The following is a 48,473-nucleotide window of genomic DNA, read 5'->3' on the forward strand; positions in this document are numbered from 1 at the left end:
CTGTAACCAAAGGCTCTCGTGTCGCCCACCTCAGAATAAATAGTTGGATATTTTTTTATTTGGAAGTCCCTAACACTTGCCGAACTGCTGAGGGCATCGCTCATCATTCCTAACTCTTAACTTTTATAAGCTAGGGCAAAGCGTTCAATTCCAGCTAAATCAGCGTGAATTTGAATATTGCAATAATTACCTTGATTTTGCAAAAGTTCTCGCACTGTATCCACCTGTCCAGCCATCATCTCAATTAACCACACGCCACCCGATCGCAAATAATTAGGGGATATTTCTATCAAATGGCGAATACAATCTAAGCCATCAGCGCCACCATCCAAAGCTAGATGTGGTTCATGGTTAACTACTTCTGGTTGCAAAGTAGGTAAGTTACTGGTGGGGATGTAAGGAGGGTTAGACACCATACCACTGAACTGACCTTTTAACAATGCCAGTGGCTCCCACCAGGAACCTTGATAAAATTTAATCCGGTCAGCAAAACCCAAATTATCAGCATTGGCTTGGGCGATCGCCAGAGCTTCTAAACTATAATCCACTGCATGAATTGTTGCTTTTGGCAAGACATCTGCTAATCCCAGTGCGATCGCTCCACTTCCAGTACCCAAATCCGCCCAGTGTCCTGAAGTATTGCTAGCAGATGCTTTAGCTAAATCAATTAAGCTCTCTGTCTCTGGTCTGGGAATCAAAACCGCACTCGACACCGCGATTTTAAACTGACGCCAAGGTGTAACTCCGGCAATATACTGCACTGGCAAGCGTTCATTTAATCGCCTCTGCCATAGTTGATCTAACTCTTGTAGCGGCAATTGCAGCTGAATTTGCGGCCAGTTTTTAAAAGACTCCAAAGCCAGTGTCAAGCGGTCTAACCCAGCTACCTCTAGAAGCAGCCAGTCTACCTCAATCGTTGGGACATCAGTGGCGATCGCGGCTTTAAAAGCTGCATTCCGCCACTGCCAAAGTTGTAAACCAGAAACTATCAGATGTTTCTCCCCCATGCCTCAACCTTGGAGTGCATATCCCTTATTTTTTAGCGGGCGCAGCAGCTGGTGATTGATTCGGCGCAAGTGATCGAATAAAATCGATGGACTCCCGCGATGGATACAGAACAATTTTATTTATACCAGGATCGTTGCTGCTATTAAGAGCCTCCAGAACACCGTACAAATCTACCACCTGAATTTCAGTATTGGCTCCTTCTTTGGGCACGGCTTTTTTAAATTCGTCTAATAGAGCCACTGCTTGCTCTTTTTCAAAAAAGAAAGGGATATAGCGCTCCTTGCCTTTGGGCACGGGAATGGTCAAATAGCTATTATCTTTCTTAAATTTGGGTACAAATAAGGGAATACCATTGAATTGCTGTCCTTTTTGACCATTCTGATTCAGCATACTTGTTGCCGAAGCTACCTGTTGTTGCGTCGGCACTAGAGTATAAATTACAGATTCTGATTTCTTTTTGCTTTCTTGAACTATTTTATAGTAGTCTGCCAAGGACAAAGGTCTTACTTGTAGCGTGCTTGCCAACTGGGGATTTTCTTTTTTGAGTCGATTGTCAAGAAATTTTTGAGCATCTTGCTTGCTAATAAAAAATCCTACTTGCGAGATCGTCTTGGATTCGTTTTTCCTCGAAAGAACCACAAATTCGCCTTTAGCATTGGTCAGCGTGAATACGGGTACTTCTTGGAGCTTTTTTACTACCTGATCTTGTGTCAAGGCGATCGCCTCTAGATTGCCTATTCCCGGTAGATTGCCTATTCCTGATAGTCCCGCTAAAAATATAGTGCCAGCTATACCCAATGTTGCGCCCAAGCGGATAAATGATTTCATGACTGCTCCTCGCATCAATAGTCCAATTAAATTAAACAAATGGTTGGATTTCCACAGCACCAACTAGCTACAGTTATATAGCAATCTATTTCAATTGTGAAAAATTCGTTTGCGTGTTGAGGTTGAGTTTTAACCGTCAAGGGTCAAAATCTAAGATTCCCTAACTATTTCGGGGTTGCTATAGTATTTTTCACAAATGGACTATGCTAACGTTGTGTTTTTGTCGGTTTCGCTTCGCTATTCACTGTAAAATGCCGTAGATGCCTATTATATGTGTTATCAAACAGTGAAAATTCTCTCCATCTCTGGGGCTTTGGAGACTTTACTTAATCCGCCGTAACTGTTAACTATATTAATTAAATCGGGATGACAGGATTTGAACCTGCGGCATCCTGCTCCCAAAGCAGGCGCGCTACCAAGCTGCGCTACATCCCGTTACACTTAACTACTTTTTGCGGTTTGGTATTAACTTACGATCAAGGCGATCGCCATTTCGCAAAATGCATTAATTTAATCATATCAGATAACACGGCTTATGCCTAATCTTTTTTATCTTTTGCAAACACAATTATAGATTACATCGTTACACTGATAAAGGTTTTTTGCCGACTTAGTTTTACAAGATAGATATATACTTGCGCGTTCGTCGGCTGAACCTTACAAAAACACATCAAAATAATAGAGTTTTGCTATTATACCTGATTTTCTTGTGAGAATCGGGTTTTATTTTGATTGAGCGTTAGTGAGGATACCAGAACATACCTTTGATGCCTTCTGGATCAGCCATAAACCCCATCGTTCGGTAAAAATCTACAACCTGGGGGTCGGCGAAGAGAGTCACATTACTAATTTCTTCACTCCTAAGTTTTTTGAGAACGTATTTCATCAGTGCTTTGCCCAGTCCTTGACTTTGAAAGTCTGGGTGAACCACCACATCCCAAATAGTGGCATTAAACGCGTGATCTGAGGTAGCGCGGGCAAAACCAATGAGCCGCTTTTGGTTTCCTCTCACCTGCCACATTGAGGCGACAAGAAAACTATGCTCAATAGCTTTTTTCACTTTTCTTAGAGGACGACGTGACCAACCAACTGCATCACAGAGTTCTTCTAGCTCATACAGGTCAATGTCTCGCTCCGTACTGAAGACGATCCGAGCCTCCTTTGAAGAAGCTTCGTTAATGCTGTTGGGGTTGGAGTTGCCCGCAGTTTGCGCTGTATGCTCTTCAAAGGAGTTTGTCCTATTTGTCGCTACAGATTCAGGAGTACTAAACCAAGTTTTCCAAAAACCCATGCCAACGTGGTTCGGGTAGTATAACTGAATTGGTTTCCACTCTCAGGAGTGTTGATTCACGTTTAACATAGCTACCTCCATTTACTACCCCTTACACTCAAATTTTTTCGGTTGCTTTCGGGATTTGCAATGGTAACAGCCAGTTAAAGCGTGTTTCACACCAATCATTTTCAACTTTAGCATTTTGTTGTAAAGGCTAGGAGAAATTCACCAAAAGGATAAAGATATAAGTAATTCAAAATTCCAAATGGAAAAACCTAATCCTGGCAATTGCTCGTATAGAGCTTAAATGCACGTTAGCTTAGGAGTGAATTATATACAAGGGATTGGACATTGGGTATTGAGAACACTATTCTCTTGTCCCCCTTGTTGCCAGTCCTCAGTCCCCACTCTCCAACACCCAGCCCCTAAGTCCCTAGGTGACAAAAGCAAGCGAGTCTTACCCTTAACAATGGCTTCTGGTTTAAAATCTTCAACACTGGAACTCCTAAAGCGCTTTAACCGAGCGTTTCCCCAGTTTTATGAGCAATTCGTCAGCAGTGAGATTCAACTGCAAAATTTACGGCTAGCCTACCGTCTCTATAAAACTAGACGCGCTGTCATTGAACTGAAACCGGAAGGTAGCAAAAGTGCCTTGCATTTTGCTTACCGCAACCAGTCTTTTCTCCTCAGTGATATTTTTGGTGTACTAGCAGCTTATGGCTTGACTATCCACGGTCTGAGTCTATACGGTCAGATCCGTCCGCCGATGTTAGTTTTTATTAAGCTGTTGGTGTCTCGTGGTAGTAAAGCCTTGACCGACAAAACCGCAGAAAATGTCTGTCGCGCGATTCGGGAGGCTTTAGGAGGTCGGTTTGAGGTAGAAGAGATGCTGGCAGTAGAATTCAATCTTGACACTGGCTTAGAGCAGGTACAAACTGAGTTTTATGTCGATCCGGTCTTTCATCTCCCTGCCCTAGTGATTGAAGCCGATAATCAACCAGGATTATTTTACAAAGTGATGTACGCCATCTGGCAGGAAGACCTGCTGGTAGTCAATGCCAATTTACTGGTTTGGCGCGGACGTACACGGCTAATTCTTTACTTGTTGGGGCCAAATGAAAGCCTCATTCCCGAATATCTCGGTCACAAAATTGCTGAAGGGGTGCGACAGAGGTTGTTGGGTAAATAATAAAAGTGAGGAGTTATGAGTTAAAAATTCCTCACTCCTAACTTCTAACTCCTAATTTCACTTCTAACTCTTCGCACTCCGTATTTAGTCGCACCCGCCCTTCGGGGTACGATATAAGGATGGCAACTATCGAAATCTTGGGCGTTCCACACGCATACGAGCTAACGGCTCCCACTTCCTGCCCCCATGCTTTAGTATTTATCCACGGTTGGCTCAATAGCCGTGGATATTGGCAACCTGTGATTTCCCGCCTCTCAGATGATTTGCAGTGCCTTTCCTATGATTTGCGGGGTTTTGGTGAATCCCAGTCCCAGGTAAAAACCGATTTTAGTCAGGCACAAACGTCTCTGAGTCTTATACCCATCTCCAGTAGTGCGGTTGGCTCACCTTTCGATTCTCTTTATACCCCTGCTGCCTATGCTCAGGATTTAGCAATTCTCTTGAAACAGCTTAATATTACCAGTGCTTGGCTAATTGGTCACTCCTTGGGAGGCACGATCGCTCTTTGGGGAGCAGATCAAATACCTGAGTGTGTTAAGGGAGTTATCTGTATCAACGCTGGCGGTGGTATTTACCTCAAAGAAGCCTTTGAGCAGTTTCGATCGGCGGGTCAGAAATTTTTACAAGTCCGCCCGCGCTGGCTGTCCCAATTGCCTTTGATTGATTTGCTGTTTACCAGAGCCAGTGTGGCACATCCTTTGGAGCGCTATTGGGCACGTCAGAGACTGATTGATTTCGTTGTGGCTGACCCGGAAGCAGCTCTAGGAACTCTGTTAGACTCAACAACTGAGGAAGAAATCAATCGTTTACCTGAGTTAGTATCCCAATTAAAGCAGCCAGTTTATTTTTTGGCTGGTGCCGAAGATAAGGTTATGGAACCCAAGTATGTACGCCATTTAGCTAGCTTTCACAGACTGTTCCAATATTCTGGTGACAATGTTTTGGAAATTTCTGATTGCGGACACCTGGCGATGTTGGAACAGCCCGATGCAGTGGCGAATCATATCCGGTCAATAGTCAAAAGTCTATAGTGTATTGGGCATTGGGCATTGGGCATTGGTGCTTACAACTCAATACAGTTCAGTTAAGCGTTTTTCCTTCTCTTCCTTTGCGACGGCAGTCGCTACAACGGGGGGGAACCCCCGCAACGCGCTGCCTCTCCTTTGCGTCCTTGGCGGTTCGTAAAAAAAATTAACTTTGACAAAGAGTTAAGCCCAAGCGTATTGGGTTACAAATGACTAATGACTACTCAACAGGTTCATACAACTTCATCACCTGGGTAAGCGCTAACCTCGACTCAACGCCGAGTGTCATGGGGGATGTATGACCAGAAGATAGATGTTCAGAGGCGGCACAGCCGATCATGGCGGCGTTATCAGTACAGTATTTCAGAGGAGGGAATAGGACGCGTAGGTTATGTTCAATGGCGGCGGCTTGGAGGTTTTTTCTCAACCCGCTATTAGCTGCTACACCGCCACCAATAGCAATTGTGTCTAGACCATAGTCTAAGGCACAGGCGATCGCTCTTTTGGTCAGCGATCGCGCTACGGTTTCCTGAAAGCTAGCTGCTACATCTGCCACTGGTACTTGTCCACCATCTTTCTCTAACTGCTGCACTAAACGTAATACAGCCGTTTTTAACCCACTAAAACTCGTATCATAACGATGAAACCCCCCACCCGGTAGAGAAACTTTTCCTTCTGGTAGAGCAAAGGCTTGAGGATTGCCCACTTGTGCCAACTTGTCAATCATTGGGCCACCCGGATAACCCAGCTTTAATAATCGCGCCACTTTATCAAAGGCTTCACCCGCAGCATCATCACGAGTTTGTCCCAGAGTTTCGTAATTACCACAATCTTTGACATAAATCAAGCTTGTATGTCCGCCTGAAACCAGTAAGCTAAGGAAAGGGGGATTTAAAGTTGATTCGCTCAGGTAAGTTGCGTAAATGTGACCTTCGAGGTGATGAACTCCCAAAAATGGCTTGTTATGTACCATTGCCAGGGTTTTGGCAGCAGTTAACCCCACCAACAGCGCTCCTACGAGTCCAGGGGCGCAAGTGGCGGCAATTGCGTCAATTTTTCCCCAGTCTAGTTGGGCTTGCTCTAAGGCTTGAGCGATCGCATCATTGATCGTTTCCAAGTGCTGGCGAGACGCTACTTCTGGTACTACCCCGCCATACTGCTGATGGACTGGAATTTGCGAGGCGACGATACTGCTGTAAACTTTACGATTGTTAACAATTGCGACGGCAGTTTCATCACAGCTTGTTTCTATTGCTAAAACGGTTGCCATTGGGAATAATTAGTGCTGAGTCGGGAGTCCTGAATAGTAAAGAGAAAATCTTGCTTCTTTACTACCCTACAACAACAATTCTCATACTCGGCACGGGCTAAACGCCCCGCTAACAGGACTTAGCGCTTTATTTTGGTTGAGAAACTTTAACTTTTATTTACTTAAACTTTACTCTGTTCCCAGCCAAGAGTATGATGATTTCCTAGTTATGCAAATAAACGAACTGTACAAGCCGCTTCGTTTTGTACAAAGAACTTTTTGTTTTGTAATAAAAGGAAACAACTCTATGCGACGATTGTTTGCTTTGATTTTAGCGATTTGTCTTTGGTTCAATTTTGCCTCCCCAGCAAAAGCTTTAGGGGCTAATTTGACACCGTGTAAGGACAATCCCGCTTTTCAAGAGCTAGCAGCTAATGCCCGTAATACCACTGGTGACCCCGAATCAGGGAAAAAGCGGTTTGAGCGTTATTCTCAGGCGCTGTGTGGTCCTGAGGGTTATCCCCACTTGATTGTTGATAGTCGTCTAGATCATGCTGGTGACTTTCTGATCCCTAGCATTCTGTTTTTATATATTGCTGGTTGGATTGGTTGGGTAGGTCGTGCCTATCTGCAAGCGATCAAAAAGGAATCTGACACTGAACTAAAAGAAATCCAAATCGATCTTGGTTTGGCACTACCAATCATGCTGTCAGGCTTTACTTGGCCAGTAGCAGCAGTCCAAGAACTTCTCTCTGGAAAATTAACAGCCAAGGATTCAGAAATTCCCATTTCCCCCCGCTAAATCATCTTAAGTAATTCATTTGTTTTGGAGACTAAATTCATGGCAGACAAAGGCGATCAATCAGCCTACTTGATTAAATTCCTTTCCACAGCGCCTGTGGCAGCTACCATCTGGCTGTCCATCACAGCATTTATATTGATTGAATTCAACCTCTTTTTCCCCGACCTACTTTTCCACCCACTGCCATAAGTGCCAACCAATTTTGGATTTTAGATTTCCAATTTTGGATTTACATTGCCCACTAGGGATCGGACATGAACCGAAAAATTATTTTAATCCAAGTTGCGCTGAAAGCGCACCAAAGGTGCGACCCAAAATCTAAAATTGCTGTTGAATGTCTTGTTTTTTGCCTAATATTGTGTAATTGATCTATTCAGCTTAATTAGGCAGAATTATCACCAAAATAGGCGGCAAAAATAGTTTTTTGAAACTCGTGATTCTGTTTACAGATCGCGAGTTTCAGAGTTTGCAAACTAGCTAAATTAATTTTTCTAAACTTCCTAGACAAAAGACATCTTTATCCTCAATTATTATTAATATAAAAATGCCACCATTTTAAATTTAGAGGCAAACATAAAATATGGCACAAGCAGTAGATGCATCAAAGAATCTTCCTAGCGATCCTAGAAATCGGGAAGTTGTTTTTCCCGCATTCCGCGATCCACAAATAGGGAACCTAGAAACCCCGATTAATGCTTCTCCCTTGAGCAAGTGGTACATTAATAACTTACCTGCCTATCGCCCAGGTCTGTCTCCTGGTAGACGTGCGCTAGAAATAGGCATGGCTCACGGTTATTGGATATTTGGCCCCTTTGCCAAATTAGGCCCACTGCGGGACACAGCTAATGCTAACTTAGCTGGATTACTGGCAGCTATAGGCTTGGTTGTGTTTCTCACTGCTGGTTTATCTCTGTATGCGAATAGCAATCCTCCCAAAGCACTTCCTAGTGTTACCGTACCCAACCCACCGACAGATGCTTTCAACTCTAAAGAAAGCTGGAACAATTTCGCCAGTTCTTTTTTGATTGGTGGTATTGGTGGTGCAGTAGTCGCTTACTTTTTGACTAGCAATTTGGGATCAATTCAAGGTCTATTTGGTTAATTACTAGGAGTTAGAAGTTAAGAGTTGAAATTCATATAGCGCTTTTCGTTTGTATGCAACATACTCTGACCTCACTTCCATTCCTCTCTCCTAAAAGGAGAGAGGCTTTGAATCTTACTGCCCAACGCTAGTACGGAAGGGGCTGTTATTGTTAGGTCTGGTCTGTACTACACTCAATTTAAAAGCGCTATAACTTCTAACTCTTAACTCCTAACTTATTTAAACAAAAGCGCTTCAATATCATTTAAAGCAGTTTCAAAATCGTCATTAACGATTTGAATATCAAATTCATCGGCGGCTTGAATTTCTTCTTGGGCGCGGAGTAGACGACGGGCGATCGCTTCTTCAGAGTCTTGGCCGCGATCGCGTATCCGTTTTTCCAATTCATCAAAGGAAGGCGGTAAAATAAAAATGCTGAGGACACTGGGGAAGGAAGCACGAATTTGTCTTGCCCCTTGTAGTTCAATTTCCAGCACTACCAACTTACCGGAATTAATTTGGTTAAGCACAGCTTCACGGGGAGTGCCGTAATAGTTACCAGCAAATTCTGCCCATTCTAAAAATTCCCCTTCCGCAAGTAATTGTTCAAACTTGCTGCGGCTAATAAAGTAATAATTTTTGCCATCGATTTCCCGTGGACGAGGAGAACGAGTTGTCACGGATACAGAATAATATAGTTCTGGATGACGTTGTAGGAGCGATCGCATTAGAGTGCCTTTACCAACCCCACTGGGGCCAGTTAAAACAATTAACCTGCCTAAATGTAAGCATTCTTCGGTAGTAGCACTACTCTGGATAGGTAAAACTGGCATTATCCCTTCAACCTGTGAATCAATCAATCAATAAATATTATTCATTAGTTTTGTCTTCCTGGCCTAGTCCACTGATGACTAAAGAATTTGTAGCAAGGGTTACAGAAAAATCGTCTAATTCACATAGTACTGCCGATAGGGTGCAAATAGAAGTGGAATTGTTAATCGACTGCTAGTCAATTTTCTACAGTTTGATGATCGCGGGAAATCACAAAGCGATTCGCTACTGTTTCGGGCTGAATCGCCGACAGAATTACGTGGCTGGAATCGGTGATAATTACAGCTCTAGTCCGACGACCGTAAGTTGCATCAATCAGTTGACCTCTGTCCCGTGCATCGGTAATAATCCGCTTAATCGGGGCAGACTCTGGACTGACAATGGCAACTACTCGGTTGGCAGACACGATGTTACCAAAGCCGATGTTGATTAACTGAATGTCCATAAAAAAACTGACGCTAAACGCGGTTTGAGAAGCTTAAAATAAACTTATTCCCATGTTATCGCCAAAAAATGGGAGTTACAACGCTTAAATTAAAGCCAGCCTTCGTTTTTAAATAATCTCTACTTTTTTTAGCTGTTTATCAGCTATATTTCCTGAAAATCTTCCCAAAGACATAGGTTAAATCATACCCATCCAGCAATACGCTTGGGTTAAGAAAAATAGCATTGTTGGGTTGAGCAATAGCGAAACCCAACAAATGGTTGATAATGTTGGTTTACCTTGCGGGATCTTGCTACGTTTCTGAATCCAACCTACACCAGTTTTACTTTTTAGCCTTAACTGATTTTAATTATGAAATATGAATTAATAATTATGAATTAGGTTGAGCTTGTTCATCAAAACTTTTCTTAGTTATAGATTTTATCAATAAATAAATGGTGGTAAATAATCCACATCTAAAATTTGCTCAATGCTATAAGGACAAGTTTGCGGAAAACAATTCAATCCACTTTTCTTTTTTGCTTGTCGTAGCGCATCAATGTAGACTTCTTCAACCACTGTGAGCAGATAGTTGTAGAGATTTTTAGATTTGGTTAATTTCCTGAGTTCCACCCGAAAATTATCAATTTCCACTTCCCAATGATTTTTACATTCAGGAAGACTCCAATGTTGATACAAAAGCAGATGTTTGAGAAGTTGCAGTAGATAACTTTCGAGCTTGTGTTTCTGTTCATTACCCAATCTTTCAATCTCTTCAATCAAATGATCCCAATCAACATACTCTAAATCTCGTTTTTGCAATTGTTTCAATGTAGTTTCTAACCACAAGTGATAATCCTGTTCATAGATAATTTGAGTGAGTATTTTAGACATTATTTAATATTCTCCTAATTTACGAAGATTGGGAATTAGGTTTTTTTGATGTACACTTCCCGCTTGACAATCCCGTAACCAAGTTTTAACCCCTTGGGCAACAGTACCGTTACTACTATCGCGTGGCGGGGATAGTGGCTGCTGTGTTGAATGGGAACCAACTTGAGAAAACATCATCACTAGTTGCCAACCACTTTTAGTTTTAGTCAACAACAGCCAGTGGAACTCCTGCAATTCTACCGCTTTCTTTCCGATGTACTGCCGTTCCAAGGTAGTAAAGAAAAGTTGCTTAACTCCTGATGCAGCACTTTTAGACGCATCTGCACTATATTCTTCAAGGTTAAGGGGCAGAGGAGTAAACTCAGGTTTTCCTGCCACTAGTATATAACTGTAAACATCACTGCTTCTACTGAGGCGGCGGGCGCGTTGACTGACGCGATTGGTATAACTAGGTAAATCTTGCAATAGCTGTGTAGTTAATATTTCTAAATTTTGCTCAGAACATAAAGACCTCACCCCACCATTGACATTTTCCTTTTCTGCGATCGCAGAGGATTTAGGCGTGAGGTTTGTCGAGAACGCTGGGTAAGTAAGGCTATTTAAAACTAAAACCCAGAAGCCACAAGCTAAAAGGCAACTATAATTTTTCTTCCTGAGCGAAGAGGTAAAATTATTTTCCCCTACACCCTGCACCCTGTCCCCCTGCTTATCACTGACTCCTGCTTTCATGCGATCGCAGTTAACTCCTCAGAAATCCTCTTCCAGGCTAACTCCGGCTCAGTAGCAGTAGTAATGGGACGCCCAATAACGAGATAATCTGCACCAGCTTTAATGGCTTGGGCTGGGGTCAGCGATCGCTTTTGATCACCTTTATCTGACCAGGTTGGTCTAACGCCCGGACAAACAAGCAAAAAGTCATTTCCACAAGTTTGCCGCAACTGTGCCACTTCTTGAGGCGAACAAACTGCCCCATCTAATCCCGCTTCTTGAGCCAGCAGTGCCATTTCTAGGGCGTATTCTGGTAACTCTAGGGGAATCTTTAAATCAAACGCCAACTGCCTAGCAGAAATGCTCGTTAACAAAGTAATCGCAATTAATTTAGGCGGTTTTACACCCGCTTGGGCAGCCCCTTGCTGTGCCGCCTCTGTTGCAGCTTTCAGAGCCTCATTACCAGATGCAGCGTGAATTGTCAACAAATCTACCCCGTAACTAGCTGCACTACGACAAGCACCAGCGACTGTGTTCGGGATGTCGTGAAACTTTAAATCTAGAAAAATGCGCTTTTGCCGAGACTTTAACACTTCTAGAATTTTTGGGCCAGTGCTGGTAAACAACTCTAAGCCGACTTTCCAGAAACCGATTTGCGGAAGTTGATCTACAAGTGCGATCGCGCTTTGTTCATCCGGCACATCCAAAGGTACAATAATTCGTTGTTCTGCGTTCATTTCCAGTTCCCCACTCCCCATTTAAACTAAACGCACAAACTTATTTTTCCCAACTTGTAAAACCTTACCTTGTAACTCGGCGGGATCAGCAAAAGTCGTATCAACATCGGTAATGCGATCGCCATCTAAACGCACTCCACCCTCTTGAATTTTCCGCTTTCCTTCCCCCGTACTTTTGCACAAGCCAGTGACATTGAGAATATAGGCTAACTTAGTCGGAAACTGCGGCACGCCAGAAGAAAGAGAAAATTCTAGAACTGCACCTTCCTTTCCGCCGCTTTGGGCTGCTTCTTTGGCCTCTTGGGCTGCGGTTTCGCCGTGGTACTGTTTGACAATTTCCCATGCTAGGAGTGTTTGGCAATCGCGGGGATTTTCTGGTAGTTTATCCAAAGGTAAATCCGTCAACAGTTCAAAATACTGTGACAGCAGATGATCGGGAACTCCTTGTAACTTTTGGTACTTTTGTCCTGGGTGTTCCGACAAACCAATATAATTATCTAAAGACTTGGACATTTTTTGCACCCCATCCGTGCCAATCAAAATCGGCAGTAGCATCCCAAATTGCGGCTTTTGACCAAAATGGCGCTGCAAATCTCTGCCCACAGCAATGTTAAATTTCTGATCAGTCCCTCCCAATTCCACATCTGCCTCAACGGCAACCGAATCAAAACCTTGCATTAACGGGTAGAGGAACTCATGGATAAAAATCGGATTCTCTTTTTTATAGCGATCGGCAAATCCTTCCTTCGCCAACATCTGCCCCACCGTCATCGTCGAGAGTAACTCCAAAATTTTCTCTAAGTTTAGCCCAGATAGCCATTCGGAGTTATAGCGCACCTCTAACCTTCCTGGTGTGTCAAAATCCAAGATAGGACGTACTTGATCAAGATAAGTCTGAGCATTTTGAGCGACATCTGCTTCTGTAAGCTGACGACGCACTTCAGATTTACCAGTCGGATCGCCAATGCGTGCGGTAAAATCTCCAATAATTAGAACTGCTATATGACCTGCATCTTGAAACGATCGCAGTTTCCGTACTGGTATGCTATGACCGAGATGAATATCAGTACCCGTTGGGTCAATCCCTAATTTGATCCTCAAAGGTTGGTTTGTAGTTAGCAAACGCTTTTCTAGACTTTCACTGTTAGCATCAAGTGGTTGTGGGAAAACTTCTACTACACCACGACGCAGCCAAGCAAAATCTGGCGTCATACTAGAAAATCCACTGTTAGCGATGTTTTGCACACTAGAAGTTAAGTTGGTTATAAACACTTGCAATTTATCCACTTTCTCATCTGCCAAACTACTATAATTGCAAAAAATTAACCGCCTTGCTTCGCCCAATCAATTACAGTTAAATTTACAAGTGAGGAAGTGTAATAGCCGTGTCGTCGTCTAGGACTTTTGAAGATAAGCAGCCACAACGTCGGGCTTCATCAGGTTTTGAGTTTATAAAAGGAGTCGGTCAGGTAACTGGCGGTACTCTCCTCTCAATCACCATGCTGGCAAGTTCCATTGTAGCCGGAGGACTGGTTGGTTTAGCAATTAGTTTCCGTAATTTGCCAGATGTGAGACAGCTACGTAACTTCTTTCCGTCGGAAACAACTTACATCTATGACGTTAAGGGTAAACTTTTAACGAGTATCCACGGAGAAGCCAACCGAGAAGTCGTACCCCTAGATAGAATTTCCCCGAATCTGAAACGGGCGGTATTAGCAAGTGAAGATAACCACTTTTACGATCACCACGGTATTAACCCCGTCGGCGTTGGGCGGGCTATAGTAGTTAACGCGACAGCACATGGAGTGCGAGAGGGTGGCTCTACTGTCACCATGCAATTGGTAAAAAACCTGTTTTTATCTCGCAAGCGTGTCTTTACCCGCAAGCTAGCAGAGGCAGTGCTAGCAATCCGGTTAGAACAAATTCTCAATAAAGACCAAATTTTAGAAATGTACCTCAATCAAGTTTATTGGGGTCATAACAATTATGGTGTACAAACGGCGGCACGCAGTTACTTTAATAAGTCAGCAGAATATTTAACCTTGGGTGAGTCAGCAATGATGGCGGGTTTGATTCAAGCACCAGAAGAATTCAGCCCGTTTGTAAGCATGAAGCTAGCAAAACAGAAAGAAAAAGAAGTGCTGGGACGGATGCTGGAATTAAACTGGATCAGCCAGTTAGAGTATGACAATGCCCTCAAGCAAGAAATCAAACTTGGTAAAATCAAATCCTTTCAAGGTAGTGCCCTACCCTATGTAACCAATACCGTAGCGCAGGAGTTAGCTAAGAAATTTGGGCGTGAAACACTACTCAAAGGTGGGATGCGAGTTCAAACTACAGTTGATGCCGACTTCCAAATGATGGCAGAAGAAACTGTCAGTAAGTGGCATAAATCACTACTAGAACAGGGATTATCTAGGAATCAAATGGCGCTGGTGGCAATTGATCCGCGCACACATTTTATCAAAGCACTGGTGGGTGGTATTGATCCTAAGACCAGTGAATTCAATCGTGCAACTCAATCTCAACGCCAGCCCGGATCTTCTTTTAAACCGTTTGTCTATTATACTGCTTTTGCTACTGGTAAATATACGGCAGACTCAACGGTATTAGATGCCCCAGTTAGCTATCGAGATGGTAATGGTTGGTACTCTCCCAGAAATTATGATGCGACTTTTAAGGGAGAAATGTCAATCCGCACAGCTATATCCCAATCGCGCAACATTCCTGTGATCAAGGTTGGTAAGGCTGTGGGGATGAATAGAGTCATAGAAACCTGCCGTACCTTGGGAATTATGAGTCCGATGGAGCCTGTGTCTTCTTTGCCACTTGGGGCAATTGGTGTTACCCCTCTGGAAATGGCTAGTGCCTATGCTACCTTTGCTAATTATGGCTGGCAATCTCCACCAACTGTAATTGCCCGTGTCACCGATAGTAGTGGTAACGTCTTGCTAGATAACACCCCTAAACCCCAGCTAGTTCTCGATCCTTGGGCTTCAGCAGCCATTATCGATGTGATGCGATCGGTAATCTCTGATGGTACAGGTAAAGGTGCTGCGATCGGTCGCCCAGCCGCAGGGAAGACGGGAACAACATCATCAGAAAAAGATATTTGGTTTGTTGGTACTGTGCCACAGTTAACAACTGCTATCTGGGTAGGGAGAGACGACAACAGACAATTAGCTGATCATGCCACAGGTGGCGTTTTGGTTGCTCCCATTTGGAAAGATTTTATGCAGAAGGCACTTAAGAACGTACCAGTAGAAAACTTCAAGCCCCCTTCGCAGTTTTCTCGCCCCAAGTCACAATAATTTTAGATTTTAGATTTTGGATTAATTGCCAATCCAAAATCCCAAATTCAAAATGGTTTGACTGAACATCTCGACTTACTTCGACTGCGCTCAGCACAAGTCGCTCGATAGAACCGTAGCCGAAGTCTAAAATTGACTAGGGCTGTTTTTCTAGCTCGCCTTTCATTCGTTCTAAAGTGAGGTGCATTTGATCAAACATTTGTTGCGGGGTGACACCAAACTGACCTAATTGTGTTTTAAGTTGTTCTACTGTCATTTGTGCCATGAAATCTTCTGATAGCTCGAAGCGCTTCATAAAGATGCGATACCGATCCATCATGGCTTCCATTTGCTCGATAAACAGCTTTTTGCCATCGCGGTCAAATTTGCCGTAGCCGTTGCCAAGCTTAATCAGCGCTTGATAATCCTCAAACAGCTGTTTTGCTTCTTGCTGAATTATATCAGAATCGAAGAATCCCATATTGCTTATATTAAACTGAGCGCCCAGACTCAGTAGCTTAATAGTTTTACTTCTATTTTTATTTTAGTCTAGGGGAGTAATCTAGTCACGAAGCTTCGGTTTTGGTACGGTTTGTTACCGAAATTTCAACACTTGACTGGAGAACGCTTCCCCTGGCTAAACCGATTTAATAAAAGTCTGTGAAACTTACTCAAATTTCTTCAAATACTAAATCGTGGGACTTCCTAAGCTGTTACGTATACAGTTTACATTGTCAGGGCGGGCTTTCCGTCTGACGCCAGAATCATATTGACAAAATATTAGTACAAATTTAAGGCGCAACAGCTTACTCCAAAAGTCCGAAGGCCAAGACAAGTTAGTTGACTTTATATGTCCAGTAGTAATTAAAAATTCGGCAATATAGCCAGGATGTTTACTACAATTACTTTTCTTCTCTAGGAGACGCTACGCGAACATTTGAAATTTTGAATAAGTGAGTTTTGAATTGTTCCTGTGCCTTTTGGCTGTCTTATTGTAGAAACTGTGGTATTGGTATATTTGTTAGAAATATGTTGACTAAGCGTAAAAGCCGAAGTGTTGCCGCTGTTTTAGCTTTTTCTGGCACACTGACAATTTCTGGATTACATAAATTCTATCTGGGACAGCCGTTGTGGGGTGTTTTGTATCTGTTGCTTTTCTGGACGCCTATCCCGAAGATAGCTAGTGCCATTGAGGGAGTTTGGTATTTAGCGCAAGACGAAGAAGCTTTCGATCGCAATTTTAATCTAGGCAAGTCAGGGGCAAGAAACTCACCCAGGGTGAGTAATCAGGTAGGAGCGATCGCTGAGGCAATGCGAGAATTAGATGCTTTGCGCCAGGATGGACTGATTTCAGAGTATGAATTTGAGCAAAAGCGCCGCCAATTGCTAGACCAGATTTCTTGAGGTAAGCGACAATCATGAATAACTGGCTACCTTTGAACCCCAAGCTGCAAAAACTCCGCGCCAAGCTCCTTAATGATCCCTACTATCGCCTCCAATCTGGGGAAGAAATTCAGATAGCCGCCAAATTAGGTATTCGGATTGATGCTAATCAAGCGACTGTAGATGATTGGTTACGCCTACCAGGATTGTCAATTCACCAAGCGCGATCGCTTGTGGAACTTTCGCGATCGGGTGTTAAATTTTACTGTATTGAAGATATGGCTGCGGCTTTGGGTATGCCAGCACCGCGACTAGAGCCATTAAAGCCTCTACTGAATTTTATTTACTATGACCACCAATCTCTAGAAAATCCTACCAATTTAGTCAACCCGAACACAGCAACAGTTGAAAAGTTAGCACAAATTCCATTTATGGATTTGTCTTTAGCGCAAGCAGTGGTTCAAAATCGGCAATCAGCTGGGCTTTATCGTAACTTGGCTGATTTCCAACGGCGGTTAGAGTTAAGTGGTGATGCGATCGCTCAGATGATGTATTATTTAAGGTTTTAAATTAGTATGTATGGCTTCTCGTTTGTGTGCAATACACTTTGACCTCTCTCCTAAAAGGAAAGAGGCTTTGAATCTTACTCCCCAACGCTAGTAGGGAAGGGGTTGGGGGTTAGGTCTCTATAACTCCTGTACAGACGCGATTAATCGCGTCTCTCCTGTACAGACGCGATTAATCGCGTCTCTGCTCCTAACTAATTAAATAAACCCAATGCGGTCGAGAGGCCAAAAGCGAAACGTTGCCCGACCGATAATATTTTTTCGGGGTAAAAAGCCCCAATAGCGAGAGTCATTACTATCGTTGCGGTTATCGCCCATGACAAAAAATTCGTCTTCTGGAACTTTCACTGGTCGATATGGCTGATTTGGGGGTTCAGCGATGTAATCTTCTGTCAACGGCTGACCGTTGAGGTAGACTTTGCCATGAGCAACACTAATTACCTCACCAGACTTGCCAATAACTCGCTTGATGAAGGCTTGGTCTTTGGGATATCCTCGACGTTGTAGTTCTGCGGATGGCTGAAACACAATAATATCTCCAGTTATGGGAGGGTGAAAATGGTAAGAGATTTTTTCAATTACCAAGCGATCGCCTGTATGTAAGGTGGGTAACATTGAGTCAGAAGGTATATAGCGGGGTTCGGCGATAAAAGTCCGAATCAGGAATGCTAAACATAAGGCGATCGCAATTAAAATCAGATTTTCTTGCCAACTACGCCATACTTTTAACGACGCACGGTCTTCTTTTGCATCACTTTCGTGAGGAATCATAAAAGTTTCTAGCCAGTTTCAGAAGTGGGACAAATACCTTGATTATTTTGACTCAAAAGGTATACTGATAAGCAAGCTGGTTTCTGTACGAACTCATACAGGTATTAAATAATACAGCTATTCAATTTACTAAAGATAAGCAAAAGTACTGTAAATAAACAATCACTTGTCTAAAGCAATATCAGCTAATGATGAGGATTCTTAGATAGATAATTAAAAATCTTAATTCTAATTGCTGCAATTATAAGGCCAGTTATGAGATAATCTTCAATTTTGCTTTTTTAGCAGAAAATTGGTCGTTGAGTGGCAAAACAGTTTACCCAATGTCTCACAATATCTGCTTCACTTTACCCAAATAAGGCAGAGGACAGCTTTGCTTGAAGCTCAGTTGGAATAAAATATATTTTTATATATATTATTAAGTGATATTACAGAAAAATCATCTCCCTTTAAAGGTACTTTTAAATACATAACTCTCGCTTCATTTAGTGTAATTAGTAAAACATATTACATTTAAATATAGAATTTAATGCTTTATATAGATACCATACTATTGCTGCAATTTTCACCAATTGCCTATATATATATGCGATTATCTCCCGTAATTACACGGTGACAACGTATATTAAAATGTACTATTAATATAATATAAATCTCCTTAATTATTGAGAAAAACATTAACAGATAGAAAGCTACTAGCAATTTAGGCTAAAGTATCAGCATCAAAAATAGAACTAAACTGCCGAGAGAATTATTTTACTAAATGGCTCAAAAGTATCTGGATTAACGAATAAGTGTCCCTTGGCAATGAGAAACTATATTAGACTTATCCGGAAATGAGAACTTTATTTGCCTGAAACCTAGCCCTGGACAGGGTTTTAGAGATTATTGTGTTTTTTAGCTAAAAAGCTTGCTAAGTAAGGGTTTCAGCTACTTTGAGCTTTATTTGTGGATAGGTCTATTGAATGAATTTTCGTCTTTCTATTTCAGAGAAAGTATAAGGCAACATCTCTTAGTTGGCAATTTAACTTTTTCTTAAAAAGGAAGTAATGCCAGCACGTAGTAAAATATATCTTATCAAGAATAAAACTAATAGTTTATTAAACTATTTCTTGAAAGATACTCGGCCCCTTGTAACTAGTTTTGGATGTTAATCAAATAATTCACTAAGCTGTAAATTATACAACTTTCCTGTCAGAAAGTTTTGCTATAAAAACTCCAGTCCACGAAAAATGTAAATTGTAGGCTCGACAGTTTAGCTTATCTTATTTGCAAAGCTATAAAACTTGAAAGGATAATGCTGTTTTAGCGGTGAAGTGAAAGACAGTAACTAATTTAAAACTGCTATTAAGAGGATTTTGGGGTGTGGTTAATTATCTGATTGTGTTCCTTCTTAGAGCTAGCGGTAAGAATCTGGAAGCGTAGACCTTGCCTTTTATGAGTGAGTTGACATTAAACAGTACCAAGTATTGTCTAAGCATTCGTCGAAATCTAGAGCATCTAGATTTCAGTTAAAGCCGTATAGTCTGTCTTGCCGATTGTGAGTTTCTATTCCAATTTTCGGGATTACCAGAAAGCAACTGGATCTAAATATCTAAAAAAATGTGCTATAACGTACCGTCATAACCGTGATTGATGGTTCGATCTTTGAAGGAGCTATCAGGTGGAAAACAATAAGTCGTTTCTGTGGCCAGAAGGAATATTAATTGCGCTACTTGCCTTAGGTGGTGTTTTTAGCCTTGCTTTTATGATGCTTCTAAGGCCAAATGCTTCGGAGCCTCAGAATAGACAAAGTATAAATATCAGGGATGTCGCTGCAAACGTAGGAACTCAGCAACGCATTCAGAAATTAAAAGCGGCAATGCTTACAATTTGGCAGCAAGAAGCACAAGTAAAGGGACTATCCTACCCTATACCATCAAGCTCTCAAGGGGTAATAATTAATGCTGCAAAACTCACTCAAGGTAAGAAAGTGATTGCTCTCACCTTTGATGATGGTCCTTGGCCTCAGACTACAGAGCAAGTACTAGATATTCTCAAAGCAAATAATATCAAAGGGACGTTTTTTGTGGTCGGGCAGAACCTGAAAAATTATCCAGAGTTAGGAAGGCAGATTGTCGCTCAAGGTCACGTCATTGCTAACCATACTTGGCATCACTGGTATCACTTCTTGAATGCACAAGCAGCTGCTTTTGAAATTGATCGTACAGAAGACCTAATTTATCAAGTTACAGGTGTTAAAACAAATCTCTTTCGACCGCCTGGTGGCTTCCTGCACAATGGATTAGTTGCTTATGCTAAAGGCCAAAAATATGCTGTGGTAATGTGGTCAGCTGACTCTACAGACTACAAGCTGCCAACTGTACCAAACTTGATTAATAACGTGATTAAAGATTCCAAACCTGGTGGGATTGTGCTAATGCATGATGGTGGGGGGAACCGTTCTAGAACTATACAAGCTTTACCAGAAATTATTAGCAACTTTAAAAAGCAAGGCTATCGCTTTGTGACTATTCCAGAACTTTTAGAAATGCAAGATGCAGACCAAAAGTTGATCGGTCACAAAAATTAATAATTATTAATTATGGGTAATTGGTCAATAGTATCGGGTGAAAACTAAAATTATATTTTTATGGTTAAAATGCATTATTTCTAAATGAGCTAGTTAAGATCCCTCCCTTTTAAAGATTTCTAACAAATAAATGATCCAATCTTGTGGGGTGGGCAGCTTTCGACTGACTTGTACTGAGCTTGCCCTTCGACAAGTGTTACCCTGAGCTTGTCAAAGGGTCGAAGTAGCGCTCACGCCGGAGTCTTGTCCACCTTTGGCTACGGTCAGGCGAGACGCCCACCTCACAAGAAGTAGTTGAGTATTTTTTATTTGGAAGTTCCTAATGACTAGTCACTAAACTAAACTCAGTTGTTTTTTTTTCAGGATCAGCTTCTGGACTATCAGCTTCAGAAGGCGGAACTAACTGCCAGAATTTCGGCAAAAATTCTTGCCAGTTTTGCAGAATTTTCTTCGCTTTTGGTGAACCAGTGCGTTCCGCATGAGTTTGGATTAACTCTTGCAACTGCTTTGCACCTACTTCTGTAATCACTCGCTGCATTTTGACAATTTCCGGGTTGACTAACTCACCAAATAAGTCATCTTCATCCAAGAAGTATGCCAATCCACCAGTCATTCCAGCTGCTACGTTACGGCCTACTTTGCCGAGGACGACAATTACACCACCAGTCATATATTCGCAGCAGTGATCCCCAGCACCTTCAATCACTGCTATGCCTTTGGAGTTTCTCACAGCAAAGCGTTCTCCTGCTAGTCCGTTGGCAAATAACACGCCACCAGTCGCACCATAGAGGCAGGTATTGCCAACTATCACATTTTGTGATGCATTATAAGTAGCATCAGTTGGAGGTTTGATAATGATTTCACCACCATGCATCCCTTTACCTACGTAGTCGTTTGCCTCTCCTTCCAGGGTCAAAATTATACCAGGAAGGTTGAACGCACCAAAGCTTTGCCCAACACTGCCTGTAAAGTTGAGATTAATTTGTCCTTCAAAGCCGCTATCACCATATTGAGAAGCGATCGCACCTGCTAATCTTGTACCTACTGTTCTGTCAGTATTGACAATAGGATAAGTCTTGGTGACAGTAGACTGGTTACGAATGGCAGCTTGAATATCGGGATCGGCAATAAATTTGTCATCCAAAACCACACCATTGCTGTGGACTTCTTCATGCAGCAACCAGCTACGATTTTCTCTGGTATCTGGTAGCTGAAGTAAACAGTCCAGGTTTAATGATTGCGTTTTGGTAAGTTTTACCTCTGGGCGCAGTTTCAACAAATCTGCACGTCCAATGATTTCTGACAAAGAACGGTAGCCAAGTCGGGCTAACAAACTACGCACTTCTTCGGCGATGAAGTAGAAGAAGTTGACAACCTGTTCCGGTATTCCTGTAAACCGCTTGCGGAGTTCTTCTTTCTGAGTAGCAACACCTACAGGGCAGGTATTCATGTGGCAAACTCGCGCCATGATACAGCCTTCAGCAATCATGGCGATGGAACCGAAACCGAATTCTTCACCGCCCATCAATGCACCTATTACCACATCCCAGCCACTCTTCAGACCGCCATCTACGCGTAAAATCACGCGATCGCGCAGGCTATTTTCCATTAAGACGCGATGCACTTCACTTAAACCCAATTCCCACGGGGAACCAGCGTGTTTAATCGAACTTAGTGGCGATGCACCTGTACCACCATCATGACCAGAAATCTGGATGATATCAGCGTTTGCCTTAGCTACACCAGCCGCGATCGTGCCAATGCCAACTTCGGCAACGAGTTTCACCGATACCTTTGCTTTGGGGTTAATTTGGTGGAGATCAAAAATCAGTTGTGCTAGGTCTTCAATAGAATAGATATCGTGGTGCGGTGGCGGCGAAATCAGGGTGACACCTGGCTTTGAGCGCCTTAACATCGCAATGTATTCGCTCACCTTCGGACCTGGTAGTTGTCCACCTTCTCCAGGTTTGGCACCTTGGGCAATTTTGATTTCAATTTGTTTGGCGTTGACTAGATACTCTGGCGTGACCCCAAAGCGTCCCGATGCAACTTGCTTGATGGCACTATAAGCTTGATCACCATTTCGCAATCCTTTTAAATGAGGTAGGGTTGGCGAGTGACCAGACTCGTCTACATCATTTAGAAGTACATAGCGCACTGGGTCTTCGCCACCTTCTCCAGAATTTGATTTACCGCCAATCCGGTTCATGGCGATCGCTAAAGTTTCATGGGCTTCTCTTGACAAAGCGCCTAAAGACATCCCACCGGTGCAAAAACGTTTGACAATTTCAGATACCGATTCCACTTCTTCTAGCGGAATTGGGACAGAATTGCCTTGGAAGTCGAGCAAATCCCGTAAAGCTGTTACTGGTCTACCTTGGAGGTGCTTTTTGTAAACTTCATAGTGGTCGTAGTTTTTGCCATCTAGAGCCTTATGCAGCGCCTTGACCATTTCGGGGCTATTCATGTGGTACTCGCCGCCAGGACGGTACTGCACAAAGCCCAGGTTTTCTAACTTATTGGTCGTCAGTTCTGGGAAAGCCTTACTGTGGAAAGAAAGTACTTCATCAGCGAGTTCGGTAACACTCAAACCACCGATGCGGGAAGTCGTACCACGGAATCCTAGTTCTATTAAATCCCCACCGATGCCAATAGCTTCAAAGATTTGGGCTGCTTGATAGCTAGAGAGCAGAGAAATTCCCATCTTGGAGAGAATTTTTAGTAAACCTGATTCTACTGCTTTGCGATAGTTTCCTAAAGCTTCTTCTAGGGTGAGGGCTGGAATTTTTTTCACACCCATTAACTTTTGAGTTTTGGGATCAGACCACCAATCGCGCACCGTATCTAAAGCCATATACGGGCAAACTGCACCAGCACCGTAGCCAATCAGACAAGCAAAGTGATGAGTACTCCAGCATTGGGCAGTATTGACGATCAGGGATGTTTTCATTCGCAACCCTTCACGAATCAGATGGTGATGCACGGCACCAACTGCTAACAGAGGAGGAATGTAGGTGTATTCTGTACTGATACTGTCATTGACCCGATGATCGCTTAATATTAAAATCTTTGCACCTGCGCGGACAGATTCAGCTGCTTGTGCTTGCAAAGACTCGACTGCGGCTTTTAATCCTTCAGGGCCAGTGGCGATCGCAAATAGGGTTGACAACTCGGCTGTGGCAAATCCTGATAGCTTAATTGCCTCCAACTCTACCTCTGTCAACAGTGGCGACTCAAGTTTTAATCTCCGCGCATATTCTGGTTTAGGTTCTAATAAGTTACCCCGTTCACCCAGTTCGACTTTCAAAGACATCACAAGCTTTTCCCGGAGGGGATCGATCGCTGGGTTTGTCACTTGAGCAAAGCGCTGTTTGAAATAGTCATAAAGCAGGTGGGGCTTTTGTGACAGCACTGCTAAAGGAATATCATCCCCCATGCAGAAAGTCGCCTCTGAACCTGCGATCGCCATTGGATGAATCACCATTTCTACATCTTCTGTGGTGTAGCCAAAGGCAGTTTGCAGCTCAAGCAAGGTTTGTTTATCAATTTTCTCAGTACTATGCCCGTTACGATTTTCAGCAGGCAGATGTCCATTTCCATTAACATCTGAGGGCTGACTACTGATAATTTGTTTGAGTTCTTGACGGTACTGTTGCAGCCATTCACCATAAGGGTGCTGCTTGGCAATGCGTTGCTTAATTTCCCAATTCTTCAGCACTTCATGATTTTCTAAATCCACGGCAATCATTTGCCCTGGTCCGAGTCTACCTTTCTCGACAATATTGGCTTCTGGAAAGTCTACTACACCAGCTTCCGAAGCTACGACAATGTAATCATCCTTGGTGATCAGGTAACGAGCTGGTCTTAAACCATTACGATCTAGTGTTGCACCAACTTTTTTGCCATCGCTGAATACTAAAAGTGCAGGACCGTCCCACGCTTCTTGCAAACCACTGTAATATTCGTAGAAATCAACAATTTCTGGGAAATCACGTAAAGAAGGCTGATTTTGATAAGCCTCTGGAACCATAATCATTAAAGCTTCCAAGGGGCTGCGTCCAGAACACACCAGCAATTCCAGTACGTTGTCTAGAGTAGCTGAGTCGCTGTTATCAATATGAACTAATGGCTTAAGTTCGTTGACGCGATCGCCCCATACAGGATGATTCAGGCTAGCTTCTCGTGCCATCATCCAGTTGATGTTACCTAATAAAGTATTGATTTCGCCGTTGTGGCCTAAAAACCGCATTGGTTGAGCTAGAGGCCACTTGGGCATCGTGTTGGTACTAAAGCGGCGGTGATAGACAGCAAAAGCGCTTTTGTAAGCTGGATTTTTTAAATCGTGATAAAAGTTCCCCAAGACGGCAGAACGCACCATGCCTTTATAGACGATTGTGCGATTTGACAAGGAGCAGATATAAAATTCTTCTGAGATTTTGGTTGCAACTTTACTAATTCGGCGGCGGGTAATGTACAACTGTCGTTCCAATTCATCACCGCTTTTGTCAACAGAAGTTAACAAAACTTGTTCAATCTGCGGTTGATTTTCTTTTGCTTGTACCCCCAGTAAATCAGGTTGCACTGGCACTACTCGCCAACCCAGTACAATCAATTTTTCTTTGGCAGCTATTTGCTCAACTATTGTCCTAGCTTTTTGTGCTGCTTCCTGGTCTTGTGGTAGAAAGATCATCCCCACAGCTATCTTATTAGTGGATGGAAATTCCTTCCCCCTTTCGGCAAAGTCTTGTTGGAACAGCTCCCAAGGGATAGCTGTCAATACTCCAGCACCATCACCAGAGTCTTGATCAGCGCTACAACCTCCTCGGTGTTCTAAGCAGGTTAAACCACCTAAGGCTTTTTCGACAATTTCGTGGCTGGTATGATTCTGGCGATGAGCAATAAAACCGACACCACAGGCATCTCGTTCCTCTACTAACCACTTTTGCCCCTGATAGGTATCTCTTGAGTTGATCTTGGCTGTGATCTTCTGGTCTTGATTCATCGGTTTATTATTCATACCCTGTTCCTGAAGTCTTGAGTTACCAATTTTGCCACTAATTATCGGAAAAAATTTCTACATTTAGCGATGGATAAATGTATAAGCACCGAAATTTAGGGAAAAAAATTTTAACTTCGGTTTTACTTTATTAGTTTACCGATGTTAAAATACTTACTTATTTCTTCTGTATTTATGCGGTGTTAGAAAAATTAAATTAGCCAAGACATTATTTTTGCCCTGACACTATCCTTTTTTTATTGTGAAGCTAAGTATTTTCTCAATCCCCTTTTTCCAGATGCACGCTAGCTACTCATAAAGCCTATTTCGGCTCACCTGAAACAAAATTAAAACTGAACGCTCCACTATGTTTCAAAGTCAAGCTCATCCTGATCCGGCAATAAAATCAGCGTATTACAATATATACCCATTTGACAATTCCCAAATATTTTTGTTGTTGTCTAAAGTTTTGCTGTTTACCAGTTGCCACCTGTCTTAACTATTAACCAGACCTGACTGAAGTAGCAATAATCGCAACCGATTGAGCCAGGATTGAATATCTTAATCCAGTTTTGATAATCAAGACTACCGTATATAGTGTGCTGAGAATGAGTGCCAGTTCAAACACTTGGTTGCAGTGGAGTTAGCACCTAAATGGTTATTTATGTTTAAAAGAGACAAGAAGCCAATATATATATTACCATGTTTTTTCAAAAAGAAAGTCATCTTTTTTTGATATTTCCAAATAATTAGTTAGTTTATATTTTGGGCGATAGTTTTCAAAAGTACCTAATAAATTATGGTAAAAATGCCGAATTGTTGCCAATCCCTTATTGGCGATAGCTCCGCCAACGCTAAGGGCGAACGCAGATTTTTCCGGGCTAGTGTGTCACCAATACTTTTGACAGCACTGTGCTTAACTACTACTTGTGCTACCAACGCCCAGGAGTCCCCGAAAACTACCAAATCAACCCCAAGGTTAACCTCACAGTTACTTGCACCTGCTTTAACAAGTGTGCCCTCCTCTGGTAATCAAATTTCCTTCAATGGACGTACCTTACCAGGAACTTGGTTGCAGCGACCCAGAAAAGCTGGTCAGATTACAACTCATCTCAGTGACGGGGCATTCAGGCAATTAATTGGAGTAAATTTCTTAAACAGTAGTGATTGGGCGAGGCAACCAATACAGTGGTTTTCATCGCTGACAAAGCCAGTAGTTTTAACCACCAAGCTACTAGGAGCATATCGCTATCTAGATATTACTAATTTTGCTCAAACATCTGGATGGCAAATTCAAGCCAATGGCAACACCTTGGTAATTGCTACCCCAAAAGCACAAGTCACAAATATTATTCAGAGCCAGCAACCTTCAGATGCGAGTGTTACTCCTTTGCAACAGGCTGGGATTCTTGTCGATTTAGATCGTCCAACTCCCTGGCAACTTACACAAGGGTCAACTGTTAAAAAAATTCCAACTCCATCTTCTGATCCAGACACACTAACCCCAAAATCCACTGTACCGCCAAATCGAGAGTGGACAATTACCTTGGATGCAATAGCCGATCCTGTTTTGATCGAACGCTATACCCCGCAGCCACCAGCAGCACCACCAACATTGCTGCCAAACCTACTCAAACAATTATTACCAGCTACACCAACACAACCAATACCACCAGCACCGGCCCCAGAACCACTGATTCAACAAGTGGAGGTGGTGAAAAACCAAACGATTATTAGTCTGAGCGTTCCCTTTGGTCTATCGCCTCAAGTTAGTACAGTTGCTAACCCCAATCGCCTGATTATCGATATTCGACCAGATACTTTAGAAGAGCGGGATATTACTTGGTCTCCAGGATTGCGCTGGCGACAGCATTATGTCAACTTAGGCACAGATCGCTTTCCGGTGGTCTGGTTAGAAGTTAATCCCCGTAAATTTGGGCTAACGTTGAAACCTATATGGGCTAGTCCTGATGGGGTTGCGGGTACTGCTCCTTTAATTCAAACAGCACAACGTTACTTAGCAGTAGCTGGGATTAACGGTGGTTATTTTAACCGCAATAACAGATTGCCATTGGGTGCGATTCGTCGGGATAGTCAGTGGTTATCAGGCCCGATTCTCAACCGGGGTGCGATCGCTTGGAATGATTCTGGCCAATTTTACTTCGGTCGTCTCACTTTGGAAGAAACTTTAATTACGGCAAATGACCAGCGCCTACCAATTTTATTTCTCAATAGTGGTTACGTTCAGAGCGGCATTGCTCGTTACACTCCAGCTTGGGGAGCAACTTACACACCCCTGACAGATAACGAAATTATCCTAGTGGTACAGAAAGACCAAATTACTGAACAATTACCAGGTGGCAAAATTGGTGGTATGGCGGTTCCCATTCCCCAGGACGGCTACCTACTAACCTTACGCGCCAACGCTGCTAGTGCTGCATCACAGTTATCTATTGGAAGTACAGTACGCATTTCCAGCACCACTGCTCCCACTGATTTTAGTCGTTATCCCTACATAATCGGAGCAGGTCCGCTACTAGTCCAAAATCGTCAAATTGTCCTTGATGCCAAAAGCGAAAAATTCAGCAATGCCTTTATTGCCGAAAAGGCTATTCGTAGCGGTATTTGCACAACAGTAACAGGCACACTAATGATTACTGCCATACATAATCGTGTCGGTGGTTATGGTCCTACTTTGGCAGAACATGCTCAATTGATGCAACTGATGGGCTGTGTGGATGCCCTAAATTTAGACGGTGGTAGTTCGACCAGCCTTTACTTAGGAGGGCAATTACTCAACCGATCGCCTACTACAGCTGCTCGTGTTCATAACGGAATTGGTATTTTCCTAAAACCACAATAATCAGGAAATAGGCAAGTCTCGTGAACTACTCCGCCGTAAGACGGACGTAGCTCTCCCAATTCATCGGGAATAGCCCTATCAGAAAACCCTGGGGATTCGTCAATAAGCGTATTTGTTTTTGCTGACGCAAAAAAGAATACGCCTATGCAATCCTCAGAGAGGCTCCGCCAACGCGAACACCCTGCGTGGTCACTGAGCGCGGTCGTTGTGCTGCCTATACCTACCATTAGAGTACATTGTTCGCGTAGCGGACGCACCAGAAGGTGGGAACTTCCGCGACACGTTAATGACCAATGCCCAATGCCCAATCTATCCTTTTTTAAAGTTTAGAACAAGCTGCTCTTCTGCTTGATGAAGAGTTAGTGTAGACCTCAGAGTTTTAGTAGTGATGGTTTACACCATAAGGTCTAATTTTGCTATGTTTATCAAGGTGCGAGAAAATGGCTAATTTTTAATGTTGCAAGATAGCACCAAAATTTTTATCAATAGTTAAGAGTACCAACGGTTTGTTATGTCTCAAAATGAGGTAACTATGGCTCGATATCAAGATACTACACAGACTGAAACTCTACACCTTGCTCCAGCCATCACTTCCAGAGGCGTTGCTGCAACAGAGTTACGTCCTTGGGGTGCTTTTACAGTTTTGGAAGAAGGGCGCGGATACAAAATCAAGCGCATCGAAGTTAAACCCGGACACCGCCTCAGTCTACAAATGCACCACCACCGGAGCGAACACTGGATTGTCGTCTCTGGTACAGCTAGGGTAACTTGTGGTGAGCTAGAAGTACTACTGAGCAATAATGAGTCAACTTATGTACCCCAATGTACATCTCATCGTTTAGAGAATCCTGGTGTGATCCCCTTGGTCTTGATTGAAGTTCAAAATGGCGAATACTTGGGAGAAGATGATATTATTCGCTACCAAGATGACTATGCCCGTACCAAGGATTAAAACTAAAATAACGCTATTAAAGCCTTTAGAGCTTTAATCTAAAAACTGAATATATTTTTGTGCAAATCCTCATTGGGAACCACTGCACACCAGAAGTCCCTACCTAGTTAAGGTGGGGACCCAAGCATCTTAGTGCTATAAATATAGTAATAGCGATCGCGCTCATGGGTTCGGTGATTTGGCACAGGGAGATCGCGATGGTCAACCCATCTGTAAAATGAAGATGGGGTACTCAATTGCAAAAAACGATTTCCATGATTCATCTGAGTCAAGCAGCCGTGAGTGAGATTGGACGAATAAAGTCCAAGCAGCAAGCAAATGTCTTGTTTAGATTGGCAGTAAAACCAGGTGGTTGTTCTGGGTTATTTTATGATATGTCCTTCGATAAAGTAATAAAAGTTGGCGACCAGGTTTTCGACTTGGACGAGATTCAAGTCGTCATAGATGCTGCCAGCTTAAATTACCTCAACGGTACGAGGGTGGATTATTCAGAAGACTTAATGGGTGGTGGTTTTCGCTTCCACAACCCCCAGGCGATCGCTACCTGTGGCTGTGGCAATTCCTTCTCCTTGAGTGATTAGTTATTTGCCAAAAAAACAAATGGCCAATCACCAAGGGAAAATAACAATTGACATAAAACCGTAAAAAACGATATAATCAGGATTTGTTAAAACTTAGACCATAAGCAGCTTTATGCGCTGTAACTCATGCCAACAATACAGCAGCTAATACGTAATGAACGCGAACTATCGCGTCAGAAAACCAAGTCCCCGGCTCTGAAGGAATGTCCCCAACGTCGGGGCGTTTGTACCAGAGTCTACACGACCACACCAAAAAAGCCTAACTCAGCTCTACGCAAAGTAGCAAGAGTAAGACTTACCTCTGGATTTGAAGTCACCGCTTACATTCCAGGCATTGGTCACAACTTACAAGAACACTCAGTTGTGATGATTCGTGGTGGTCGGGTTAAGGATCTACCAGGCGTGAGATACCACATTATCCGTGGCACCCTAGATACAGCCGGAGTCAAAGACCGCAAGCAAGGCCGTTCCAAGTATGGAACCAAGCGTCCCAAAGAAGCGAAAAAATAGGATTAGGCGATTAATCGTATCCAACACGATTAATCGTCTACCTTAGAAGCGCCCAAGGACAAAAAAACTAATTATCGCCTGTGTTCTAACGGTAGTCATCAAGGCTGCTAAAGTCTATTTCAAAAAACCGAACCAGCTACACCTTACACTAAGCGAGCAAGTGTATAGGATCTGAAGATAACGCTGTAACCAACAGCATAATTCTCATCTGGACATTCAGGTTTACAATCTTGTCGCCTTGAGTATTTAGTTGCAGGTAGCAAGTGAAGCAATTCTTAGATTTACGATAGCGTAGCGTTAGCGAGTTATCAAGCGTCTTTTGGATTGGTCGAACCCACAAGGGGATAAGGCTTACAGATTTTTGATTTTTGTCGCGCCCTCAGGGCGTGAACATATACCGAAAACTTTAAATCCCAAATCCCAAATCCAAAATTGACAGTCAATAAGTCAGCCTCGCTGCAACCGTCGAAAAAATTTCAGGAAGTCTGAGAGTTGGGTTCCACCGCTTTTAGTTTCCGGTGTCTGATAGCATATAATTTCGTTGCCAATTCCGAATTAAAGGTGAAGTATGTCTCGTCGTGGTGTTATTCAAAGGCGCCCAGTTCCGTCTGATTCCGTATATAACAGTCGCCTTGTGAGCATGATTATCAGGCGGATCATGCGTCACGGCAAGAAATCACTTGCCGCACGGATTGTTTATGAAGCATTGAAAACTATTGAGGAACGCACTGGTAGCGCTGCCTTAGAAACCTTTGAAAGAGCAGTGCGAAATGCCACGCCTTTAGTAGAAGTAAAAGCTCGGCGAGTTGGCGGAGCAACCTATCAAGTACCAATGGAAGTGCGTACAGAACGCGGCACTACCCTAGCACTGCGTTGGTTAGTGCAATATTCCCGGTCTAGACCAGGCCGGACAATGGCAAGCAAACTGGCAAATGAATTAATGGATGCTGCCAACGAAACTGGAAATGCTATTCGCAAACGGGAAGAAACGCACCGGATGGCAGAAGCTAACAAAGCATTTGCACATTATCGTTACTAAGTAAAAAAGCGATATATCGCCCTGCCGAAGCGCTATATCGGAGATTTACAAAAAAGGCGGTTTTCCCTAAAAGTATAGAATCTTAACAAAGAGTAATATACAAGATATCATGAGGCAAAAACTATAGGAGGTAGCTGTGGCACGTAAGATCCCGCTAGAGAAAGTACGCAACATTGGTATTGCGGCGCATATAGATGCGGGCAAAACAACAACAACAGAGAGAATATTGTTTTACTCTGGGATAATTCATAAAATTGGCGAAGTTCATGAAGGAACTGCCGTCACAGACTGGATGGAGCAGGAGCGTGAGCGGGGAATTACGATTACTGCTGCTGCTATCACTACCAGTTGGAAAGATCATCAAATTAACATTATCGATACTCCGGGTCACGTAGACTTCACAATTGAAGTTGAGCGTTCCATGCGCGTTTTGGATGGTGTAATCGCAGTATTTTGTTCTGTGGGCGGCGTCCAACCGCAGTCTGAGACAGTGTGGCGACAAGCAGACCGCTACAAAGTTCCTCGTATAGCCTTCATCAACAAGATGGATCGGACTGGAGCGAACTTCTATAAAGTTCACGAGCAGATGCGCGATCGCCTGCGGGCAAATGCGATCGCCATTCAATTACCTATTGGTAGTGAAACCGAATTCCAAGGCATTGTTGACTTGGTACGGCAGCGTGCGTATATTTACGCAAATGACCAAGGAACCGATATCCAGGAAACTGATATACCCGCCGAATTGCAAGCGCAGGTAGACGAATACCGCGTCAAGCTAGTGGAAGCAGTGGCAGAAACTGATGACACTTTGATGGCTAAGTACTTCGAGGGCGAAGAACTGACAAATGACGAAATCGCTCTGGGACTGCGTAAAGGCACAGTTGCTGGCACAATCGTACCAGTACTTTGTGGCTCGGCATTCAAAAACAAAGGCGTGCAATTAATGCTGGATGCCGTTGTCGATTACCTGCCAGCGCCAAGTGAAGTACCGCCAATTCAAGGCTTACTGCCGAATGGCGACACTGTTGAGCGGCGGGCTGATGACAACGAACCCCTAGCGGCTCTGGCATTTAAGATTATGGCTGACCCTTACGGTCGCCTGACATTTGTCCGTGTTTATTCTGGTGTGTTGAAAAAGGGTAGCTATGTCCTCAACGCTAGTAAGAATAAAAAAGAACGGATTTCCCGCTTAGTTCTGATGAAGGCAGATGACCGACAAGATGTCGATGAACTGCGAGCGGGTGATTTGGGAGCAGCTCTGGGATTAAAAGACACCTTGACAGGTGACACGATCTGTGATGAAGGATCGCCAGTAATTCTGGAATCTCTATTCATTCCTGAGCCTGTAATCTCGGTGGCGGTTGAACCCAAAACCAAGAACGACATGGATAAACTATCCAAGGCTCTGCAATCTCTTTCGGAAGAAGACCCTACCTTCCGTGTCCGCGTCGATCCCGAAACAAACCAAACCGTAATCGCGGGGATGGGAGAGCTACACCTAGAAATTCTAGTAGACCGGATGTTACGAGAATTTAAGGTGGAAGCAAATGTTGGTGCGCCGCAAGTAGCTTACCGGGAAACGATTCGGAAAGCTGTGAACAAAGTTGAGGGCAAATTCATCCGCCAAAGTGGTGGTAAAGGTCAATATGGTCACGTTGTGATCAATTTGGAGCCTGGAGAACCCGGTAGTGGTTTTGAATTCGTCTCCAAAATTGTCGGTGGTACAGTACCTAAAGAGTACATCAACCCAGCCGAACAAGGAATGAAAGAAAGCTGCGAATCCGGTGTTGTAGCTGGATATCCGCTGATTGACGTCAAAGCGACGCTAATTGATGGCTCATATCACGATGTAGACTCTTCAGAAATGGCTTTCAAAATCGCTGGCTCAATGGCGATGAAAGAGGCTGTGCTGAAAGCTTCACCCGTGCTGTTAGAGCCGATGATGAAAGTTGAGGTTGAAGTTCCCGAAGACTATATCGGGAATGTGATTGGCGACCTGATTGCCCGACGAGGGCAGATTGAAAGCCAAAGCACTGACCAGGGACTCGCTAAGGTGACATCGAAAGTCCCACTGGCGACCATGTTTGGCTATGCTACTGATATCCGGTCGAAGACCCAAGGTCGGGGCATCTTCTCAATGGAGTTTAGCCGCTACGAAGAAGTACCTCGCAACGTGGCTGAGGCAATCATTGCTAAAGGCAAAGGGAACGCTTAATTAAAATAAGGAAATGAGCATTAATGGCACGCGCAAAGTTTGAAAGGAATAAACCCCACATCAATATCGGTACGATTGGCCACGTTGACCACGGTAAAACTACGTTAACAGCAGCCATCACTATGACCTTGGCAGCTATGGGTCAGGCGATAGCTAAGGGCTACGACCAAATCGATAACGCGCCAGAAGAAAAGGCACGGGGCATTACGATCAATACGTCTCACGTTGAGTATGAAACCGCAAATCGGCACTATGCTCACGTAGACTGTCCAGGACACGCTGACTATGTGAAGAACATGATCACCGGCGCGGCTCAGATGGATGGTGGCATCCTGGTAGTAGCTGCTACCGATGGACCGATGCCCCAAACCCGCGAACACATCCTCTTGGCAAAACAGGTCGGTGTTCCCAGTCTGGTTGTCTTCTTGAATAAGGAAGACTTGATGGATGATCCAGAACTCTTGGAACTAGTAGAACTAGAATTGAGAGAATTGCTTTCCAGTTATGATTTCCCTGGTGATGATATCCCGATTATCAAAGGATCTGGTTTGCAAGCTCTGGAAGTAATGGTCAAGAATCCCAAGACCCAACGGGGTGATAATCCTTGGGTAGACAAAATCTACGAATTGATGGACGCTGTAGATTCTTTCATCCCCACCCCTGAGCGGGATGTTGATAAGCCCTTCCTGATGGCTGTAGAAGACGTATTCTCAATTACAGGTCGTGGTACTGTCGCCACCGGTCGGATTGAGCGGGGTATTGTCAAAGTTGGCGATAACGTTGAACTAGTGGGTATCAGAGATACTCGCGCCACTACCGTAACTGGTATTGAAATGTTCAAGAAGAGTCTTGACCAAGGTATGGCGGGGGACAACGCTGGCGTACTCCTGCGGGGTATCCAGAAGGCTGATATTGAACGCGGTATGGTAATCGCCAAACCAGGTTCAATTAAACCTCATATTCAATTTGAAGGTGAAGTCTACGTTTTAACAGAAAAAGAAGGTGGTCGTAAGACTCCATTTTTCTCCGGCTATCGCCCCCAGTTTTACGTGCGGACAACTGATGTAACTGGTACTATTAGAGCCTTTACTTCCGATGATGGTAGTGAAGCCGAAATGGTAATGCCAGGCGATCGCATCAAGATGACAGTAGAATTGATCAACGCGATCGCTATTGAACAAGGAATGCGCTTCGCTATCCGCGAAGGTGGTCGCACCATCGGTGCTGGTGTCGTCTCCAAAATTTTGAAGTAGCACCTTTTTGCTTACATAGAAGGAGCAGAGATGGTATTTATTGTACCTCTCTGCTCCTTTGTCTTCCTTTTTAATTAAAGGGAATAGGGAATAGGAAGAAGCCAAGCAATTTTGTCTCTCCTAACCCCACTCCCCACTAACCTAATTACGCAGAACCTGGAAAATTAAAGATGGCAACTCTACAGCAGCAGAAAATTAGAATTCGCTTACAGGCTTTTGACCGCCGCCTATTAGATACATCTTGCGAGAAGATTGTAGACACAGCTAACCGCACCAACGCTACAGCTATAGGCCCAATTCCTTTACCAACAAAACGCCGGATCTATTGTGTGCTGCGATCGCCTCACGTAGATAAAGATTCACGGGAACACTTTGAAACTCGTACTCATCGCCGGATTATTGACATTTACCAACCCTCTTCTAAAACTATTGATGCCCTAATGAAATTGGATCTACCATCGGGTGTAGATATCGAAGTAAAACTTTAATTGGTTATTAGTCATTAGTCATTGGTCATTAGCAAAGAACAAATGACTGATGACATTAGTATGAATATTTACATAGCCCTGAAGAAATATATCTCAGGGCTTTTATTTAGCTAGAAAAGAAATGATAGAATGTAGAGAAAGTACGGGAAAAGCAGAGAAGAATTATTTTTTAAGATTAAGTTTATACCAAGGTAACAATGACGTCATCTTCTAAAATTGCAGTTCGTGAACTACCTCTGTTCCCGTTACCCGAAGTAGTTCTGTTTCCTACTAGGCCATTACCCCTGCACATCTTTGAATTTCGCTACCGAATCATGATGAACACGATTTTGGAGAGCGATCGCAGGTTCGGTGTTTTGATGTTCGATCCTGTGAAAGGCACAATTGCAAATACTGGTTGTTGTGCGGAAATAATTCATCACCAGCGTCTGCCAGATGATCGGATCAAGATGTTGAGTTTAGGGCAGCAAAGATTTCGTGTATTAGAGTATGTTCGTGAAAAACCATACCGCGTTGGCTTGGTGGAGTGGATTGAAGACCAAGCGCCAACTAAAGATTTGCGACCTTTGTCTTCTGAGGTAGAACAACTACTTCGAGATGTTGTGCGTCTGTCAGCCAAATTAACCGAACAAAATATCGAGTTGCCAGAAGATTTGCCTGACCTACCAACAGAGTTATCTTATTGGGTAGCCAGTAATCTTTATGGTGTCGCCGCAGAGCAGCAGTTATTGCTAGAAATGCAAGATACTTCAACTCGCCTAGAGCGGGAAGCAGAAATTTTAACTTCTACTCGGAATCACTTGGCAGCTCGCGCTGTTCTGAAAGATACATTTAATGAAAAGTAAGGAGTTAAGGGTTAAGAGTGAGGAGTTAGGAGTTAGGAGTTAGAAAGAAATAACAAAAAAGAAAAGATTGACAACTTAGAATTTATATTCCTTACCTGATAACTGATAACTCCTAACTTCTCAAGTAACAGCGCTGATCGGCAAAACATTGTAAGCGCCAAGAATTTTTAAAATCTCTGTGTGCGTAGCTAATTCTGCTAAAGCAGATTCCATTTGTGTTTCCTTGACATCTGCTTCTAAATCCATGAAAAACAGGTATTCGCCTAGCGATCGCTTCGTCGGACGAGATTCAATGCGGCTGAGGTTAATCCCTAACTGAGCAAATATTTGCAAAGGTTTGACTAACGCTCCGGGTGTGTTGGCAGGCATACTAAAAGCCAGGGATGTGTGACTAGTAGGCACTTTTGATGTCTGGTATTCAGCGTCCGCTTCACCCTGACTTACTACCCAAAAACGAGTAAAGTTTTCTGGATAGTCGTTAATGCCACTAGCAAGTATGGGCAGGTTGTAGAGTTGAGCTGCTCTACTAGAAGCGATTGCTGCTGTTGTTGTCTCTTGCTCTAATCGCTGTAGTGCTTCGCTTGTGGAATTGCTGGGAATAATCTGTACAGTCGGGAGAAACCGCTCTAACCATCCCTGACATTGTGCCAAAGCTTGTGGATGAGAGTAAACAGTTTTAATCCTATCTAAATTAGACGCACAGGAAATTAACATATGGGCAATGGGTAATACCAAAGCCAACTGAATTCGCAAACTGTCGAACTGCCACAGGGTATCCAGTGTTGTGCTAACACTCCCTTCAATAGAATTTTCCACTGGCACCACAGCCAACTGGGCTTCACCATCAGAAACGGCGTGCAGTGATTGATAAATGGTGGGATAAGGGGATAATATAGCTTCAATTCCCGTACTTTTGTTCAACCAGTTGACATAAAAAACAGCTGCTTGTTCAGTGTAAGTGCCGGGAGGCCCTAAATGTGCGATCGATATAGTCATGCCTTTAACCTTGAGTTGCGAGTTTAATCGGTAAACAGAGGTATGATATTTTTGTCTTGGCAAATATATCCAATATCTACTCTTACTAGAGACTGTTATCTCTAAAATTTACCCACTAAAGAATACACCGAAATATTTATCCAGGAAAACAAGTTATGGAAATCAGTCTTCTAATAGATTTGTTGGCAGTTTTTTTGCTAAATTCCTTTGAAGATTTCAGAACAATTATATTGGTCTCTCACTAAACTAATGATGCATATTATTGATTTTCTGTCAATAGTTAAATCCTAATCTATATTTCTTGAACTAAAGATAGTAATGAGCTTACCAACTTTTTACTAATGATGTAAGTAGGTGGGTGGGAAAATTTATAAGTATGTCGTTGCGAGTGAAACAGAGTGTAGAGAAGCAATCACAAAAACTCTGACGGGTTTACATTTTGTTATATAGTTAGGTTAATTCGTGCTTACCTACTTCTAGCTGATAAGCAACAATTATTTTTATGGTCAAGAAATTTTGTATTTTTCTAATAATCAAAATTAATTTGTTAAAAAATATTAAAATTAAGAAACAGATATTTTTATCCGTTCATGGCTACTAGGTTTACTGCTTCTGAATCGGTTGAAATCGCTGTTCCAGATCAGCCTATTCCCATTCAAAACTACTTGCGTCAGCCTCAACGTCTGGTTAAGGCTTTGGTTGACAACAGCCGTATTGAGCAGCTTTCGGAAGAGGTATTTCGCTTAAAAATGCGTCCACTAACTTTTATGTCACTAAGTATTCAACCGACTGTGGACATGAGAGTTTGGGCAGGATCAAATGGAATAATTTATTTGCGATCGCTAGGCTGTGAAATTCTGGGTTTCGAGTATATTAACCAGCGCTTTACTCTCAATTTAAAAGGATATTTATCTCCCAAAGACTTTAGTACTGGCACTCGCCTCCAAGGAAAAGCTGATTTAGAAGTGCTGGTGGATTTTCCACCGCCATTTTCCTTCACTCCTAAGGCGATTTTAGAAGCTACTGGCAATGGGTTGCTCAAAAGCGTGCTGTTGTCGGTTAAGCAACGGTTATTAAATCAACTTTTGGCGGATTATCGCTACTGGGTGATATCACAAACCAAAGATAGAGGACTTGACAGTGAGAGTACGGAATTGCCAATCCTGAATGCTGAGTAATTATTTAACATTGAAATTGGAAGCCCCACCTTCAGCGACCGAAGCGCGTAGCCCGTAGGAAGCAAGGTGGGGTAGTTCACTCACTCAACATTCAGACGTTTGATTTGGCAAGGACGAAAAGATTGACGATGTAGGGGCGAAATCCCGTATTCTTGCAAAGCCAGCAAATGTCGCTGGCTACCATAACCCTTGTTAGACTCCAGGTTGTACATCGGGTATTTTAATGCTAAACGTAGTATCAGTTCGTCACGCCAGACCTTGGCAACAATACTAGCAGAGGCAATAGCGAGCGATCGCTCATCCCCTTTGACTATTGTTTGTTGCGGCAGTAGCAAGTCTTTGATTGACTGATTGCCATCAATCAGACAGAGTGCGGGTTGTACCTTTAATTTCAGCACAGCCCGCTTCATTGCTAATAGTGTCGCTTGCAAAATATTTATCTTGTCAATTTCGGCAGTAGAAGCAAACCCAATTTTCCAGTCTATAGCCAGCGCCCAAATTTGCTGCGCTAGCTGAGTTCTACGAGAACTAGACAACTTTTTACTGTCTTTAATTTTAGCTGCCATCAGTATTGGCAAAGCATGATCTGGTAGGATCACTGCTGCCGCCACCACAGGGCCAAATAGAGCGCCTCGCCCTACTTCATCCACACCTGCAACCAATCCTGGAATCCCTGACAAGGTAGAAAACTCCAGCCAATTGGATTGTTTTAAGGGTGCTGGCAACTTTTCTAGCATAAACCAAATTAATTATCCTCGATCGCGGAGGAACGACGGCGACGGCGACGGCTGGCAGTGGCGCTGCTATTGGCTTCACTTTCACTTTCATCTGCAACAGCCTCCGGGGAGAAGGCTGTTGCAGACAAGCGTCCCGAAGGATTCGTTGCTTCAGTTGTCTCTTCTATCAAAGATTTCTGTTCTGGTTCAATAACTTTTGGTGTCGGTATTTTACTTGGGGTTATTTCCGGTGTTGCTTTTGGGGCAACAGTGGTTATTTCCGGTGTTGTTTTTGGGGCAACAGTGGTTATTTCCGGTATTGTTTTTGAGGCAATAGTTGATTCTGGGGTTGATTCAGTTGCGATCGTTGGCTGTTGACCGGGCTGAATCACGTTAATAATCACAGACTTGGTATTTTTAACCTCTTGCTCCAACTTCACCAAGGGAGAGATTCCCATCAAGGCAAACATATCCTGTTCTTGGACGCTCATTTCTACAGTCCTAATTTCCGGTGGTTCTACCACTGGTTTTATTGGCTCTGCCTTGATAACTTTAATGCGCTCTACTCTTTCACTCCAACCTGGTTTACCAAGGGTGGGTGAGGGAATCTCTGGCGCAACTCCTATTTCTGGTTCCACATCAAGGTCTAAGTCTGGCTCGTTGACAAATGCCAGGGGATTAGGAACAAGCCGAGCTTCATCTTTCCCATTTAACCCATTGATGCCAATTCGACTTTTGCGAGTCCGGGTACGACGCTTATTATCATTAAGTTCTTGATAACTCGGATGATTGATCAGATTTAGGTTACTCAATTCCGAGTCGCCTTCAAATGCTTCCCCAAATCCATCATAGGTTTCTCTTGGTTCCGGGATGCGGGCAGATGGCTGACGTGGTTCTCGGTGAGGCAAGGATACTAAACGCTCACGCTCTGCTGTCTCTGTTAGTATTGGCAATCGGTTTTCGATTTCTCCAGGGAGACGCACGGTATGCCCTAAACCGCCACAGGTGGGACAAGTTTCACCAAACAATTCATAAATGTTTTGACCCTGACGCTTGCGGGTCAGTTCTACTAAACCCAGTTCGGTCAGCTGGGCAATCTGGGGACGAGCTTTGTCTGCTTTGAGTGCTTTATTAAAATGTTCGAGAACTTGCAGTTGATCACGTCGCAATTCCATATCAATGAAATCAATCACGATCACCCCAGCAATATTCCGCAGACGCAACTGCCGAGCAATTTCTGTTGCAGATTCGCAGTTTGTCCACAAAACTGTTTCTCTAGCTGTTGCCGATCGCGTAAAGGAACCTGAGTTAACATCGATTACGGTTAATGCCTCCGTCGGCTCAATGATGATGTAGCCTCCAGAAGGTAAGTCTACTCTCGGTTTCAGGGCTTCTCGAATGGCTGCTGTAATGCGGAAGTATTCTAAAATGGGGGAGCGATCGCGATGATGGTCTATTAATAATCCCTGCGGTGTTTGACCTCCACTCCAGTTCTGCAAGTACTGTTTCACCCGCTTCAAACCAGTACTGGAATCCACGACAATCCGATTTACATCCGCGCCGTACATATCCCGCAATACGCGTTGAATAAAGTCATCATCTCGGTTGAGCAGTGCTGGAGCGCGGGTGGACTGCGCTTCTACCTGGATGGACTCCCATTGCTTTTGCAGCAACTCCAAATCTTCCATAATCGCTTCTTCGGGTTTGCCTTCAGCTTCTGTACGCACAAGCAAACCCATTCCCGCCGGTTTGACCAAAATCGCCAGCGCCCGCAAGCGGTTGCGCTCACTTTCACTTTTAATCCGTCGGGATAAATTTACGCCCCTACCATAGGGCATTAGTACTACGTAACGTCCGGGTAAGGTGATATTACCCGTGAGCCTGGGACCTTTTGTCCCCGTTGGCTCTTTCATTACTTGCACCAAAACTTTCTGCTGTGGTACTAGTAGTTCTGTAATTGCCGCTGCGGTACGCTTTAACTTCAATGGCCCCAAATCGGTGACGTGAATAAAACCGTTCCGCTCGGGATCGCCAATATTGACAAAAGCCGCATCTATCCCAGGCAATACGTTTTCTACTACTCCTAAGTAAATATCACCTATTTGATGATGACCGGTAGCAACAACGAGCTCCTGTATTTGATCTTCAGAAAAAACCGCAGCAATTTGGTGCTGCTCCGCGATGATAATTTGTTTTGGCATTCAATTTCCTCAAAAACTGGTGGCACCAATAGGTATGGAGGTTTGTTATACCTTTGTTGTCCCTACAACCCTCTAAAGGTGCTACTGCTAATAAAAATCGTAAACCTGATCTTCTAAGTTAAATAGCTATTGCCGCTCTTAAGAGCGTTCACACGGCTGCATATTCTTCTCAACAATTGGAAATCAACCGTCCGTGGTTGATTCGTAATGCAATACCCTCAATCAAGAGAGTTCTGAGTTGAAAGTTCTAAATCCTGAGTCAGCTTTTAACTCAGGATGCTTGATTTGAGAGTAACCTACTGAAGTCGTTAAGAAAAAGAAACTATTTCTATTTTCCATTCCCCGGATTTATCCTTAGGGTTATACTCAGCAACGCCAGCTGCTACCTGCCTTAAAGCTGCCCTAGCCTATGGCAAGTTGCCCTTTGCGCGTCTATTGAACGTCTACAATTCGGCATAACCGACGGCCGTTGCTTCAACTCTAGAAAAGTAATGCACTAGCTCTTGGGAACTACTGTAGATTAGACATTCAGCAGTTGTTTAAAAAGCATGAATTTAGAAGAAGCTAACCGAGCCTGCTGTTACTTACTGATTCACAAGGTAGCGATAGAAAGAGTGTTCTTTAATCTCCCTTTTGTTTGTCTGGGATAAAATCCTAGAAATTGCACTCTAATATGTATGCTTTTGCCCCCTGAATACCAGGGTAGTGAACCAGCTAATTCAATGCAGCGCCAGAAAATTTCTCTTCACACCATTCTAACGCAACCTTGCTAAAAATCAATTCCGACGATTTGCAATGTTAGGACAACTACGAGCAAGTTGCCCTACAGGGATTATACTCCTAAAATTAGCCGATTGCGGTGGATGTGCAGGAGTTGAAATTTTACACTAGCCACTGTCTGTAGCATAAAGAGGATTTGTTCGGGACGCAACACTAAACCGTCCTGGCGATAGCTACCTAAATAACGGATCACAGATGACATAGATTCTGCTGTGCTATTGGGGGTTTCGACTAATTCCAGTTCAAATAAGCGATCGCGCAGATTTATTAACTGGCTTTTGCCTGACTTAGTTGTTTGCTCGTACCAAAGTTCCTCTTTCGCTTTGATTGTATCAATCCAGTCTTGCCATTGTATAGGTGTTGTTTCTGCAAGCGCTGCAACAGTAATCAAATACTCGGCGGCTTCCAGCAGTTGGGTAGCGGCACTAGTTTTTAAATCTATCTGCTCCACATTATATATAGGTATGTCTGTGGGCATTTCACGAGCCAACTGTTCTCGGAAAGTATCAACTTCCATTGGCTCAGTTAACTCAAAATCTACTATTTCACTACTACTAGTAGCCCCTAAAGCCAAAGCAGTTGCTACAGAAATTCGCGGCATGGGATGAAACCCACCAGTGAAAGCGATTGGCAAGCTTGCTCGTCGCACAACTCGGTCAAATAGACGGATTAAATCTAGGTGGCTGATCAAAGCCATATTACCCTGTTTCCCAAACCAAACTCGCAGCCTTTGTGCCTTAGTTTTGTTGGGGACAAACTCGCCAGCGAATTTTGGGATAGCGGGTGATTCAATCACGACGTTATGGCCAAAGTCGGTGCCACAGACGCCACAATGAGAACAACCTTCAAAAGAGCAGTCGGGTAAAATTGCAGCTTCTAAGGCGCGTTGCAAGTCTTCTTGGAGCCACTTTTTGTCAATCCCGGTATCAATATGATCCCACGGGAGGGGAATATTGAGGGAGTGGGGAGTGGGGAGAGACGCGATTAATCGCGTCTGTACAGGAGTGGGGAGTTGGGTATTTTCGGTATCTGCCGATCTCTTCTGCTCTTGTAGATGAAACAAATTCCATTCGCCGTTTTCTACTTGGCGGTATTTCCAATCTAGACCGGCTTGAGCGATCGCAGACGCCCAAGCACTAAAAGCCTGATCTAAATTTTCATACCAGGAATCCATACCTGCACCCAATTCCCAGGCACGACGGACTACTTTACCCAAACTGCGATCGCCTCGTCCCACAAAATCTTCCATTGCCGAAATGCGGACATCGGTAAAATTTACCTTCAATCCCTTGATCCGGCGGAATTCTTGCCGCAACAGGTTTTGTTTACGCTTAAATTCGGTGGTAGAAACTGAGTGCCACTGGAATGGTGTATGGGGCTTGGGCGTAAAGTTAGAAATCGTCAGGTTAAAGTTTAGGGGTTTTCTACCTTTGCCCCGACATTCTCGCTGTAGCCAGCTTACTGTTTCCGCAATCCCCAAAACGTCAACATCTGTCTCACCCGGCAAGCCAATCATAAAATACAACTTTATTTTATCCCAGCCTTGCTCCCAAGCCGTTTTCACCCCCCGCAACAATTCTTCATTCGTCAAACCCTTATTCACGATGTCTCGCATCCGCTGAGTCCCAGCTTCTGGAGCAAAAGTTAATCCCCCTTGGCGCGTACCTCCAAGGATGTTGGCAATATTCTCATCAAATCTATCTACCCGTTGGCTTGGTAGAGTCAGAGAAATGTTTTCATTTTTTAAACGATTTTTGATTTCCATCCCCACTGCTGGTAGGGACAAATAATCAGAACAACTCAGAGATAGTAGGGAAAACTCATTGTAACCAGTTGCTTGCATACCCTGTTCAATTGCTTCTACAACCTGATCGGGTTCTACATCCCGTGCTGGCCGAGTCAGCATTCCTGGTTGACAGAAGCGACAGCCACGAGTGCAACCCCGCCGAATCTCAATGGTCAAGCGGTCATGCACCGTTTCTACATAGGGAACCAACCCAATGGAATATGCTGGTATGGGAGTTGCAACCCGCCGCAAAATTCGTTTTGGCACGTCTGGGCGACACGGATTAACTGAGCCATCCTCTGCCATGTCGTAAAACTGCGGGACATATACGCCTGGGATCTGTGCCAAATCCAGTAATAAATGTTCCCGACTAAATCCTGCTTGTTTGCCTTCTTCCAATACCAAACCAATTTCTGGCAGTAGTTCTTCGCCATCTCCAAGGGCGAAAAAGTCGAAGAAGTCGGCGTAAGGCTCAGGATTCGATGTTGCTGTTTGCCCACCAGCAAAAATCAACGGAAACTGGGATTGGAGATTAGTAAATTCTCCCCCTACTTCCCCTGCTTTTTGCCTCTCTCGCCACGTCAAGGGAATTCCAGCCAAATCCAACATTTCCAGGATATTAGTTGCACCCAGTTCGTAACTGAGGCTAAAGCCTAAAATGTCGAATTCTGTGAGCGATCGCTTTGACTCTACTGCAAACAACGGCGTATTAGTTTCGCGTAGTTTGGCTGCTAGGTCTTTTCCTGGGAGGTAGGCGCGATCGCACAATTGACGCGGTTGGGCATTCAAAATGTTATATAGGATAATGTGTCCTAAATTGGATGCACCGACTTCATAGACTTCTGGGTAGGTTAAAACCCAGCGTATTTCTGTCGTATCCCAACCTTTGTGTACTGCTAAACGCTCATTACCCAGGTAACGCCCTGGTTTTAAAATATCCGATGTTATTAATTTTTCAACTGCAACAGCCACTGTGCTATCTTCTAGCTACCTTAATTACAGCTACTCAAATCCAACATTAGCATTGAATTAGGTCTTTTAACATAGTTTATCGTTGCAACTTACAACTCCTTTACATAAAGTCCACTTTTTATCCGAACCTTTGTGGTTTTACATAAAGTTATGTTGCAGCCAAATCAACTTCAGCATCCAATATTTCAAACACTCTGTCGAGCTGCGTTAGCTCAAAAATAATTCTAATTGACGGAGTAACAGCGCAAAGTCGGAAACCCCGTCCTAAACTCAGAGCTAGCTTGTGTGTAGATAACAATGCCATCAACCCCGCACTGTCTAACAATTCTACTGCTACTAAGTCTACTACCAAGACAGAAATACCATTTTGTACTAACGCTGTAGTCATATCTCGTTCAAATTCCAAAGCGTTTGCAGCATTCAAACACCCTTGGGGGCGAATAACTGTAATCTTGGGATAGTTAAGCACTGCCTGCATAGTTACATCCTATTGAGAATTGTTGAAGCGTCAAGCTTAAGAGTTATTTGAACATAAACTCTATTTTGTTGCATCGACCATATGTCTTAGCTCTCTTTGCTGAATCTTTATTGCTTTCGTCTCTCTGTTTAAAGATTGTTATAATTCCAGCTTGAAATGTGTTTATGTATACTTTTTTTTTATCTCAGTTCAAAAACAATCAACATAGACAGCCATAGAACAGATAAATTATCAGTAACTATCGTGATAAAACTTGCTTAGTCTAGAACTAAAGCTAATTTAAGCAAGCCTTAACGGTAAGTTAAATCTCCCACTTTAGTGTTGCTGATGGCATCCGAGAGAGTCATACCCCATTATCTATTTAACTAATGAAAATGTGATATACATCACTAAGAGTTAGTATTTAGATCACTCTTTATACTTAGGCTAATCTGGGATGATTAATATCATATACAGTTAGGTTATTACTTATGAGAACTCAGTACGCTATTCGTAAATTGGTAGAAAAAGCTCTTGACATTAAAAAACTAACTCCTGAGATAGAGAATCAAATCAACTCAGAACTGACGGAACTGGGTTACATTTCTGATGTTGATTACGAAGCCCTAGAATTATTAATGGCAGAGATGGATGCTGGTAGAATCCAGTTGGTTCCTAGCCTGGGATATTTCTAATAACTAATAACTAATGATATGCTTGCCAAAGTTGGTGAATAAACTGATTGAGTTGTTGCTTGGCGGCTGAGTCAGGTTCTGTTTTCGGTTCTTTTGCTAAAACTTGGCTCAAGAAGGTAATTACTTCTGTATCTAAAGCTGGCCGAAATAAATTGGCAGGCCAAAGCAAGTCAGACGCATCGCGCAAATCGGTAATTAGCGGCGGTTCTGGAATCAAAGTAACTATTAATAAAGGACGCACCCAGCACAACTCGCGGGATACTACAAATTGAATGACTTCTGCATACAGATTGCTGTCGCCATGCTCTAAAGACACAATTTGTCCTGGTTGAAGAAAATCTAGGCTCATGTCCATCATTATGCAGTTCGGGCAGGGGCAAGGATTATTTTGCAACTTGCTTAATATTAAAAGCGAAAATGCGCTACGTTTAAGGAAAGCTTCTGTTAAGATTAGGGTAGCACTCTTACGGCAACGATGTCTAAGATGTATGCCTGACTAAGTGCGTATAGAAAACTAATACGACCAATTTCTGGCAGCAAAGGCTTTTTCTAGGATAGTATCTGGACAGAAATACTATATAATAGGTAAATAACTGTTAAGCGATCGCTAGACAGAGATTTTGTTGTAGTGAAGTAACGAGAAAAGAGCAAAGAGCCGTGTCAGTTGAAACCATTGAAAAGCGTTCCACATCCCGCAAGCTCGCGCCTCGGTATCGCGTTTTGCTCCATAACGACGACTACAACTCGATGGAGCATGTTGTGCAGTCACTAATAGCCACTGTGCCCCTTAGCCAACCGCAGGCTGTTAGCATCATGATGGAAGCCCACACTAACGGGCTAGCTTTAGTGATTACTTGCGCTCAGGAACATGCTGAGTTCTATTGCGAAACATTGATAAGTCACGGTTTAAGTAGCACGATTGAACCTGATGAATAGTCATTAGTCATTAGTCACTTGTACTGAGCGTATTCGTTGGCGCAGCCTCTGGTGGAGAAGTATTGGTCATTAGTCGAAATATAGAGTATTGGCTGGTGACTTACATTGGTATGAAAGAAAACCTTGTCTGTTTAGCTGAACGCCCTGCCCCTATCAGGCTGGGTGCTTTTATTTTGACTTTATTGTTGCTATGGTTGCCCTTAGCTGCACCAATATACTTACTAGTGCATGATTCCAACTTAGAAAGTATATTGACATTGGTATTGTTATATGCAATATTTATTTTTCTCTTGAGACTATGGGGCAAATATGTCTACCAGCAGCCCGAAATTCTGCGGCATTATGGCTTAGAATTCACGCGGCAAAACGGTGTTGATTTAGTGCGTGGCTTGGCTATAGGGATAATTAACATTTTGATCCTTTTTGGGGTAGAAAGTTTATTGGGTTGGTTGGTATGGGAACAACCAAAAGTTTTTTTGCTGAAAGTTATTTTAGAGGGTTTACTTGTTGGCTTAGGTGTTGGATTTGCTGAGGAATTGTTATTCCGAGGCTGGTTGCTAGATGAATTACAACGAGATTACAGTCCGCGTGTGGCACTGGGGACAGATGCAATTGCGTTTGCTACATTGCACTTTATTAAACCCTTGGAGGCAATTATTCATACACTGCCGCAATTTCCAGCTTTAGTACTGCTGGGGTTAACGCAAGTATGGGGAAAGCGTTGGCGGAGGGGACGCTTGGGTTTACCAATTGGTCTGCATGGTGGATTAGTATGGGGCTACTACATTATTAATGTTGGGGAATTAGTGAAATATTCTGGTCAAGTTCCTGATTGGGTAACTGGTGTGAATAATAATCCCCTGCAAGGAGTTATGGGGGTGTTGTTAATGAGTGTACTAGCTTTGTGGATCCGGGGGCGATCTGTTAAGAATTAAAAATGGGTAATGAACTTGTAGAAAAATAAAATATCGGCTAAAAAGAAACTACATTAATATTCCATTTAGGCAAAGTGTCAGAGTGTAGCCAAAAGGCTTTTAGAGATTCAACATCAAATAAATATTTAGGGTTATAAATAATGGATTGTACTCATCTGGAATATATCAAAAATGTCAATGATGATAAAAAGTGGGCGTATAAAGACTATTCTATTAATGATGAATTTACAGCTATTTTCAGGTAAATAGACCATGCGGTAGGGGCACAGAAAAAGCTCATTGGTGTCAACTTAACGTAGAAGTTAGACTTGGCAAGCTTTCCAGGTTTGACCCTCACAAGAACAGCCCCTCGACCAATTTTGGGAGAGGGGAGCAAATTCTCTAGTTCCCCGAATCCCAACTTGGGATTCGGGGTTAGGGGATGAGGGCAAAACGCCTTCTCAAAGCA

The 48,473-nt window shown here is 43.2% G+C and carries 42 protein-coding genes and 1 tRNA gene; 22 read left to right on the forward strand and 21 right to left on the reverse strand.

From position 1 onward, the window contains the following. Nucleotides 1–116: 116 nt before the first annotated feature. The 4 genes from prmC to ACYTXL_RS35235 form a co-directional block, all read right to left on the reverse strand. Complete coding sequence (gene prmC / locus ACYTXL_RS35220) at nt 117–1,007, reverse strand: peptide chain release factor N(5)-glutamine methyltransferase (protein WP_461928608.1); 891 nt, start codon at nt 1,005–1,007, stop codon at nt 117–119. Nucleotides 1,008–1,032: 25 nt separating this feature from the next. Then, nucleotides 1,033–1,851 carry a Tic22 family protein gene (locus ACYTXL_RS35225; RefSeq protein WP_461928609.1) on the reverse strand — a complete coding sequence of 273 codons (819 nt, stop codon included), beginning with the start codon at nt 1,849–1,851 and terminating at the stop codon, nt 1,033–1,035. A gap of 346 nt (nt 1,852–2,197) precedes the next feature. Beyond that, nucleotides 2,198–2,271: transfer RNA gene (locus ACYTXL_RS35230), tRNA-Pro, on the reverse strand. A 304-nt stretch (nt 2,272–2,575) separates the two neighbouring features. Continuing rightward, nucleotides 2,576–3,127, reverse strand: coding sequence for a GNAT family N-acetyltransferase (locus ACYTXL_RS35235; protein WP_461928610.1), 552 nt, complete (start codon nt 3,125–3,127; stop codon nt 2,576–2,578). Between the two features lie 451 nt (nt 3,128–3,578). Here ACYTXL_RS35235 and ACYTXL_RS35240 point away from each other — a divergent pair, with 451 nt between their 5' ends. Then, on the forward strand, nt 3,579–4,298 hold the full coding sequence (locus tag ACYTXL_RS35240; protein ID WP_086763971.1) for a hypothetical protein: 720 nt from the start codon (nt 3,579–3,581) through the stop codon (nt 4,296–4,298). A gap of 119 nt (nt 4,299–4,417) precedes the next feature. Then, nucleotides 4,418–5,329 carry an alpha/beta fold hydrolase gene (locus tag ACYTXL_RS35245; RefSeq protein WP_461928611.1) on the forward strand — a complete coding sequence of 304 codons (912 nt, stop codon included), beginning with the start codon at nt 4,418–4,420 and terminating at the stop codon, nt 5,327–5,329. Between the two features lie 214 nt (nt 5,330–5,543). Here the strand turns inward: ACYTXL_RS35245 and tsaD are convergent, their stop codons facing one another. Then, nucleotides 5,544–6,593, reverse strand: a complete 1,050-nt coding sequence (gene tsaD / locus ACYTXL_RS35250) for a tRNA (adenosine(37)-N6)-threonylcarbamoyltransferase complex transferase subunit TsaD (protein ID WP_461928612.1) — start codon at nt 6,591–6,593, stop codon at nt 5,544–5,546. 286 nt (nt 6,594–6,879) lie between these two features. Between tsaD and ACYTXL_RS35255 the strand changes: the two genes are divergently transcribed. From ACYTXL_RS35255 to ACYTXL_RS35265, 3 genes are all read left to right on the forward strand, one after another. Further along, nucleotides 6,880–7,374, forward strand: a complete 495-nt coding sequence (locus ACYTXL_RS35255; RefSeq protein WP_461928613.1) for a Photosystem I reaction center subunit III — start codon at nt 6,880–6,882, stop codon at nt 7,372–7,374. 39 nt (nt 7,375–7,413) lie between these two features. Continuing rightward, nucleotides 7,414–7,563, forward strand: coding sequence for a photosystem I reaction center subunit IX (psaJ, locus tag ACYTXL_RS35260; RefSeq protein ID WP_292796913.1), 150 nt, complete (start codon nt 7,414–7,416; stop codon nt 7,561–7,563). A gap of 391 nt (nt 7,564–7,954) precedes the next feature. Beyond that, nucleotides 7,955–8,476, forward strand: coding sequence for a photosystem I reaction center protein subunit XI (locus ACYTXL_RS35265; protein WP_461928614.1), 522 nt, complete (start codon nt 7,955–7,957; stop codon nt 8,474–8,476). Between the two features lie 215 nt (nt 8,477–8,691). Here the strand turns inward: ACYTXL_RS35265 and gmk are convergent, their stop codons facing one another. The 6 genes from gmk to tyrS all read right to left on the reverse strand — a co-directional run bounded on the left by gmk (nt 8,692) and on the right by tyrS (nt 13,261). Further along, nucleotides 8,692–9,288, reverse strand: coding sequence for a guanylate kinase (gene gmk, locus ACYTXL_RS35270; protein WP_461928615.1), 597 nt, complete (start codon nt 9,286–9,288; stop codon nt 8,692–8,694). Between the two features lie 176 nt (nt 9,289–9,464). Next, nucleotides 9,465–9,731, reverse strand: coding sequence for an extracellular matrix/biofilm regulator RemA (remA, locus tag ACYTXL_RS35275; RefSeq protein ID WP_334790185.1), 267 nt, complete (start codon nt 9,729–9,731; stop codon nt 9,465–9,467). 423 nt (nt 9,732–10,154) lie between these two features. Continuing rightward, a complete protein-coding gene (locus ACYTXL_RS35280; RefSeq protein WP_461928616.1) occupies nt 10,155–10,604 on the reverse strand; it encodes a DUF29 domain-containing protein in 450 nt (149 codons plus the stop codon). A gap of 3 nt (nt 10,605–10,607) precedes the next feature. Further along, the gene (locus ACYTXL_RS35285) at nt 10,608–11,333 is read right to left on the reverse strand and encodes a hypothetical protein (protein ID WP_461928617.1); all 726 of its coding nucleotides are present in this window, start codon (nt 11,331–11,333) and stop codon (nt 10,608–10,610) included. Next, nucleotides 11,330–12,049, reverse strand: a complete 720-nt coding sequence (gene pyrF / locus ACYTXL_RS35290; RefSeq protein ID WP_461928618.1) for an orotidine-5'-phosphate decarboxylase — start codon at nt 12,047–12,049, stop codon at nt 11,330–11,332. The genes ACYTXL_RS35285 and pyrF overlap by 4 nt, the downstream gene beginning before the upstream one ends. A 21-nt stretch (nt 12,050–12,070) precedes the next feature. Then, a complete protein-coding gene (tyrS, locus tag ACYTXL_RS35295) occupies nt 12,071–13,261 on the reverse strand; it encodes a tyrosine--tRNA ligase (protein ID WP_461928637.1) in 1,191 nt (396 codons plus the stop codon). Between the two features lie 173 nt (nt 13,262–13,434). On the opposite strand from tyrS, the gene ACYTXL_RS35300 reads away from it, so the two are divergent. Continuing rightward, complete coding sequence (locus ACYTXL_RS35300) at nt 13,435–15,360, forward strand: transglycosylase domain-containing protein (protein ID WP_461928619.1); 1,926 nt, start codon at nt 13,435–13,437, stop codon at nt 15,358–15,360. Between the two features lie 136 nt (nt 15,361–15,496). On the opposite strand, the gene ACYTXL_RS35305 is transcribed toward ACYTXL_RS35300, so the two are convergent. Further along, a complete protein-coding gene (locus ACYTXL_RS35305) occupies nt 15,497–15,820 on the reverse strand; it encodes a DUF1825 family protein (protein ID WP_461928620.1) in 324 nt (107 codons plus the stop codon). A gap of 548 nt (nt 15,821–16,368) precedes the next feature. Here ACYTXL_RS35305 and ACYTXL_RS35310 point away from each other — a divergent pair. Together ACYTXL_RS35310 and ACYTXL_RS35315 are read left to right on the forward strand one after the other, a co-directional pair. Beyond that, nucleotides 16,369–16,743, forward strand: a complete 375-nt coding sequence (locus ACYTXL_RS35310) for an NINE protein (protein ID WP_461928621.1) — start codon at nt 16,369–16,371, stop codon at nt 16,741–16,743. A gap of 14 nt (nt 16,744–16,757) precedes the next feature. Next, nucleotides 16,758–17,291, forward strand: coding sequence for a helix-hairpin-helix domain-containing protein (locus ACYTXL_RS35315; protein WP_461928622.1), 534 nt, complete (start codon nt 16,758–16,760; stop codon nt 17,289–17,291). Between the two features lie 195 nt (nt 17,292–17,486). On the opposite strand, the gene lepB is transcribed toward ACYTXL_RS35315, so the two are convergent. After that, nucleotides 17,487–18,059 (reverse strand): signal peptidase I, encoded by a 573-nt coding sequence (lepB, locus tag ACYTXL_RS35320; RefSeq protein WP_461928623.1) that lies wholly within the window; start codon nt 18,057–18,059, stop codon nt 17,487–17,489. Nucleotides 18,060–19,722: 1,663 nt separating this feature from the next. Here lepB and ACYTXL_RS35325 point away from each other — a divergent pair. Then, complete coding sequence (locus ACYTXL_RS35325) at nt 19,723–20,631, forward strand: polysaccharide deacetylase family protein (protein ID WP_461928624.1); 909 nt, start codon at nt 19,723–19,725, stop codon at nt 20,629–20,631. 319 nt (nt 20,632–20,950) lie between these two features. On the opposite strand, the gene gltB is transcribed toward ACYTXL_RS35325, so the two are convergent. Further along, nucleotides 20,951–25,648 (reverse strand): glutamate synthase large subunit, encoded by a 4,698-nt coding sequence (gene gltB, locus ACYTXL_RS35330; RefSeq protein ID WP_461928625.1) that lies wholly within the window; start codon nt 25,646–25,648, stop codon nt 20,951–20,953. Between the two features lie 778 nt (nt 25,649–26,426). Here gltB and ACYTXL_RS35335 point away from each other — a divergent pair. The 9 genes from ACYTXL_RS35335 to ACYTXL_RS35375 all read left to right on the forward strand — a co-directional run bounded on the left by ACYTXL_RS35335 (nt 26,427) and on the right by ACYTXL_RS35375 (nt 36,373). Continuing rightward, on the forward strand, nt 26,427–28,490 hold the full coding sequence (locus ACYTXL_RS35335) for a phosphodiester glycosidase family protein (RefSeq protein ID WP_461928626.1): 2,064 nt from the start codon (nt 26,427–26,429) through the stop codon (nt 28,488–28,490). 532 nt (nt 28,491–29,022) lie between these two features. Beyond that, on the forward strand, nt 29,023–29,442 hold the full coding sequence (locus tag ACYTXL_RS35340; protein ID WP_461928638.1) for a cupin domain-containing protein: 420 nt from the start codon (nt 29,023–29,025) through the stop codon (nt 29,440–29,442). A gap of 254 nt (nt 29,443–29,696) precedes the next feature. Further along, nucleotides 29,697–30,023, forward strand: coding sequence for a HesB/IscA family protein (locus ACYTXL_RS35345; RefSeq protein WP_292796981.1), 327 nt, complete (start codon nt 29,697–29,699; stop codon nt 30,021–30,023). Nucleotides 30,024–30,149: 126 nt separating this feature from the next. After that, nucleotides 30,150–30,533: a 30S ribosomal protein S12 gene (gene rpsL, locus ACYTXL_RS35350; RefSeq protein WP_292796945.1), complete on the forward strand. Its 384-nt coding sequence runs from the start codon at nt 30,150–30,152 to the stop codon at nt 30,531–30,533. A gap of 568 nt (nt 30,534–31,101) precedes the next feature. After that, complete coding sequence (rpsG, locus tag ACYTXL_RS35355; RefSeq protein ID WP_334906201.1) at nt 31,102–31,572, forward strand: 30S ribosomal protein S7; 471 nt, start codon at nt 31,102–31,104, stop codon at nt 31,570–31,572. A 136-nt stretch (nt 31,573–31,708) separates the two neighbouring features. Continuing rightward, nucleotides 31,709–33,787: an elongation factor G gene (gene fusA, locus ACYTXL_RS35360; RefSeq protein ID WP_461928627.1), complete on the forward strand. Its 2,079-nt coding sequence runs from the start codon at nt 31,709–31,711 to the stop codon at nt 33,785–33,787. A 23-nt stretch (nt 33,788–33,810) separates the two neighbouring features. Next, nucleotides 33,811–35,040, forward strand: coding sequence for an elongation factor Tu (gene tuf / locus ACYTXL_RS35365; protein ID WP_292796952.1), 1,230 nt, complete (start codon nt 33,811–33,813; stop codon nt 35,038–35,040). 170 nt (nt 35,041–35,210) lie between these two features. After that, complete coding sequence (gene rpsJ / locus ACYTXL_RS35370; protein WP_008232935.1) at nt 35,211–35,528, forward strand: 30S ribosomal protein S10; 318 nt, start codon at nt 35,211–35,213, stop codon at nt 35,526–35,528. 197 nt (nt 35,529–35,725) lie between these two features. Then, nucleotides 35,726–36,373: an LON peptidase substrate-binding domain-containing protein gene (locus ACYTXL_RS35375; protein ID WP_461928628.1), complete on the forward strand. Its 648-nt coding sequence runs from the start codon at nt 35,726–35,728 to the stop codon at nt 36,371–36,373. Nucleotides 36,374–36,493: 120 nt separating this feature from the next. Here ACYTXL_RS35375 and pheA read toward each other — a convergent pair whose 3' ends face one another. Further along, nucleotides 36,494–37,369, reverse strand: a complete 876-nt coding sequence (gene pheA, locus ACYTXL_RS35380) for a prephenate dehydratase (protein ID WP_461928629.1) — start codon at nt 37,367–37,369, stop codon at nt 36,494–36,496. 590 nt (nt 37,370–37,959) lie between these two features. On the opposite strand from pheA, the gene ACYTXL_RS35385 reads away from it, so the two are divergent. Next, nucleotides 37,960–38,547 carry a DUF1997 domain-containing protein gene (locus tag ACYTXL_RS35385; protein WP_461928630.1) on the forward strand — a complete coding sequence of 196 codons (588 nt, stop codon included), beginning with the start codon at nt 37,960–37,962 and terminating at the stop codon, nt 38,545–38,547. Between the two features lie 80 nt (nt 38,548–38,627). Here the strand turns inward: ACYTXL_RS35385 and ACYTXL_RS35390 are convergent, their stop codons facing one another. From ACYTXL_RS35390 to ACYTXL_RS35405, 4 genes are all read right to left on the reverse strand, one after another. Then, entirely contained in the window at nt 38,628–39,284 is a 657-nt protein-coding gene (locus ACYTXL_RS35390) for a ribonuclease HII (RefSeq protein WP_461928631.1), read from the reverse strand. An 8-nt stretch (nt 39,285–39,292) separates the two neighbouring features. Next, nucleotides 39,293–41,464 (reverse strand): ribonuclease E, encoded by a 2,172-nt coding sequence (rne, locus tag ACYTXL_RS35395; protein WP_461928632.1) that lies wholly within the window; start codon nt 41,462–41,464, stop codon nt 39,293–39,295. An 832-nt stretch (nt 41,465–42,296) separates the two neighbouring features. Beyond that, nucleotides 42,297–45,002: a TIGR03960 family B12-binding radical SAM protein gene (locus ACYTXL_RS35400; protein ID WP_461928633.1), complete on the reverse strand. Its 2,706-nt coding sequence runs from the start codon at nt 45,000–45,002 to the stop codon at nt 42,297–42,299. A 148-nt stretch (nt 45,003–45,150) separates the two neighbouring features. Continuing rightward, nucleotides 45,151–45,480: an STAS domain-containing protein gene (locus ACYTXL_RS35405; protein WP_461928634.1), complete on the reverse strand. Its 330-nt coding sequence runs from the start codon at nt 45,478–45,480 to the stop codon at nt 45,151–45,153. A gap of 470 nt (nt 45,481–45,950) precedes the next feature. On the opposite strand from ACYTXL_RS35405, the gene ACYTXL_RS35410 reads away from it, so the two are divergent. Further along, the gene (locus tag ACYTXL_RS35410; protein ID WP_334906212.1) at nt 45,951–46,154 is read left to right on the forward strand and encodes a hypothetical protein; all 204 of its coding nucleotides are present in this window, start codon (nt 45,951–45,953) and stop codon (nt 46,152–46,154) included. 10 nt (nt 46,155–46,164) lie between these two features. On the opposite strand, the gene ACYTXL_RS35415 is transcribed toward ACYTXL_RS35410, so the two are convergent. Next, a complete protein-coding gene (locus tag ACYTXL_RS35415; protein WP_461928639.1) occupies nt 46,165–46,509 on the reverse strand; it encodes a hypothetical protein in 345 nt (114 codons plus the stop codon). A 302-nt stretch (nt 46,510–46,811) separates the two neighbouring features. Between ACYTXL_RS35415 and clpS the strand changes: the two genes are divergently transcribed. Continuing rightward, nucleotides 46,812–47,090: an ATP-dependent Clp protease adapter ClpS gene (gene clpS / locus ACYTXL_RS35420; RefSeq protein WP_461928635.1), complete on the forward strand. Its 279-nt coding sequence runs from the start codon at nt 46,812–46,814 to the stop codon at nt 47,088–47,090. Between the two features lie 110 nt (nt 47,091–47,200). Beyond that, nucleotides 47,201–48,025 carry a lysostaphin resistance A-like protein gene (locus ACYTXL_RS35425; protein ID WP_461928640.1) on the forward strand — a complete coding sequence of 275 codons (825 nt, stop codon included), beginning with the start codon at nt 47,201–47,203 and terminating at the stop codon, nt 48,023–48,025. Nucleotides 48,026–48,230: 205 nt separating this feature from the next. On the opposite strand, the gene ACYTXL_RS35430 is transcribed toward ACYTXL_RS35425, so the two are convergent. Continuing rightward, nucleotides 48,231–48,473 (reverse strand): hypothetical protein (locus ACYTXL_RS35430; protein WP_461928636.1); only part of this gene is annotated, 243 nt, incomplete at its 5' end.

Source organism: Nostoc sp. (genome assembly GCF_054880495.1).

Bases quoted from the DNA above. Each gene is read 5' to 3' on its own strand.
- prmC (WP_461928608.1), bottom strand. From the start codon at position 1,007: ATGGGGGAGAAACATCTGATAGTTTCTGGTTTACAACTTTGGCAGTGG.
- ACYTXL_RS35225 (WP_461928609.1), bottom strand. From the start codon at position 1,851: ATGCGAGGAGCAGTCATGAAATCATTTATCCGCTTGGGCGCAACATTG.
- ACYTXL_RS35235 (WP_461928610.1), bottom strand. From the start codon at position 3,127: ATGGGTTTTTGGAAAACTTGGTTTAGTACTCCTGAATCTGTAGCGACA.
- ACYTXL_RS35240 (WP_086763971.1), top strand. From the start codon at position 3,579: ATGGCTTCTGGTTTAAAATCTTCAACACTGGAACTCCTAAAGCGCTTT.
- ACYTXL_RS35245 (WP_461928611.1), top strand. From the start codon at position 4,418: ATGGCAACTATCGAAATCTTGGGCGTTCCACACGCATACGAGCTAACG.
- tsaD (WP_461928612.1), bottom strand. From the start codon at position 6,593: ATGGCAACCGTTTTAGCAATAGAAACAAGCTGTGATGAAACTGCCGTC.
- ACYTXL_RS35255 (WP_461928613.1), top strand. From the start codon at position 6,880: ATGCGACGATTGTTTGCTTTGATTTTAGCGATTTGTCTTTGGTTCAAT.
- psaJ (WP_292796913.1), top strand. From the start codon at position 7,414: ATGGCAGACAAAGGCGATCAATCAGCCTACTTGATTAAATTCCTTTCC.
- ACYTXL_RS35265 (WP_461928614.1), top strand. From the start codon at position 7,955: ATGGCACAAGCAGTAGATGCATCAAAGAATCTTCCTAGCGATCCTAGA.
- gmk (WP_461928615.1), bottom strand. From the start codon at position 9,288: ATGCCAGTTTTACCTATCCAGAGTAGTGCTACTACCGAAGAATGCTTA.
- remA (WP_334790185.1), bottom strand. From the start codon at position 9,731: ATGGACATTCAGTTAATCAACATCGGCTTTGGTAACATCGTGTCTGCC.
- ACYTXL_RS35280 (WP_461928616.1), bottom strand. From the start codon at position 10,604: ATGTCTAAAATACTCACTCAAATTATCTATGAACAGGATTATCACTTG.
- ACYTXL_RS35285 (WP_461928617.1), bottom strand. From the start codon at position 11,333: ATGAAAGCAGGAGTCAGTGATAAGCAGGGGGACAGGGTGCAGGGTGTA.
- pyrF (WP_461928618.1), bottom strand. From the start codon at position 12,049: ATGAACGCAGAACAACGAATTATTGTACCTTTGGATGTGCCGGATGAA.
- tyrS (WP_461928637.1), bottom strand. From the start codon at position 13,261: ATGACGCCAGATTTTGCTTGGCTGCGTCGTGGTGTAGTAGAAGTTTTC.
- ACYTXL_RS35305 (WP_461928620.1), bottom strand. From the start codon at position 15,820: ATGGGATTCTTCGATTCTGATATAATTCAGCAAGAAGCAAAACAGCTG.
- ACYTXL_RS35310 (WP_461928621.1), top strand. From the start codon at position 16,369: ATGTTGACTAAGCGTAAAAGCCGAAGTGTTGCCGCTGTTTTAGCTTTT.
- ACYTXL_RS35315 (WP_461928622.1), top strand. From the start codon at position 16,758: ATGAATAACTGGCTACCTTTGAACCCCAAGCTGCAAAAACTCCGCGCC.
- lepB (WP_461928623.1), bottom strand. From the start codon at position 18,059: ATGATTCCTCACGAAAGTGATGCAAAAGAAGACCGTGCGTCGTTAAAA.
- gltB (WP_461928625.1), bottom strand. From the start codon at position 25,648: ATGAATAATAAACCGATGAATCAAGACCAGAAGATCACAGCCAAGATC.
- ACYTXL_RS35335 (WP_461928626.1), top strand. From the start codon at position 26,427: ATGGTAAAAATGCCGAATTGTTGCCAATCCCTTATTGGCGATAGCTCC.
- ACYTXL_RS35340 (WP_461928638.1), top strand. From the start codon at position 29,023: ATGGCTCGATATCAAGATACTACACAGACTGAAACTCTACACCTTGCT.
- ACYTXL_RS35345 (WP_292796981.1), top strand. From the start codon at position 29,697: ATGATTCATCTGAGTCAAGCAGCCGTGAGTGAGATTGGACGAATAAAG.
- rpsL (WP_292796945.1), top strand. From the start codon at position 30,150: ATGCCAACAATACAGCAGCTAATACGTAATGAACGCGAACTATCGCGT.
- rpsG (WP_334906201.1), top strand. From the start codon at position 31,102: ATGTCTCGTCGTGGTGTTATTCAAAGGCGCCCAGTTCCGTCTGATTCC.
- tuf (WP_292796952.1), top strand. From the start codon at position 33,811: ATGGCACGCGCAAAGTTTGAAAGGAATAAACCCCACATCAATATCGGT.
- rpsJ (WP_008232935.1), top strand. From the start codon at position 35,211: ATGGCAACTCTACAGCAGCAGAAAATTAGAATTCGCTTACAGGCTTTT.
- ACYTXL_RS35375 (WP_461928628.1), top strand. From the start codon at position 35,726: ATGACGTCATCTTCTAAAATTGCAGTTCGTGAACTACCTCTGTTCCCG.
- pheA (WP_461928629.1), bottom strand. From the start codon at position 37,369: ATGACTATATCGATCGCACATTTAGGGCCTCCCGGCACTTACACTGAA.
- ACYTXL_RS35385 (WP_461928630.1), top strand. From the start codon at position 37,960: ATGGCTACTAGGTTTACTGCTTCTGAATCGGTTGAAATCGCTGTTCCA.
- ACYTXL_RS35390 (WP_461928631.1), bottom strand. From the start codon at position 39,284: ATGCTAGAAAAGTTGCCAGCACCCTTAAAACAATCCAATTGGCTGGAG.
- rne (WP_461928632.1), bottom strand. From the start codon at position 41,464: ATGCCAAAACAAATTATCATCGCGGAGCAGCACCAAATTGCTGCGGTT.
- ACYTXL_RS35405 (WP_461928634.1), bottom strand. From the start codon at position 45,480: ATGCAGGCAGTGCTTAACTATCCCAAGATTACAGTTATTCGCCCCCAA.
- ACYTXL_RS35410 (WP_334906212.1), top strand. From the start codon at position 45,951: ATGAGAACTCAGTACGCTATTCGTAAATTGGTAGAAAAAGCTCTTGAC.
- ACYTXL_RS35415 (WP_461928639.1), bottom strand. From the start codon at position 46,509: ATGGACATGAGCCTAGATTTTCTTCAACCAGGACAAATTGTGTCTTTA.
- ACYTXL_RS35425 (WP_461928640.1), top strand. From the start codon at position 47,201: ATGAAAGAAAACCTTGTCTGTTTAGCTGAACGCCCTGCCCCTATCAGG.